This is a genomic window from Halanaerobium congolense, from assembly GCF_004366375.1.
Taxonomy (GTDB): Bacteria; Bacillota; Halanaerobiia; order Halanaerobiales; family Halanaerobiaceae; genus Halanaerobium; species Halanaerobium congolense.
Genome location: NZ_SOEF01000026.1, coordinates 1 through 41,608, shown reverse-complemented (window position 1 = coordinate 41,608; position 41,608 = coordinate 1). Strand labels below are relative to the sequence as shown.

Annotated in this window: 33 protein-coding genes and 2 tRNA genes; 30 read left to right on the top strand and 5 right to left on the bottom strand. The window is 32.5% G+C overall.

The features are described 5' to 3' along the window. Positions 1-145 precede the first annotated feature (145 nt). The 13 genes from C7954_RS09830 to rbsB all read left to right on the top strand — a co-directional run bounded on the left by C7954_RS09830 (position 146) and on the right by rbsB (position 14,614). Entirely contained in the window at positions 146-946 is an 801-nt protein-coding gene (locus tag C7954_RS09830) for a hypothetical protein (RefSeq protein WP_089716081.1), read from the top strand. A 38-nt stretch (positions 947-984) separates the two neighbouring features. Further along, positions 985-1,806 (top strand): hypothetical protein, encoded by an 822-nt coding sequence (locus C7954_RS09825; RefSeq protein WP_073157011.1) that lies wholly within the window; start codon positions 985-987, stop codon positions 1,804-1,806. 102 nt (positions 1,807-1,908) lie between these two features. Then, positions 1,909-2,706: a fimbrial biogenesis chaperone gene (locus C7954_RS09820; protein WP_134059860.1), complete on the top strand. Its 798-nt coding sequence runs from the start codon at positions 1,909-1,911 to the stop codon at positions 2,704-2,706. 14 nt (positions 2,707-2,720) lie between these two features. Beyond that, entirely contained in the window at positions 2,721-5,909 is a 3,189-nt protein-coding gene (locus C7954_RS09815; protein ID WP_208320683.1) for a peptidase associated/transthyretin-like domain-containing protein, read from the top strand. Between the two features lie 179 nt (positions 5,910-6,088). After that, positions 6,089-7,294 (top strand): CaiB/BaiF CoA transferase family protein, encoded by a 1,206-nt coding sequence (locus tag C7954_RS09810; protein ID WP_134059856.1) that lies wholly within the window; start codon positions 6,089-6,091, stop codon positions 7,292-7,294. A gap of 41 nt (positions 7,295-7,335) precedes the next feature. Next, positions 7,336-7,692 (top strand): malonate transporter subunit MadL, encoded by a 357-nt coding sequence (locus C7954_RS09805; RefSeq protein ID WP_073157021.1) that lies wholly within the window; start codon positions 7,336-7,338, stop codon positions 7,690-7,692. Between the two features lie 29 nt (positions 7,693-7,721). Continuing rightward, complete coding sequence (madM, locus tag C7954_RS09800; RefSeq protein WP_073157024.1) at positions 7,722-8,492, top strand: malonate transporter subunit MadM; 771 nt, start codon at positions 7,722-7,724, stop codon at positions 8,490-8,492. A 304-nt stretch (positions 8,493-8,796) separates the two neighbouring features. Continuing rightward, complete coding sequence (locus C7954_RS09795) at positions 8,797-9,789, top strand: LacI family DNA-binding transcriptional regulator (protein WP_134059854.1); 993 nt, start codon at positions 8,797-8,799, stop codon at positions 9,787-9,789. 30 nt (positions 9,790-9,819) lie between these two features. Next, complete coding sequence (gene rbsK / locus C7954_RS09790) at positions 9,820-10,737, top strand: ribokinase (protein WP_134059852.1); 918 nt, start codon at positions 9,820-9,822, stop codon at positions 10,735-10,737. A gap of 1 nt (position 10,738) precedes the next feature. After that, positions 10,739-11,134, top strand: coding sequence for a D-ribose pyranase (rbsD, locus tag C7954_RS09785; protein ID WP_134059850.1), 396 nt, complete (start codon positions 10,739-10,741; stop codon positions 11,132-11,134). After that, positions 11,135-12,634: a sugar ABC transporter ATP-binding protein gene (locus C7954_RS09780; RefSeq protein ID WP_134059848.1), complete on the top strand. Its 1,500-nt coding sequence runs from the start codon at positions 11,135-11,137 to the stop codon at positions 12,632-12,634. A gap of 1 nt (position 12,635) precedes the next feature. Beyond that, positions 12,636-13,598 (top strand): ABC transporter permease, encoded by a 963-nt coding sequence (locus C7954_RS09775; RefSeq protein ID WP_089716092.1) that lies wholly within the window; start codon positions 12,636-12,638, stop codon positions 13,596-13,598. 122 nt (positions 13,599-13,720) lie between these two features. Next, positions 13,721-14,614: a ribose ABC transporter substrate-binding protein RbsB gene (gene rbsB / locus C7954_RS09770; protein ID WP_134059846.1), complete on the top strand. Its 894-nt coding sequence runs from the start codon at positions 13,721-13,723 to the stop codon at positions 14,612-14,614. Positions 14,615-14,751: 137 nt separating this feature from the next. Here rbsB and C7954_RS09765 read toward each other — a convergent pair whose 3' ends face one another. Next, positions 14,752-15,591, bottom strand: a complete 840-nt coding sequence (locus tag C7954_RS09765; protein WP_089716094.1) for a bifunctional 5,10-methylenetetrahydrofolate dehydrogenase/5,10-methenyltetrahydrofolate cyclohydrolase — start codon at positions 15,589-15,591, stop codon at positions 14,752-14,754. A 56-nt stretch (positions 15,592-15,647) separates the two neighbouring features. Next, positions 15,648-16,235 (bottom strand): cyclodeaminase/cyclohydrolase family protein, encoded by a 588-nt coding sequence (locus tag C7954_RS09760; protein ID WP_134059844.1) that lies wholly within the window; start codon positions 16,233-16,235, stop codon positions 15,648-15,650. Between the two features lie 161 nt (positions 16,236-16,396). Here C7954_RS09760 and C7954_RS09755 point away from each other — a divergent pair, with 161 nt between their 5' ends. From C7954_RS09755 to C7954_RS09735, 6 genes are all read left to right on the top strand, one after another. Then, positions 16,397-17,026, top strand: coding sequence for a lysophospholipid acyltransferase family protein (locus tag C7954_RS09755; RefSeq protein WP_134059842.1), 630 nt, complete (start codon positions 16,397-16,399; stop codon positions 17,024-17,026). A gap of 39 nt (positions 17,027-17,065) precedes the next feature. Then, positions 17,066-17,188 carry a hypothetical protein gene (locus tag C7954_RS14075; RefSeq protein ID WP_276330807.1) on the top strand — a complete coding sequence of 41 codons (123 nt, stop codon included), beginning with the start codon at positions 17,066-17,068 and terminating at the stop codon, positions 17,186-17,188. Positions 17,189-17,360: 172 nt separating this feature from the next. Continuing rightward, positions 17,361-18,743: a DUF2254 domain-containing protein gene (locus C7954_RS09750; protein WP_073160586.1), complete on the top strand. Its 1,383-nt coding sequence runs from the start codon at positions 17,361-17,363 to the stop codon at positions 18,741-18,743. 93 nt (positions 18,744-18,836) lie between these two features. Then, positions 18,837-21,584: a cation-translocating P-type ATPase gene (locus tag C7954_RS09745; protein WP_134059840.1), complete on the top strand. Its 2,748-nt coding sequence runs from the start codon at positions 18,837-18,839 to the stop codon at positions 21,582-21,584. Between the two features lie 72 nt (positions 21,585-21,656). Continuing rightward, on the top strand, positions 21,657-23,108 hold the full coding sequence (locus C7954_RS09740; protein ID WP_134059838.1) for a GntR family transcriptional regulator: 1,452 nt from the start codon (positions 21,657-21,659) through the stop codon (positions 23,106-23,108). A gap of 136 nt (positions 23,109-23,244) precedes the next feature. Next, a complete protein-coding gene (locus C7954_RS09735; protein WP_134059836.1) occupies positions 23,245-24,387 on the top strand; it encodes a baeRF7 domain-containing protein in 1,143 nt (380 codons plus the stop codon). A gap of 43 nt (positions 24,388-24,430) precedes the next feature. Here C7954_RS09735 and C7954_RS09730 read toward each other — a convergent pair whose 3' ends face one another. Beyond that, on the bottom strand, positions 24,431-25,669 hold the full coding sequence (locus C7954_RS09730; RefSeq protein ID WP_073160582.1) for a BaiN/RdsA family NAD(P)/FAD-dependent oxidoreductase: 1,239 nt from the start codon (positions 25,667-25,669) through the stop codon (positions 24,431-24,433). Positions 25,670-25,788: 119 nt separating this feature from the next. On the opposite strand from C7954_RS09730, the gene C7954_RS09725 reads away from it, so the two are divergent. After that, positions 25,789-25,875 (top strand) — tRNA-Leu (locus C7954_RS09725). Positions 25,876-26,076: 201 nt separating this feature from the next. Here C7954_RS09725 and C7954_RS09720 read toward each other — a convergent pair. Further along, a complete protein-coding gene (locus C7954_RS09720; protein WP_243833669.1) occupies positions 26,077-26,952 on the bottom strand; it encodes a proton-conducting transporter transmembrane domain-containing protein in 876 nt (291 codons plus the stop codon). A gap of 382 nt (positions 26,953-27,334) precedes the next feature. On the opposite strand from C7954_RS09720, the gene C7954_RS09715 reads away from it, so the two are divergent. From C7954_RS09715 to C7954_RS09705, 3 genes are all read left to right on the top strand, one after another. Then, a complete protein-coding gene (locus C7954_RS09715; RefSeq protein ID WP_005487305.1) occupies positions 27,335-27,538 on the top strand; it encodes a cold-shock protein in 204 nt (67 codons plus the stop codon). A 159-nt stretch (positions 27,539-27,697) separates the two neighbouring features. Then, complete coding sequence (locus C7954_RS09710) at positions 27,698-28,534, top strand: DegV family protein (RefSeq protein WP_134059833.1); 837 nt, start codon at positions 27,698-27,700, stop codon at positions 28,532-28,534. Positions 28,535-28,538: 4 nt separating this feature from the next. Further along, positions 28,539-28,614, top strand: a tRNA-Thr gene (locus C7954_RS09705). Between the two features lie 198 nt (positions 28,615-28,812). On the opposite strand, the gene C7954_RS13910 is transcribed toward C7954_RS09705, so the two are convergent. Continuing rightward, complete coding sequence (locus C7954_RS13910) at positions 28,813-29,058, bottom strand: hypothetical protein (RefSeq protein WP_243833668.1); 246 nt, start codon at positions 29,056-29,058, stop codon at positions 28,813-28,815. Between the two features lie 303 nt (positions 29,059-29,361). Here C7954_RS13910 and C7954_RS09695 point away from each other — a divergent pair, with 303 nt between their 5' ends. From C7954_RS09695 to carB, 7 genes are all read left to right on the top strand, one after another. Next, positions 29,362-30,498 carry a pyridoxal-phosphate-dependent aminotransferase family protein gene (locus C7954_RS09695; protein ID WP_134059831.1) on the top strand — a complete coding sequence of 379 codons (1,137 nt, stop codon included), beginning with the start codon at positions 29,362-29,364 and terminating at the stop codon, positions 30,496-30,498. A 208-nt stretch (positions 30,499-30,706) separates the two neighbouring features. Beyond that, a complete protein-coding gene (locus C7954_RS09690) occupies positions 30,707-30,865 on the top strand; it encodes a DUF1670 domain-containing protein (protein WP_134059829.1) in 159 nt (52 codons plus the stop codon). 378 nt (positions 30,866-31,243) lie between these two features. Then, positions 31,244-31,753 carry an NADH-quinone oxidoreductase subunit NuoE family protein gene (locus C7954_RS09685; protein ID WP_134059827.1) on the top strand — a complete coding sequence of 170 codons (510 nt, stop codon included), beginning with the start codon at positions 31,244-31,246 and terminating at the stop codon, positions 31,751-31,753. After that, positions 31,746-34,826 (top strand): NADH-ubiquinone oxidoreductase-F iron-sulfur binding region domain-containing protein, encoded by a 3,081-nt coding sequence (locus C7954_RS09680; RefSeq protein ID WP_134059825.1) that lies wholly within the window; start codon positions 31,746-31,748, stop codon positions 34,824-34,826. The genes C7954_RS09685 and C7954_RS09680 overlap by 8 nt, the downstream gene beginning before the upstream one ends. Next, on the top strand, positions 34,827-36,539 hold the full coding sequence (locus tag C7954_RS09675) for an NADH-dependent [FeFe] hydrogenase, group A6 (RefSeq protein WP_134059823.1): 1,713 nt from the start codon (positions 34,827-34,829) through the stop codon (positions 36,537-36,539). 321 nt (positions 36,540-36,860) lie between these two features. Beyond that, positions 36,861-37,934 carry a glutamine-hydrolyzing carbamoyl-phosphate synthase small subunit gene (carA, locus tag C7954_RS09670; protein ID WP_073160962.1) on the top strand — a complete coding sequence of 358 codons (1,074 nt, stop codon included), beginning with the start codon at positions 36,861-36,863 and terminating at the stop codon, positions 37,932-37,934. A gap of 93 nt (positions 37,935-38,027) precedes the next feature. Then, entirely contained in the window at positions 38,028-41,243 is a 3,216-nt protein-coding gene (gene carB, locus C7954_RS09665) for a carbamoyl-phosphate synthase large subunit (protein WP_134059821.1), read from the top strand. The last annotated feature ends 365 nt before the right edge of the window (positions 41,244-41,608 follow it).

The window sequence follows — 41,608 nt, the reverse complement described above, 5'->3', positions numbered from 1 at the left end:
GAAGATTAAAAGGATTTTTAGCTGCTCGAGAAAAACTAATTCAACTATTTGAAGAAAGATATTAATTTATTTACACAAAATACTTGACGTTACCTAGGTGGCTCTGGTAATATTAATATTAATAACAAAGTGAGGTGAAAATTATATGAGAATTAGAATAATTTTGGTTATTTTTTCTATGATTTTTTTGTTTCAAGGTACTGTTGATTCAGCAGGCGTTTATCTAGGAACTTTGAATATTATGCAGAATGATCAATTTGATTTTTCACTTCCGATCAGAGCCGATAGAGATTTAAATCAATTAGCTTTGAAGGTGGAAAAAAAATTTTTTATGGCAGAAAAGGATAAGATATCTGCTCACAATTTATTTATATTGACTAGAAGTGGTGCGGTTCCTCTTTCAGAATCATTTATTCAACTTAATAAAAGGAATCTTTTAGATTCCAATAAAATTCATTTTAAACTACGGTTACAGTCTGCTTATTCTCCAGGTTTATACAGAAATAATTTAATTATTCAAACAGAAAGGGGGGAAGAAAGACTAAAAATTGACTTTGAAATTCCTACTATAATGGAAGTTAGAGCAGGCGGGGATATGAATCCAAATATAAAATATTCAGAGGGTAATTTCTCCCAGCAGATCTATAGTTCAGGACAATCAAAGTTATTAATCAGAGCCAACAAAGCTTGGACTCTAAAGGTTAACAATGAAGGTGGAGAAGACTTAGAGATTAAATTAAAGGAGTTTAAAGGTAATGGTAGTGTGAGTAATTCGCGGGATGAGTTCATTAAAATTGGGAAAGAGGCTGTAATAATTGCTCAGGGAAATAAAACTACAGAATTACCTGGTGGAGATGCAGAATTAATATATGTCTTGAGAATAGATGATTTTAGGGAAATCAAAGCAGGTCAGAAAGATTATCAGCTTAACTTTATTATTGAATAATTTTAATTAAAATTCAAAAAAAACAAGGAGGAAGAAAAATGAGAAAATTTTATTGGTTGGCTTTAACAATGGTTTTTGTACTTGCTTTTGGTGGAATGGCAATGGCTCAATATGCGGGTGTTTTTGATAATCCATTTTCATGGGATGACACTGACACCTGGAACGACTATTATGGAAATTATGATGCTCATGTAGGAGACGATGGATTAGTATTTTATCATGATGTAGATGCAGTTAATCCTGGTAATTATACAAACTTAGAAGATCTAAATCGTAATTACACTCCTGATACAGCAAATTCTGCAAAGCAAAAAGCAGAAATCACAATTAATGCTAAAGCTTATATTCCCTGTTTCTTAGAAATGAAATTAACAGGTAACCAGGGAACAACCGGTGTTATAAGTTATGGCTCTGGTGCTGAAGGATCAACAACAGCTTCTGGGTATGAATTAGTATTTGACAATGAAATTGGTGGCTATCTTGATGAAAATTGGAATTCTTTAGGCCACGGAACTAATGTTGAGATTAACCCAGGTACAGGGGTTTATATTGGTGCCTGTGATATCTTTGCAGTAGAAGTAATGAGTAATGATGACTACAGATATGAAGTAGAAGCAGCTGCTTTAACTCAAGGTTCCAATTTACTGCCAATGCATATGAGATCAAGTGTTGATTCAGGTTCTAGCTGGTTAGCTGGATATGATACCTTTGGTGCAGCAGCTCCAAATACTGAAGTTATTTATAATGGATCTGCTGGAAATAAATTAGAAGCATTGCATAATTTCAGAGTTCCTTATAACATGAGCACAGCTCAGGGTCAGTATAATGGTCAAATTACTTTCAGAGCAGTTACTATCTAATTCTCTGAACTTGTATATAAGATTTTCCACTACAAGGCAGGGGCTGATTTTTATCAGCCCCTGAATATTTTAAGTAGAGTAATTCAGGAAGGAGTTTTTTCGATGAGGAGAATTAATAAAAAATATATTTTAATAGTACTTTTATTTTTTATTATTTTTGTTTCTACTAATGCTGGAGCAACTGTTAGAGTAGAACCTGCCAGAATAATTATTAATTCACTTTCCCGCAGCCGCAGTACAGGAACTATAGAGGTTGTTAATAAAGGGGAAGAAGCAGTAGAATTAACAGCAGTCTTAAATGACTGGAGCTTAGATGAGAAAGATGCACTTTTATTTTTTGAAGCTGGTAAAAGCAATTATTCACTTGCTGGTTTAATTAAGTTTAACCCACGTTCTTTTATTCTGCAGCCCGGGAAAAAACAGATAGTCCGTTTCACAATTAATACCCCAGAAAATCCTGAAAAAGAAAGACGAGGTGTAGTTTTTTTTGAACATGAAACAGATTTTACAGATGCTCAGACAGGCTCAAAAATAATTACTCAGATTGGAACAGTTATTTATTTAGTGCCAGCAGATATTAAATATAATTTTAAATTTACCGGGCTTAGAATTTATAAAACATATCCTCCTGAACCACAGCCTGTTGTTTTAAGTGTGGAAAATGCAGGTACCGGACATTTTAGATACTATCTATCTTATAGAGTAGTGGATAGTGAAAACAGATTAGTAATGGAAGAAAAATTTAATGAGGAGTTTATTATTTTACCGGAATATAAAAGAAAGATTACCTTTATGCTTGCTGAAAGGCTTAAACCAGGTGATTATAAATTAATGCTGCAGTTTAGTTTTTATAATACAGATAAGACGGCAGACTACCAGATACCAATCACGATTAATTAGGTGGTGAAATCATTGTGGAAAAATTTATATTAACCTATTTATTAATAATGATTTTTTTATTTAGCTGCAGTTCTAATTTAGCTGCTCAAAAATTAGAAGAGAGCCGACCAGGAATAGAAAGTAGTATAGTGCTTTTAACTTTAATGGACGGAGAGATAACTGTAGATAGTGATCCTTTTTTTGAATTATATTATTTTACAGAAGAAGATTATATTTTACTGCCAGCAAATTTGCTGTCCCCTTACCTTGAGGTGGATCTAAATTTTAAAAGAGATATTAGTTTACTAAGTTTAAGAAAAGGTGAAAGAGAAGTAAGAATTGATTTGAACCAAAAAGAATACTTAGATCAGGAGGAATGGAATGATCAACCTCCTCTAATTGTTGGAGGAGAGTTTTATCTTTCCAAAAAAGTATTTTCCTATTTAGGCGATTATAATATAGTCTGGAACAATGCTTTACAGGAACTTATTATTAGTGGTGACTTTGTAGACGATTATTTAGAAGAGTTTTCTGAAGATCAAGAAGATCAAACTGAAGCAGAAAAAAAAGAAATTACAGAAAAAGAAGAAGTTCTAGGAAGTGCAAATAAAGGTCTAACTTTAAGCTCTATTCACTACCGGATTGAATTAAATATGGAAGATGATCTTTTAACAGAAGAAAGAAAAGAAATTAGAGGAGATTTAAATTTTTATGGTCGTTATAATGATTGGGCTTATTATATTAATAATGACTTTGAATATGATTTAGATTTGGAAGTGACAGATTATACTTTAGATAAAATTAAGTTCAGTAACAGAGAAAATAATCGTTTAATAATTATTGGTGATCATGAATTTTATTTTAAAGATACCATTAAAAGAAATGATATGCAGGGTATTTATTTTAAATTCCCTGAAAATTTGCAATTCAAATTAATTCCTTATACAGCAGTGAGTGTTGATACTAAGGCTGAAGATGAGGTGACTATTTTTATTAACAATAAATTTATAGTAAAAAAAGTCATCAAAAAAGATGGTGTTTATGAGGTTAATAATTTGGAATTAAGAGCAAATTATTTAAATAAAATAGTAATTGAGATCATTTCGAAAGATGGAAACAAAAAAGAAATTATTAAATATCTGTCTGGGAGTAAAGATATTTTACAGCCAAAAGTGAAGGAGATCGAATTTTTTGCTGGTCGTTATCGTGATCGAAAAACAGATTTTGAAGACTGGCAGGGTAATTTTGCAGCTCTGCGCTCTAATTATGCTTTAACTGAGCATTTAACTTATAATTTAGAAGCTGCATTCTACGATAAAGAAGAAGTAGAAAATGAGATGTTGTCTGCAGTTACAGGTTTTAATATTCGTCTTGGTGGAAGAACAGTTTTAAATTTAGATTTTTTAGTAGGTGGAGAAATTGAAAGTTTAGAAAGTGGTGCCGAGGCTTCTTTCCTTTATTCTCTGATGAATGGTTACTTTAGAGGAATTTATGCCTATATTCCACCTGAACTGGAGGCATATCTGGATCGAGAAGAGGGGGAGAAAAAATCTCTCAATTTTAAGCTGGATCTAACAGAGCGCTTGAGTATTCAGCCAACTATAGGTAATGAAGAATCTTTATATAATGGCTTTGATAATCTTGATGATCAATATAAGAGAGATTATTATATTTTTCAAATTATTGACAACCCAAATTGGCGTAATTATTCTGCTTTTTCTTTTAGATATGAAGAAGTTAAAGAATTTGATGGAGCAGAAATATGGAGAGAAATAGCTAATCCTTTTGGTCCTTCTACTTTTTTTAAATACGGTTCATTTGATACTATAAAAAAGGGTGCTAATATTTATTTGAACCGCTATGGCTCAAGCTACAGATTTTTAACTGATTTAGATTATTATGAAAATGAAGAAACTATTAATGATTTATATATTAATAATAATTTTATTGGTAAAGTGGATGGAGATGATTCTAAAGAATATGAAGCAGAATTTGATTTTTACAAAAGACTTGGCGAAACCCTTCTGTTTTCTGGCAGTTTTTTAGGTGAAAAAGAAGAGTTTGACAGCGGTAGAGAAACATATGAACGACAGTATAATCTACAGACGAGTCTTTATTTGGGAGATCGAACTACAATTACTTTAAAGGCAGAAAGAGATGAAGATGAAGAGGAAGACGAGGATGACGATGAAGATGATGAAGATGATGATTATTATGATATTGAAGAAACAACGAGTTTGAAATTAGATTATTATTTTAATTCTGATTACAGTATATCTGCTGAATTAAAAGATTATCAGACAGAATATATTGGCAGCAGTAATTTTTTAGCTGATCTAAATCGTAACTATCAGTCTGTTTATTTAAGTGGTAATTATTATTTCCCCAATAACCCTGGTTATATCCAATTATTTGCTGAATATATTCTACCAGAAGTTGGAGAAAGTGGTATCTCTTATGGTTTTGTTTATGATAAAATAAGAGATAATGAAAGTGGGATAATAGTTGAAATTGGTCGTGAATATGAAGGCTATCTCTTTGGAGAGTCAAAATATGAGAACTATGCGATGATCTCTTATTCTCATGCTTTATCCTTTAGTGGTGGCAATACAGTTCCTACTAGATTTTCAGATGGCGAACCTCGATCAATGGTCACCGGATATGTATTTTTGGATGAAAACTATAATGGCCAGATGGATGATAATGAGCGCAGATTACCTGATATGCCAATGCGGCTTGGAAGTTTGAGAACCAGAACAAATGAAGAGGGTTTTTATATTTTCAAACCATATTTTAATGATATTTATCTGCTTGACTTTGATTACAACAATCTAACTGCAGACTATACTCCAGTAACTGAAAATGTATTTGTAAAAGTAAGATATAATCAAAATATTCATCAAAATTATGGAGTTACAATTAATGGTTCTATCAGTGGCCGTGTTTATCTAGATAAAAATGCTGATGGGCAGAAAAATGAGAATGAAGAATATCTGGACTGGGTGGGACTGTCGATAAAAAAGCTTAATAAAAAAGATTATACAGATGGTAGAGGCAAATATTACTTTGAAAATATTCCACTGGGTAACCATCAGCTAGAGATTTTAAAGGATTCTTTACCAGCTGGATTAATTTCTCAAAATGGTTATCAATTTGAAATATTTATTACAGAAGATAATCTTGATTACCGAGAATTAGACATTGCTTTGATTTATGGAGATTAAGTTATCCCAGGGCAGCAATGCTCTGTTTAGTCCCGGTTTCAATACCGGGGCTTGTTAATTTGTTGACAAAATAATTGATTTATTATATAATTCGACTATGAGTCAAATTGACTTGTGGTCGAGTTGACTTTTTAACTAGAACATCATTAATTTAATATTTTATAGGAGGAGATTTTTAAATGGGAGCTTTAGATGGTATAAAAGTTATTGATTTAAGCCATGTACTGGCAGCACCATTTGCCACAATGATTATGGCAGATTTAGGTGCAGAGGTTATTAAGGTGGAGCCACCATTTGGTGATGATTCAAGACAGTTTGGTCCTTTTGTTGAAGATGAAGCTGGAGAACAGCAGAGTGGTTATTTTATTAGTATTAACCGCAATAAAAAAAGTATTGTTTTAAATTTAAAAGAAGAAAAAGGAAAAGAAATATTAAGAGATTTAATAAGTAATGCAGATGTAGTCGTAGAAAATTATCGTCCTACTACAATGAAAAAATTAGGTTTTTCATATGAAGAAATGAAAAAAATAAAAGAAGATATAATATATTGTTCAATTTGTGGATTCGGACATGATGCTTTAGAAGAATATGCCAGCAAGCCTGCTTATGATATGGTTGCACAGGCATATAGTGGTTTGATGAGTATTACGGGCCCAGAAGGTGGAGAACCCTGCCGTGTTGGAAGTTCTATTGGTGATATTATGGCAGGCCATCAGGCGGTTATTGGTATTTTAAGTGCCTTACGCTATCGTGATAGAACTGGTAAGGGACAGCATGTTGATATGTCAATGGTAGATGGACTCGTTTCTGTTTTAGAAAATGCTATTGCTCGATACACAATGGACGGTGAAATTCCTGGTCCTCTTGGTGGAGCACATCCAACAATTGTTCCGTTTCAATCATTTAAAACTAAAGACAATTATATTGTAACTCCAATTGGAAATGATAGCTTATGGAAAAAGTTCTGTGACGCTCTTGAAATGCCAGAGTTAGCAGATGATGAAAGATTTAAAACAAATCCATTAAGAGCAGAAAACAAGGATGAGTTAATACCAATTTTAGCTAAAAGAATAAAAGAAAAAAATACTGCTGAATGGGAAGGAATTTTCGAAGAGTATGGACTCCCTTATTCACCTGTTAATACAGTCGATAAGGTTGTCGAAGATGATAACTTAAAATACAGAGATATGATAGTAGACTTGGAACAGCCTGGACTCGGTAAAGTTAAAGTGGCTGGATCTCCATTCCATTTATCCGAAACACCAGGAGAAATAAAAAGTCACGCCCCTGCTAAAGGTGAGCATACTGATTCAGTGCTTAAAGAAAGTTTAGGTTTAACTGATGCTCAAATTAAAGAAATGAAAAGCCAGGGAATTATTGGTTAAAAATAATATTAAATTGGTTAAAAGTTTTAAGGAGTGAGATTATGGAAATTATCGGTATGGGCTTTGTAGCATTTTTTATGCTGCTTGGCTCATTTTTAGGAAGAATTTTGGGCCAGTTTCTTGGAACTGGTGGAGATGTTGGTGGAGTTGGACTTGCAATGTTATTTATGGTTTTGACAGTAAATTATCTTGAAAATAGAGGAAGAATGTTTAAACCTAGAACTGAAAATGGGATTAAATTCTTAAGTGCTTTATATATTCCAATTATTGTTGCTATGGCAGCGCGTTTAAATGTTGTTGGTGCTATTAATGGTGGTTTGGTTGCTATTTTAGCAGGTGGTATAGCTACAATAGGTGCAATGTTTTTAGTACCTTTATTATCAAAACTAAAAAAATAATTTTATTAAAGAAATGGAAGTGATTTAAATTGTTAACAGCTGCATTTAATTCTTTTGCTGGAGCAGATCATTTAATTATTTCAATAGCTCTAATTGCATTAATAATGTTTATAACTAAGAAAATTTCTATTATGCTGGGAGAAGAGCGAATAGCATCAGCCCTGGCTATTATTACAGGTTTAGTCTTAGCATTCATTGGTGGTAAAGTAACTGGTGGAAGTAGTGGACTAGCTGATATATCAATTTTCAGTGGTGCTGGTATTGGTTTACTAGGTGGTAGTATGCTGAGAGACTATACAATTATTTCTACTGCATATGGTGTTAAACTTAAAAACCTTAAAAAGGCTGGCCCAGTTGGAGTAATTTCTTTATTAGTGGGAGTAATCTTTTCTTTTATAGTTGGCAGTGCAGTTGCTATGGCTTTAGGTTATACAGATCCAGCTGAAGTTACAACAATTGGTGCTGGAGCAGTTACCTTTATTGTTGGTCCTGTAACTGGAACCGCCTTAGGTGTTAGTTCAGAGATTATTGCTATTTCTGTAGCCGCGGGTCTGGTGAAATCAATCATGACAATGGTGATAACACCTTTCATAGCAGATCTAGTTGGACTTGACAATCCTACTTCTGCCATGGTTTATGGAGGATTAATTGGAACAACAAGTGGAGTTGCCGGAGGTCTTGCAGCAACAGCACCAGAATTAGTTCCATATGGAGCAATGACTGCTACTTTTTATACTGGATTAGGAACTTTAATTGTACCATCAGTTGGATTTATTATAATTAGATCCATTTTGTTATAATATAATTTATTTATTAACATTTTATACAATTTTACTCCCCTCCCCCGGGGAGTTTTTCTTTTTTAAAATCATTTAAACTGGTAAAAGTAATTATAGCTTTCCTGATAGAGTATTTTAAAGTAATCTAATAATAATTATCTTTAATGCATGATAAAGATTAAATTAAGCAGCAGATATAGTTGAATTATTTTTCAGAATATTTTATAATTATAATTGGAAACGTTACCGAAACCGTTAACGTAAAATTAATTTCGAAGAAAAATAATTAAGTTAAAACACTATTAATTGAGAATTAGGTGATCTTATGGGAGTTACAATCAAAGATATAGCAAAAAAAGCAAATGTATCAGTTACTACAGTATCCAGAGTTTTAAATGATAAACCTGATGTTGGTGATGATACTAGAAAAAAAATTTTAAAAATAATAGACGAAATGAATTATAATCCAAATAGTGTAGCCCGGGGACTTGTGATGCAGAAAACCCATACTATTGGTTTAATTATTCCCGATATCAGCAACCCCTTTTTCCCTCAAATAGTAAGGGCTGTTGAAGATAAAGCACAGGAACTTGGTTATTCTGTAATCTTATTTAATACAGATAATCATTTGGCAAGAGAAAGAAAAGCAGTTGAATTATTTAAGAGTAAGCAGCTGGATGGTTTAATTGTTTCTCTTTCTCTTGGAAACGAAAAAATATTAAAGGACTTAAAAGCTGAAAATTATCCTGTAGTTCAGATAGATAGATCAGTTTTAGATCATCATTATCCTTTAATTAGTATTGATAATAAGAAATCTGCTTATCAAATGGTAGAATATATGATAAAAAAAGGATATAAAAAGATTGCCCATATAAGTGGTGATTTAAATACAACAACTGCTCGTGATAGGTTAGAAGGATATAAAAAAGCGTTAAAAAATCATGGAATCCCAATAAAGAACGAATATATTATTGAAGGTGAATATACCCAAAACTCTGCTTATCAAGCTATGCAGTCTTTGTTAGATTTAGAAAACAGACCTAGGGCTGTTTTTGCTGCAAATGACTTAAGTGCAGCAGGAGTTTATAAAGCTCTTTTTGAAGCAGCTTTAGAAATTCCTAAGGATATAGCAGTTGCTGGTCATGATGATATTAATTTAGCCTCGCTTTTGAAACCTGAGCTAACAACAATGCGCCAGCCTAAATATGAGATGGGAGAAAGAGCAGTAACAATTTTGTTGGAAATGATTAATAAGCAGGAATTTGAAATTAAAGATCAAATATTAACTACTGATTTGATTATTAGAGAATCAGTTTAAGTAAAGAATTATAAAAGGCAGGTGAGTTAATTGTCAAAAATACTTGTTATTGGAAGTATGAATATGGATTTAGTTGTTGAAACAGATAGGTATTCAGAAGAAGGAGAGACTATTATTGGTGGTAAATTTGAACAAATCCCTGGTGGTAAAGGAGCAAATCAAGCTTTGGCAGCTGCTAAATTAGGAGCTGATGTTGAATTTATTGGAGCCTGTGGAGATGACAGTTTTGCACCTAAATTAAAGTCTAGTTTGAAAAATGGAGGAACTAATATTGATAATATTTTTGAAATTAAAGGTCAGAGCACAGGAGTTGCAGTGATTACTGTTGATAGAAAGGGAAATAATAGGATAATTGTTTCTCCAGGTGCCAATTATGAGCTGCTTCCAGAAAAAATAGAAAAAATTAAAGATAAAATTATTGAAGCCGAAATTATACTTTTACAGCTGGAAATTCCGCTTAATACTATTGAAAAAATTGTAGAAATTGCCTCAAAAAACAAGACAAAGATTATATTAGATCCGGCACCAGCTCAGAAATTATCAGATAGTATTTTAGAAAAAATAGATTATCTGCTGCCAAATGAAGGCGAATTGGACTTATTATTGAAAGATATAAAAGCAAAAAGCCGTTCTGAAAAAATTAAGATCCTTCTTAAAAAAGGTATAAAAAATATTATCGTTACTGAAGGAGAGAAAGGGATTAATTATTATGGTCAGGAAAAAGAAATCCATTTAGATACATTAAAAGTTAAAGCAGTTGATACAACAGCAGCAGGAGATGTGTTTGCAGGAGCCTTTGCTGCTAGTTTAATAGCAGAAAATGAACTAAAAAAAGCACTGGAGTTTGCTGTTCAGGCTGCAGCCTATTCAGTAACCAAGGCAGGAGCACAGAGTTCTATCCCAGATAAAAAAAAATTAGAAGAATTCCTTGCAGAAAGGAGTAAATAAGATGAAAAAAGGTGGAATAATTAATAGTGAATTAGTAAGAGTAATTGCTGAGATGGGTCATAAAGATAGCCTGACAATTGCAGACTGCGGCTTACCAATTCCAGAGGAAGTTGAAAGAGTTGATTTATCACTGACAAAAGGATACCCTAAATTTTTAGAAATATTAAAGGCTGTATTGAACGAGTTGGTTGTTGAAAAGGCAATTTTAGCTGCAGAAATTAAAGAAAAAAGTCCTAAATTGGAAGCGGAAATTATAAAGATACTGCCTGATATAGAGGTTGAATATATTCCGCATACTGAATTTAAAAATAAAACAAATAGCTCCAGGGCTGTAGTTCGCAGTGGAGAAATAATTCCATATGCTAATATAATTTTAATTTCAGGAGTTGATTTTTAAATGGCAAAAGAAACTGTTTTGGAAATGAAAAATATCACCAAAACCTTTCCTGGAGTTAAAGCATTAGATAAAGTTGATTTTTCCCTTAAAAAAGGAGAAGTTCATGCTTTAGTAGGTGAAAATGGAGCTGGGAAATCTACTTTAATGAAAGTTTTAAATGGAATCCATCCACGGGACGAAGGAAAAATTATCTTAAAAGGTGAGCCGGTTGAATTTGAGAATACTAAAGAAGCTCAGAAGGCCGGTCTGGCAATTATTCATCAGGAATTGGAGTTAATTCCTTATTTAAATGTAGCTGAAAATATATTTTTAGGTAGAGAAGATAGAAATGGTATTTTTATCAATTATCAAAAGCTTTATCAAAAAACTGAAGAAGTTCTTGATATGCTGGGAGTTGATATTGATCCCAAAGCTCAGATTAAAGATTTAAATATTGGTAGTCAGCAAATGGTAGAGATAGCAAAAGCTGTTTCTCAAAATGCTGATATACTGGTAATGGACGAACCAACTTCTTCTTTAACCAATCAGGAAATAGATATTTTGTTTGAACTAATAGCAAGGCTAAAGGAACAAGAAATAGCAATAGTATATATTTCACACCGATTAGAAGAAGTTTTTGAAATTTGTGATAGAGTTACAGTTTTAAGAGATGGTCAGTTTGTAGGTGAGGTTGAAACATCTAATACTAATGAAGATCAGCTAATTAAAATGATGGTTGGTCGAACAATTGAAGATCGTTTCCCTGAAATGAATTTTAATCCTACTGATGAAATATTAAAGATTGAAAATTTAACTGTACCAGATGAAATAAATAGTGCTTCTTTTTCCTTAAAAAAAGGGGAAATTTTAGGTATTGCGGGCTTAATGGGGTCTGGAAGAACCGAACTGGCAAAAGCAATATTTGGTGTTTTTAAAGAAAAAAGTGGTGATATCTATTATCGAGGAAAAAAAATTGAGATTAAATCACCAGCTGATGCTATAAATAATGGGATATATTATCTAAGTGAAAATCGAAAAGAGGAAGGTCTTGTTCTTGGGCTTTCTGTTGCTAATAATATAAGTGTTTCTGTTTTAAAATCAATGTTAAAGGCAAATACTTTTATAGATTCAAATGCTGAAAACAATTTAGCAAGAAAATATATAGAAGATTTAAAGATTAAAACTCCTTCTGAAAAACAGCTTGTTAAAAATCTAAGTGGAGGAAATCAGCAAAAGGTGGTAATTTCAAAGCTGCTTTCTACTAAACCAGAGGTTGTAATTTTTGATGAACCTACCAGGGGAATAGATGTTGGAGCGAAGAGAGAAATATATAATTTAATGCAGGAATTGATTGATGATGGGGTAGCAGTTATTTTAATATCCTCAGAACTACCTGAAGTTTTAAATTTAAGTAATAGAATTATAGTAATGCATGAAAAAAAAATCATGGGAGAGCTGGATGCCGCCGAAGCAGATCAGGAAGCTGTAATGAAGCTGGCAACCGGAAGGAGGAATCAGTAAAGTGAACAAGCTTAATAATGATATACAGAAAAAAAATATTTTAGAAATTTTAAATAAATTTAAGACAGGAATTGGATTATTAATTTTAGTAATTGTGCTGTCATTTATGAGTCCTTACTTTTTAACCATACCAAATATTTTAAATATTATTAGACAGGTTTCAATTATAGCAATAGTTTCTTTTGGAATGACTATGGTAATTTTAACAGGAGGAATTGACCTTTCAGTTGGTTCGATGCTTGCTTTTTCTGGAGCGATTTCAGCCGGAATGATGGTTAACTCAGGGCTAAATGTATTTCTGGCAATTTTTATCGGATTAGCTGCCGGTACTGCTTTAGGTTTCTTTAATGGTTTAGCAGTTGCTAAAGCTAAATTACCAGCTTTTATAGTAACCTTAGCAATGATGACAATTGCCCGAGGTTTTACTTTGATTTATACAAATGGTCGTCCAATCTCAGGTTTTAATGAGACTTTTAGATTTTTTGGAGCAGGATATCTTGGTAGAATACCAATTCCAGTAGTCATCATGTTTATGTTTTTAGTTATTATTTATATTTTACTGAAAAAGACACCATTTGGCCGTTATATTTATGCTATAGGCGGCAATGAAACAGCAACAAAGCTTTCTGGAATTAATACAGAAAAAATAAAAGTAGCTGTTTATGCTTTAAATGGTTTTTTAGCTGCAGTTAGTGGTATAATATTAACATCAAGGTTAAACTCTGCTCAACCGATGTCTGGAGAAGGTTATGAATTAGATGCAATTGCAGCTGTTGTTTTAGGAGGTACAAGTCTTTCTGGTGGAAGTGGTACTGTTATTGGTACTATTGTTGGTGCATTGATAATTGCAGTTTTAAATAACGGCTTAAACCTTTTAAATGTATCTTCATTTTATCAGTTAGTTGCTAAAGGTGCTGTTATTCTGCTTGCTGTCTTCTTAGATCGTAAAAGCCAGCAGCAGTGATAATATAAATACAAATAAAATATCTCAAATAGGAGGTGAGTTTTCATCAGCTTCTTTGGAAGTGATTCAATGAATTCAATTAAACATTATTAAAAGAATTAAACTCAAGGAGGAATAACAAAATGAGAAAATTAACAATTATTTTAGTTTTATCATTAATTATGGTGGCTGGACTTACAGCAGGTATCGCAGCTCAGGACTTACGAATAGGTTTAGCTGTTTCAACTCTTAACAATCCATTCTTTGTTGACTTAAAAGAGGGAGCAGAGTCAATGGCAGAAGAAATGGGAGTAGAAATTTTGGTTGTAGATGCCCAAGACGATGCTGCAGCTCAGTTAAGTAGTGTTGAAGACTTATTAATCAAACAAATTGATGTTTTAATAGTGAACCCAGTTGATGGTAATGCTGTTGTTTCAGCAATTACAGCAGCAAATGATGCAGGGGTACCTGTAATTACTGTTGACCGTGGTGCAGAAGGTGGAGAAGTAGTAAGTCATATTGCCTCAGATAACGTGGCTGGTGGAGAAATGGCTGGAGATTTTATTGCTGAACAGTTAAATGAAGAAGGTAAAGTTGTAGAATTAGAAGGTATTCCTGGAACTTCTGCTGCTAGAGATAGAGGTAAAGGATTTAATCAAGCTATGGATAAATATGAGGGTATGGAAGTTATAGCTAGACAGCCTGCTGGATTTGATCGGGCAGAAGGTATGACTGTTATGGAAAATATTCTACAGGGTAATCCAGAAATTGATGCTGTATTTGCTCACAATGATAATATGGCTTTAGGTGCAATGGAAGCTATTGCAGCAGCAGGTCGTTCTGATGAGATAATGATTGTTGGCTTTGATGCTATTGATGATGCAGTGGCAGCAGTAAACGCAGGTGACTTAGCAGCAACTATTGCCCAGAAACCAGCTCTGATGGGAGAAATGGCAGTAGAAACAGCAGTTAAGGTTGCAAATGGTGAAGAAGTTGATGAATACACACCTGTACCTTTAGAGTTAATTACTGAATAAATAATTAGAAAGTATAAAATGTATTTAAACTGCCTGATTTAAATTCAATGGACATGAATAAATAGACCATCAGGCATAAATAAAGGCCCTTCTGAAAATTTTAGAAGGGCCTTTTAAAGATTAATTAGTTTTTAAAACTATTTAATTCTATGCAGATTTTTAAATGATTTGACAATATTTCTCATTAAAACTTGATTGGTAACTGTGCCAACTCCACCTGGAACAGGAGTAAGAGCCTTTACCTTTTTAGCTGCTGAATCAAAATCAACATCTCCCAGTAATTTGCCATCAATAAAATTAGTACCGACATCAATAACTACTGAGTTTTTATCCAGCATCTCACCTTTTATCATTTCTGCTTTCCCAACTGCTGCTACAACTATATCTGCATTTTTTAATTCCCATTCTAAATCCCTAGTACGGGAATGACACATAGTTACAGTAGCGTGTTTTTGTTGTAATAGAATTGAAACTGGTTTCCCGACAATATTGCTTCTACCAACAACAACAGCTCTTTGACCTTTGATAGGAATATCATAATAATTTAGAATTTCCATACAGGCTTCAGCTGTGGCAGGATTTAAAGTTTCAAGACCAACAAAAAGTTTTCCTAAAGAAGCAGAAGTTATGCCTTCTAAATCTTTTTGAGGGTTGATCATTTCCAGGCTGTCTTTTAATTCAGCTGGAAGGGGCTGCTGAACCATAATTGAAGTTATTTTAGTATCTTTATTTGCTTTTTTTAGGAGAGCTTTAAATTTTTCAGGCTGGTTAATAAGCTGCTGATATTCAAATTCAATTCCTATTGCCTTACAATTTTTTTCTATTCGGGAAGCATAAGCTTTGCTTGCAGCATCTTCACCATACTGGAGCACAATAAGGTGGGGGGCCGCACTGGTTTCATTTTTAAGATTTTCAACTTCTTTAATTAAACTTTCTTTAATTTCAGCTGCCAATTTTCTGCCGCTTAATTCTTTCATTTAGTCACTTCCTTTGATTAAATAATAAATTTGTAAGTTAAGATGCTAAAATAGAATTAATTTGCAAGCTCAATAATTTCTGCTTTAAGGCGAGAACTTTCTTTTTTTAATTTTAAATATTCATTTTTTATATTTTCTTTATATTCCTGATTGTCAAGGCTTTTAAGATTGATTTTAACATTAGCAATTGCACTGCTAACTGCTGCATCTCCTATGTAAGCTGCTACTTCAAAATCACTGGCCAGCATTCTATTTCCAATTTCACTAATTTCCAGGCTGAGGCGCATTAATCTAACTGCCTTTTTAGTCATATCCATTGAAAATTCAACTGCATCCTGACAGACAGATTTAACTTTATTCTGATCTCCATCCTTGTAGCTGTCAAGAATATCAGATAAAATTTTGCTGTCCTGATCAATCATTAACAGCATTTCCTTTTTTAATTCTTCACTTTCAGCTAGGATTTCTTTGGCTTCTGCTTCAACCTCTTTATATTTTTCTTTACCAATTGTAAGATTAGCAATAAAGCTGATAACAGCTGCATTTAAGGCCCCACTTAAGGCAGCAGCACTACCACCACCGGGAATAGAGTTGCTTGAACTCAAATCATTTAAAAATTCTTCGATAGATTTTTGAGAATACATAATAAAACTCCTTTCTAAATAAATTTGCATAAATTGAAAGATTCAATTATTCTTAAGGTATGTTAATTATAATAAATCAATTGCAGATAAACAAGCTAAAATTTATTTTATATAAAAATTAAAAAATAATAACTAAAAAAGATATAATTAGGAGTGGTATCATGGAGATATTAAATCAGATAAAAGAAAAAATTATCAGTGCTATTTTGTACTATTATATAGATTTTGTTTATAAAACAAGCAAAATAGAAAGATATGGAAATCTTGAATATTTAGAATCTGAATATCCAGATAAATTTATTTTATTTATCTGGCATGGTGATAGTTTTTGTTATTATCCTTTTTTAAAACAAAAAAGGTTGAATGTTGTTACTACAAAAAATAAAAGAGGTGGAGTTATTACGAGAATTAGTCATTATTTTGGTTATGATGTTTTGCGGCTGCCCGACTTAGCAGCTGATGGAAATTACATTTTTCAATTAAAAAATAAAATTAATAAAGCCAATAATGCTAATTTAGTTCTCTCAGTTGACGGCCCAGAAGGCCCAGAACACGAAATAAAAGATTTTGCAATGATTATGGCCCTTTTTTCAAAGAGAAAAATTCTGCCTTTAACTATTGATGTGAAAAATAGTGTAAAACTAACAAGTAGATGGGATAATTTAAAAATCCCACTTCCTTTTAATAAAATTATTATTAATGTTAATGATTATTTTATAGTTGAAAAACAAGATCGAAAAGAAAATTTTATTTCTTTAAAAAAAGAGATAAGAAAAATAATGGAAAGTTAATAAAATAATTTATGATTTTGATCTAATTATTTTATATTGTTGATATTAAAAAAAGATTTTAAAGAAATGGCCAAATATGTATTAGAAGATGAAAATGCTGAAATTAATCCCAGAAAAGGAACAGTTGAACAGGTGAAAGCTATATTTGAAGATGCAATGTAATTTTTAAAATATGTTAAGCAATTGACAATTTAATAAATATAATTAAATTACAGCCTAAATATCAAATCATTATGATTAATTTTATCCAGTATATAAAAAGGATATTAGGTAATTATGTTGAAATTAAATGATAGAGGGAAAAGTAATGAAAATTATAGAGGGTGTGTAAATTTTGAAATTTAAATTTCTGCATAATATAGAAAATAAAATATATTTTATTCCTTTAATTTATACAATATCTGCTGCTCTACTTTCAATAGCGGTAATATTTATTGAATATCAGTATACAGATACTCTGACAAATGTACTGCCCGCATATTTTTTTACTTCTTATGACCTTTCAAAAACAATTTTGTCTACCATAGCAGGCTCCCTTTTTGCAATGATTACAGTTTCTTTTTCAACTATTATGGTTGTACTGACCATGTACTCTTCGCAGTTTTCGCCGCGGACGATGCAGGATTTTCTTAAAAACAAAATAACCTTAAAAGTTTTAGGAGTTTTTCTTGCTGGTTTTATTTATTCAATGTTAACTCTGCTTTTTATAGATGACAGCCTGCAGGGAAGCGGGGAATCAATTATATTTTCGGCAATGATTGGGGTTGTTGTTGCTATTGTCTGTCTAGGTTATTTTGTCTATTTTATCCATCATGCAGCTAATTCAGTTCAGGTAAATCTCTTGATTGAAAGTTTAAAAGAAGAGGTTATTGAAATAGTTGATAAAATTGAGGCAAGAAATAACAGCAATGATCAGATTCGTAATGACCCACCTGAGAATTTAAAAGAAATGCTGGACAGAGAGTCATGTGAGGTTCATCCTGAGCAGAGTGGATATATTCAGGTTATTTATGATATTGAACTAACCAAGTTGGCAGATCAACATGACATAATAATTAGGGCTGAAAAAATGATTGGTGATTATGTAACTGAAAATACAATTGTTTTTAAATTCTGGCAGCTAAATGAAGAAGCTGAGAGATTTAGTGATGAAGAACTTGAAGAAATAAAAAATAAAATTCTTGATAATCTGGCAATCAACAATGAAAGAAGCAAGAAAAATGATATAGAATTTGGTTTATTAAAATTAACAGAGGTTGCTTTAAGAGCCATTTCTCCAGGGATTAATGATCCCAATACAGCAATATTTTGTATTAATCAGTTAGGCTGGGTTTTATCAAGAATTGCAGTTGCCAATTTAGAAAATACTTATTATTATAATGACAAAGATGAATTGTGTTTTATATTAGAGGATATTTCTTTTTGGGATCTTCTATATAAAACTTTTTATCAACTCAGTCATTATGGAAATCAGGATGTATCAGTTGCGGGATCTATTATTGATGCACTGGTGATTATTGCTGAAGGAAGTCCAAAAGATATTAAAGAACAGGTCTGGCACTTTAGCCATTATATTTTAGGTGGTTTTGATAAAAATGTATTGGAGCAGGAAGATAAGAAATTTTTAAATCATAAAATCTACCGTCTGGCTAAAGAAACCGGTCATAAAGAGCAGCGAGAAAAATATTTTCAAGTTGAAAATTTTAAAGTAAATTAGTAAATTATAGTATAAAACAGGAACTTTAAATTATTTTTAAAAATGTTATTATTATATCTAAAAACTAAAATCATAAAATAAAGAGGTGGTCATATGTCAGAAAAAGAATTTTATAGACAAAAAGCCAAAGATGTTGTGAAAACTTTAGAAAGTAGTCTTCAGGGACTAAGCCAATCAGAAGCAGAAAAAAGGCTGCAGAGAGATGGAAAAAATGTTCTTGAAGCAGCTAAAAAAAGGTCATTATTTGTAATCTTTTTACAGCAGTTTAAAGATGTACTTGTAATCTTACTTTTAATAGCCGCTGTAATGTCACTATTAATTGGAAGTTATCGTGATGCTACAGTGATGCTTATGATTGCAGTTCTTAACTCTGTAATTGGTTTTATGCAGGAATATAAAGCGGAAAAAATAATGGATTCTCTAAATAAACTGGTTAATTCGCCTTCAAAAGTAATTCGTGATGATCAAATCGGAGAAATTTCACAGGAAGAACTGGTAGTTGGAGATATTGTAAGTCTGGAAGAAGGAGATAAAATTCCAGCTGATTTGAGAATTATTGAATCATTTAATTTGAAAACTAATGATGTTTCTCTAACTGGTGAATCAATGCCTCAGGAGAAGCAGTCTAATTACATTGAGGAAGAAAGACCACTAGCAGACCGTGATAATATGGCCTATCTAGGAACAACAGTTGCCGCTGGCTCAGCTAAAGGTGTAGTTGTTAGAACTGGAATGGATACTGAGATGGGTAAGATCGCTTCGATGACTCAAGAAGAGGATAAATCCCGTTCCCCTCTCCAGGATGAGCTGCATACAGTGGCCAATCGAATTGGTATCTTTGCAGTTGTAGTTGGATTTACACTTTTTGGAGTGAGTATTTATAGAGGTTATGGATTGAACTTCGCTTTAATATATGCTCTTGGTGTAGCTGCAGCTGTTGTACCTCAGGCTTTACCGATGCAGGTTACAGTAGCTCTGTCTCAGGGAGTAAAAAGACTGGCAGGAAAGAATGCAGTAGTCAAAAAGCTTTCTTCGGCTGAAACTCTTGGTTCAACCAATGTTATCTGTACAGATAAGACTGGGACTTTAACCAAAAATGAAATGACAGTAAAAAAAGTATATTTTGATGGCCGGGAGTATGAAGTAACCGGTCTTGGTTATAAACCAGAAGGTGAACTTATAGGAGAAGATGGAGAACCACTAACTGAAGCAGAAATTGCAGAGATGGAGATTATCTTTGATGCTGCTACAATGGCTTCCAATGCAGAGATTCATGAGCCAGATGAAGAGCATCCTGGCTGGTATGCAATCGGTGATCCAACAGAGGCTGCTCTAATTACTCTTTCTACAAAATTAGGTACTCGCTCTCCTAAAGAAGATGAAGAAAATCCTGAATTACATGAATTCAGTTTTGATTCTGACCGTAAAAGAATGAGTTCAATTAGAGAATTTGAAGATGGAAACTATCTTAAGATGAAGGGAGCTTTAGGTAGTGTGCTTTCTGTTTCCAAACATATTCTCAAAGATGGAGAAATAGTAGAGATTACAGAAGAAGACAAAGAAAGATTAAAGGAACTTAATGAAAAGTATTCAAAGGATGCAATGCGGGTTTTAGCAGTTGCCTACCGCAAACTGGAAGATGAGGAGACAGATTATGTTTTAGAAGAAATAGAAAAGGATGTTATTTTTCTGGGAATGGTGGCGATGATTGATCCTCCAAAAGAAGGAGTTAAGGAAGCCATTCAGGAATCACATGATGCCTATATTGATACCTATATCATGACTGGTGATCATGCAACTACTGCCCAGGCAGTAGGAAAAGAAATTAGTCTTTCTGTTGATGATGAAGATGTACCAGTATTTACCAGTAAAGATTTGGAAGAGATGAGTGAAGAAAAACTGAGACAGACTATGGAAGAAAATAAGTCACTTATTTTTTCCCGGGTATCACCTGAGGATAAATTGCGGATAGTTAAAAATTTAAAAGAACAGCAGAAAATTGTTGCTGTAACAGGAGATGGAGTTAATGATGCTCCAGCACTTAAGAGTGCTCATATTGGTGTTGCTATGGGGCAGATGGGTACAGATGTGTCCAAAGAAGCATCAGAGTTGATTTTACTGGATGATAGTTATCCCACCTTAGTCTATGCGATTAAAGAAGGAAGGACCATTTATAATAATTTAAAGAAAACAATTCTGGGAACATTAACTGCAAATGGGGCTGAATTAACACTCGTATTGCTTGGATTGATTGCTGCAGCACTTTTTGACTTACCGATTCCAATACTGGCTATTCAGATTCTATCAATTGACCTCCTAGCTGAAATTTTACCATTAACAGCTTATACTTTTGATCCAGCTTCAGAGCAGATAATGACCGTACCGCCAAGAAGTCAGGATGACCATATTGTTAATAAAAAAAGTTTCAGCAGGTTTGCTTTTATGGCTTTAGTAATTGGGGGCTTTGCTTATTTCAATTTCTACTCTTTCATTAATGGACGAATTTCAGCTGTTAGTGAAGGTGGAAAATTATATGCTCAGGCGACAACAATCAGTTATTTAACTGTGGCCTGTCTGCAGTGGATAAATATTATGTCTTTAAGATATGAATATCAGAGTATCTTTTCTAAGAGCTTCTTTAATAATCCCAAAATGCTATATGCAATTTTAATTTCAATTGGATTAGTATTAGGAGTGGTTTATATTCCAAACATAAACGATTTTCTTGGTTTTGCCGGAGTAGGAATAGCCGCCTGGAGTAGAATTTTGACTTCCAGTGTGTTATTTTTAATCTTAAATGAAGTTATCAAGTTTTTTAGACGGCGGAAAGCAAATGTATAATTTTTAAAATTGTCGTCATTTTAGCTGAGAATTTATTTTAAAAGATATAATTAATTAATGGAGGGAAGCCAAATGTTTGATATTGAATTAAAAAGAGATGGCAGAGAAAATCTATATACCCAAATTTATGAAGCAATACGGGCAGAAATTCTGGCAGACAAATATACCCCTGATACAAAAATGCTATCAATAAGAAAACTTGCTTCCCGACTTAGTGTGAATGCAGAAACTGTAGTTAAGGCTTATGATTTACTGGAAGCTGAAAATCTTATTTACAAAAAAGAGGGTAGTGGGAGCTATATTGCTCCTGCTGCTGCTCTCAAAAATAATAGTGATGATCAGAGACTAAGAATTTTAACCTCTAAACCGTCTTTATCTTCTCAAAAAATCATTGATTTTAGTGGTCCAGAACACGGAAAAGAATTTCTAGAAGAGTATGCATGGGATTTGATTTTTGATCGTTTTTATTCTGATTTTAAAAGTGAGAGTTTTAAAAAAGTTGAAGCTAAAAAAAGCAGCTATTTTCAGCTTTTAAAATCAAAAAATGAAAATTTGAGTAAAAGCAAACTTTATTATAGTTCAGAAGCCAAATTAGAAGAAATATTATTGACATTAGTTGGGAAAAACAAAGAATTATTATTTACCAGTGGTAGTGACAATTCTCTATTTACTAAATTATTTTTGCAAGATCACAGCATTAATAGTAAAACCAATAAAGTTTCTTTTTCTACTCCAAATGCAAATATTCATATAAGTTCTGCAGATTACGATAGTTTAATGGACTATCTTGAAAATAATACCATTGACTATTTAATCATAAGTGATGATTTTGTAGAGGAAAGCATTTTTAATTGGAGCCTTTCTAAAATAAAATCTTTGCTGGAACTTTCTCAAATGCTTAAGTTTAAAGTGATTATTTTAGAGCATTTTGCTCTTTATCAAAACAATGAAAAAATAAAAGAACTTTTAGAATCTAAATATAATAATCAAATTATTCTAATTCAAGCATTAACAAATAGGGTTTTTCCAGGTTTAAAATTAGGATTAGCCTATTTAGATGATTATTATTTAAATTCTTTAGATAATAATTCAATTTTAAATAAATATTCTTTGGATGATTTTATAAATAAAAAAAATCTATCTGCAGGAGAAAATCTAGTTAATAATCTTTTAAGTTATTATATTGATAATGGCTATCTAGAAAAAAGAATTAAATTTTTAAGACAGCGTTTAAATAACAGGAAGGTTTTATTAAGAGAAGCAATTAAGGATCATTTTAGAGGTATTGAAACTGCAGATGTTTCTTCTTTGTTTTATTTTAAATTATTATTGAACCAAAATATCAATCAGCATGATTTCAAAGTTTTTGCTGAAAAAAATTCTCTTTTATTACCTGATTATAGGAACTTTTTCAGTCGTGAAATAAGTAATGAACTAATTATTTCAGCGGCATCATTAAATCAATTCTCAATAAAACAGGGAGTTATGGTTTTAGCTAAAATTTATTGGCAGTTTATCAGTTAATAAATAACTTTATTTTTTTAAAATATATGCTAAAATAATAATATAAGCAATTATTAAATTCTTTATTAACTTTGTCTTAGTTATTAAGTCACAAAAGAGTCAATTTTTTATTCAATTTAATAGGGGGTTAAATAAAATGACAGAAGACCTAAAATTGGAAACTTTAAAAGACCTTATTCAATGTCAGGAGAGTCCCTGTATTTCAATTTACATGTCAACTAAGGCGGTGCACAAAGGAGAATTTAAAAAGCTAGAAATTGAGTTTAAAAATTTATTACAAAAAGTAGAAGAGAAGCTAAAAGCAGATTGGGGATTTAAGGAAAGAGAAATTAATAAATTATTGGAGCCAGCATTTAAATTGGCATCTGACAGTAATTTTTGGCAGCAGCAAAAAGAAGGACTGGCAGTTTTTATATCTTCTGAGAATTTTAGAGTTTTTAAACTTTCAGTAGATACTTATGATAATTCACATGTAAGTTATAATTTTAATTTAAAACAATTAATTTCTGAGATTCATGACAGTCAGGAATATTATTTATTAGCTTTAAGTTCTAATTATAATCGATTATATCGGGTGAACAGAAATGATATTGAAGCACTTGATTTAGAGGAATTACCTCTAAACATTAAAGAATTTCTTAATTTAGATGATGAAGCGGCCGAAAAATATCAATCAATAAATACAGCTGGAGGGTCCCCAGTTTTTCATGGACAGGGAGCAGCTGGCGATGATGATAATGAAGACCTGCTTCATTATTTAAAAGAAATTGATCGTGTTATTAATACTAAATTAAAGGATAAGAAAAATTATTTAATTGTTGCCGCAGATGATAGTTTATTTTCTCTTTATAAAAACATTAATAGTTATCAAGGTCTTTTAGATGAACATTTAAACGGCAATGCTAAACAAATGAATAATAAAGAGCTTCGAGAAAAGAGCTGGGAGATTATTGGTTCCCATATTCATGACTATTTAGAAGATATTAAAGAAAGATATATGGAACTAAAATCGAGCGATAAAAGTTCAGCTGACTTAGAAAAGATTGTTGAAGCAGCTCATTATGGAAAAGTTGATACTCTGGTTTTAAATAAATTAGCTGAGAAAGCTGGAGTTTTTGTAGAAGATCAAAATGAAGTTAAGCTAATGGATAATACCAAGGATTACGATCTTTATAATTATGCTGCAGTGGAAACAATAAAAAATGGTGGCTCAGTCTATTCAATAGAAAAGGATGAAATGCCAGAAGAAAATGATATTCTGGCAATTTATAGATATTAAAATACTAGCTTAAAAAAGACTGTCTGAATTTTTTAGGCAGTCTTTAGTTTTTTAAACGCTCCGAAATTTCGATTCCAGCTAAATAAGCAGTAGAAAAAGCAGCCTGAAGATTATAACCACCTGTATCTCCATCAATATTTAAAACTTCACCAGCAGCAAAAAAATTATTAATTATTCTTGACTCCATATTTTGAGGATTAATTTCTTTTAAATCAATACCACCTTTTGTTACCATAGATTGATGAAAGCCTGCTAATTCTTTAACTTCAAATTCTAAACTAGAAAAATGTTCAATAATTTCTTTTCTTTCTTTTTTATTTAGATGAGCTGCATTTATACTACCGTCAATTTCCGACATCTTTAGAATTTTTTCAATTAATCTTTGGGCTAAAGGATAATTGATTAGAAGATTTAACAAATTCAGTTTACCTTCTCTTTCAATTTTTTTGATCAGATTTTTTTCTAACTCTTCTTTATTATAGTTAAGTAATTTAATCTTAATTATATCACCGCTTTTAATATAGCGAGAATAGTTAATAATTCCTGGGCCCGAAAGACCACGATGAGTCAAAAGTAGATCATCCTTCCAGCTTCGGAGAAGATTATTATTCCTGTAAAGTGAAATCTTTTTATTTCTTAATGAAATTCCACTAAGACTTTTGAATTGATAGTTTTTAATAATAACTGGAGCAAGAGCAGGTCTTGGATCAATAATTTGATGTCCTAAGTCAGCGGCAATTTTAAAACCAGCACCAGTTGATCCAGTTTTAGGGAATGACTTTCCTCCAGTTGCTAAAAGAAAATAGCTGCTTAGATAATTTCTGTTTGTTGTTTTTATTTCAAAGTGATTTAAATTTTCATTATAAGATACATTTTTTACAGCTGTATTATACTTTATTTTTATATTTTTTTTATTGCATTCTTTTAATAAAACGTCTAATATATCTGATGCTTTATTAGAGGCAGGAAATATTTTTCCTCCCCGTGCCTTTCTAAATTTTATACCTCTATGTTTAAAGAAATTCATCAACATTTTATTGTCAAAGGTATATAACGGTCCTAACAAAAAATTAAAATTATCACCATAGTGGTTAAAGAAATTAGCTATATTACCCGCATGAGTTAAATTACACTGGCCAGAACCACTTATTAATAGTTTTTTTCCGGCACTATGATTTTTTTCTAAAATTAATATATCTTTGTTTTTATTATCTTCTGCTGCCTGAATTGCGGCAAAAAGTCCTGCAGGTCCAGCACCTGCAATGATAAGATCAACTTTCATAAATAAAATTCTCCTTTTAGGGTCTTATTTTCTTCTTTTTTTAAAATTTATAATAGATATTTAGAAGTTTTAAATTCTTGCTTTTAACAATTTTCTGTGTTAAAATAGATAATGTTGATGCCGAAGTGGTGGAATTGGCAGACGCGACGGATTCAAAATCCGTTGTCCTCACGGACGTGTGGGTTCGAGTCCCACCTTCGGCACCATTTGATAAAAAAATATAGATTCATAATGTGAAATCTCCTTTTTGAGGAGGTTTTTTATTAGCTAGGAGATTATACCTAATGGTTTGTTGTGGATAATATTTATAGTTTCATAATTTCCGCTATCAACAAAATTTAACCTTACTGTATTACGGATTGTCCTAAGGACATTTTGTTCATTTTAATAAGTAAAATTCACGTAGATTAGATCTCATTTATTCTAGACATAATTGGAAAACAGATTAAATAGGCAATAATTAAATAGATTGAAGTTGTGAAAAAACCTCTCAAATAATGAAAATCAAATTGCTTTCCTAAATGAAGTAGAAATTCAAACATAGGGATTGAGCTTAAAGAATATTTTATTAAATGTTTGCTATTATAACCAATAAAAAATGGGAAGGCCATCAAAGAAAGAAATGATAAAATAGTACTAAATGTATTTGTTTTTTGTTTTAATCCACAGCATTTAAATTCAAAAATTGAAGTTGAATCAAACTCTTTAATCCAATCACCTGCACTATTAAATAAAGTTGATTTAGCAAAAGCATGAGCAATAATGTGTAATACTGCGCCATAATATCCAAAAATATTTCCACTGCCTATAGCAAGTGTGATAAAACCAAACTGACTAATAGAACTATAGGCTAAAACCAACTTATAATTCTTTTCTTCAAGAGCTTTGATTCCTCCATAATAGATCATAATCATACCTAGATAAAGCAAAACTCTATTACCTTCTGTTATAATTCTTAAGAGTGTAATATAACCTAACTTTGCAACAAGTCCAGAAGAAATAGCTGAAAAACTAGTAGAAGCCTGTTTATAAACATATGGGACCCAACTGTGAAATCCAACAACCGCACTTTTAACCCCTAAACCGATTATAAACATTAACTGCAGCCAGAACTCATCAACTGCTCCTATTGTTTTATATCCGTTAGTATAGGCAGTTAAAACTGTTAAAATTAAAAAGCTACCACCTATAAATTGAATCACAAAATATTTCCAGGCAATATTTTTATCGTCCCAGGCTAAGAGTAAAGAAGTTGTCAGAGTAACCATTTCCCATCCGATCATAAAAATTAACCAGTTTGTTGTGCTAATAACAAGACTGTAATTAATAATAAAAATAAATATGAGACCTAAAAATAAAAATTTATAGTTTTTAATTTTTCTCCAACTGGAAAATAAAGTAAACATGCTAACTAAAAACCCTGTAACTAAAAATAATATATTGGTATTATTTAAAAAAAGTTATTTAAAATAAGCTCCGCCATTTAACAATCCCTCCCCTTTTGAAAAATTATATCACAACTGCTAAAAGACTAAAAGAAAAATAAAACTTCATATGAGTCCAGAAAAATTTGACAAATACGGATGATGATGATATATTTAACTTACTGAGTATTCTAAACTAGTTACACATATTCAGGTTAAATTTTAGGAGGAAGATATTAATATGGTTTACACAGGAAAAGTTAAATGGTTTGATGAGAAAAAAGGTTATGGCTTTATTGAAAGAGAAGATGGCGACGATGTATTTGTACATTTCTCTGCTCTTCAGCAGGAAGGCTTTAAAACTTTAGAAGAGGGTCAAGAAGTAGAATTTGAAATTGTTGAAGGAGATCGTGGACCTCAAGCAGAGAATGTTGATGTTATATAATTAAAGTTTAATTATGTAAAAGTTGCCCTGGTTATTAATTTAACTGGGGTTTTTCTATGTTTTAAAATAAAAATAATAGTTGATTTTTATTATCACTAAAGGTAAAATTATATATAGATGACAAAAGAAAGTAAAAAATAGTAAGGTGGAGGTAAGCTCATGAATTTTAAAATAATAGTTGACAGCTGCTGTGATCTTACAGAGGAATTAAGGGAAAGATTTGATATTTCTACAGCACCACTGTCTATAGATGTTGGTAATAAGCACTACATAGATGATGAAAACCTGGATCGAGATGGCTTATTAGATGCAATGCGTAACAGCAGTGATGTACCTAAGACTGCTAGTCCGGGTCCCGGGCCTTTTTTAGATTTATATCAAAAATATGAAAACTCATTTGTAGTTACTCTATCAAAAGAATTAAGTGCATCTTATCAAAATGCTGTACTTGCAAAAGAATTATTAAAAGAAGAAGCAGCAGATAAATTTGTAAAAGTTTTTAATTCTTTTAGTGCTTCTGCAGGTGAAACAATGATTGCTTATAAATTAGGTGAGTTGATTGAAGCTGGATTAAATAGAGATGAAATTGTAGAAAAAACTGAGAAATATGTTGAAGAAATGCAAACTTTATTTGTATTAGATTCTCTTGATAATTTGATTAAAGCAGGAAGAATGGGTAAATTAAAAGGAAAAATTGCTTCATTTTTTAATATCAAACCGGTTTTAGGTGCTACACCTGAAGGTACTATTACGCTTTTTGATAAGGCAAGAGGCAGTAAACGTGCAATTAGAAAATTAGTAGAGAAAATTGGTGAAAGAGGAGAAAATTTAGAAAAAAAAGTTCTTGGGATAGCTCACTGTAATGCCTTAGAAAAAGCGGAGTATATAAAAGAAAAAGCAGCGGAAAAATACAATTTTAGAGAGACTATTATTGTAGAAACTGCTGGAATTAGTACAGTTTATGCTAATGAAGGTGGAATAGTGCTGGCATTTTAAAAAAGCCGGTGTAGCTCAACTGGTAGAGCAATAGTATCGTAAACTACAGGCTGCAGGTTCAATTCCTGTCACCGGCTCCATTGAAAAGAAGAATTAACAAGTTTTAAAATTATGTAAAAAATTATATATTATAATTTTAATTAATATAAAAAGTGTGTTTATAGCTCTATCAGAGTCGACATTGATAGAGCTATAATGTTTTAGAATTTTATTTTTTGGATTAAATTCTCCTAAGTGTATTCTTAAATCTTTCCAAAAATCTGGAAAGAAAATAATATTTAAGAAAAGACCACCAAAAGTAAGCTAAGTAAATAAGTTGTGCTGTGCCAATAATCTCCCCAGCTTAATAATAATCCAATTTCGTCCATAAATAATCCTAATCCAATACCATACATTAATGCATTATCTCTTCGATCAATAAATTTAGTTTTAGTAATAGAAAACCAACCAGCTAGAGCAATTAACGCTATCCCAATATATAAATGATGAATATGATAACCAAAGAGTATAAATATTTGTTCCAATATAAAACTTTATATTACCAGTTTTAGCAGCAGTTGAAGCTGCACTTCCTGCGGAACCAGCAATCATTACAGCTAATCTAATGAAAAGAAAAGTTAAAAGATCTTTGAATTATTATTAAGGTTATGAACTTAAAATTTATAAAAAATGAATTATTGTTAATTAATGAGGCTGTACTGTTAAGTTAAAGATAATCTACTCAAATCGAAAATTATAATACGGTTTGAAACGGTATTTAGCTTGACAATCTCCCATAAAAAGTTATAAAATCTATATTAGACCGTAAAATTGTGGGAGTGATTTTTGTGAGTGATTTATTAATTATGACACCCGGTCCGACTGAAGTTAGTGAAGAAGTTAGACGGGCAATGAGCCAAAAAATTACTAATCCTGATTTGGATCCTGAATTTTTTGATTTTTATCTTGATGTTAGTTCTAAACTGCAGCAGGTTATCAAAACAAAAAATGATGTGATTATTATGAGTGGGGAGGGTATTTTAGGACTGGAATCTGCCTGTGCTTCCTTAATTGAGCCGGGGGATAAGGTTTTAGTTTTAGATAATGGAATTTTTGGCAGAGGATTTGCAGATTTTGCTGATTTATATGGGGCGGAAGTTACAAAATGGGACTTCCCCTATAATCAAGAAATAGATATTGATGAATTATCTAAAAAATTAGCAGAGAATAGCGATTTTAAATTTGCAACTTTTGTTCATTGCGAAACTCCTACTGGAATTATAAATAATGCTGGTGAAATTACTAATTTATTAAATAAATATAGCATTTTGTCAGTTGTGGATTCAGTTTCTGCAATTGGTGGGGTTCCTATTGAAGTTGATAAATGGGGAATTGATATCATATTGGGAGGCTCTCAAAAATGTCTTTCTGTGCCACCAGGACTTACATTTATGAGTGTTAGTGATGCAGCCTGGGAGACAGTAAATAATAGAGAAACCCCTGTTAGAGGATACTATACTAATTTACAGCTCTGGCAGAATTGGTATGAGGAAAAATATTTTCCTTATACTCAGGCGATTAGTGATATTTATGCTTTAAATGCTGCTTTAGATAAATGGCTGGCAGATAAAGAAATTTTTGACCGTCATAATAAAATTGCTGCAGCAGTTAGAGAATCTATAAAAAAATCAAATCTTAATCTATTTGCTGAAAATGGTTATTCTGATACTGTTACTGCTATAGAGATTCCCAATTCTATAAATTATCAAGAATTAAATCAGTTGATGACAGAAAGTTATAATGTTATGATTGCAGCCTCATTAGGAGAATTTGAAGATAAGTTAATCAGAATTGGACATATGGGAGAAAATTGTTATGAAGAAAAGCTGTATAGAACTTTAAAAGCTTTTGATCACAGTTTAAGAGAACTAGGTTTTAATTTAAATGTTGAATTACATAAAGTATTTGTAAATGAAATGAACTAAGGGGATGGCGCTCCCCTTCAATTATTATTTATTTGACAGATGATGGCTCCTATCTTGTAGGGATATCCTTATTAAGATAGGAGCCTTTTTTATTAGGTACAACATAAGGTACAACATATAGGTACCAGGTACAAAAAGGCTTTTTTGTACCTGGTACAGAAGAATAAATTCACAATCTTTTGTTTTAATTGGTACCTCAGTTGATGATGTGTTACCTCTTAAAGGTTATATACTGGATATGGGTCGTGGAACCACTCATAAAAAAGCGATAATAGAGCTTTATGAGCAAAAGGTTCAGCCACCTGATATAGCCAGAAAAACAAATCATTCATTAAATGCTGTAGATAGATATATCAAAGACTATTAACGCGTTAAATTCCTTATCAGGCGCGGTATAAGCACAACCCAGATCAAACATATGACAGGCCGAGGAGCTTCTGTTATCAAACAATACAGGAAGCTGATAGAAAAATATCATCCTGAATATTTTGATTCTGATAACGATAAATAATAGATTAATTTGAAATACTAAGAATCAGGAAGAATAGGACCGGACAAATGTCCTAAATGTAATTTTTTAATATTTGATTATAATTATTTAGGTGTGATATAATTAACTTAGAAAATAATTAAAAAATTTAAAATAATGTGATAAAATAGCATTATACATATTTTGATGTAAATTGACAGAATAAAATAAATTTTTAAGCAAATCAAAGATATATAATTCACAAAGGAGGATATTATGTCATTAAATGTGAAAGAATTAAGGGAATATGAACCGGAATTAATGAATATTTTAAAAAAATATTCAGGCAGTGAGTATGAATTAATTGAAGTTTTACATGAAGCACAGGAATTAATTGGCTATTTACCAAAGGAAGCGCAAAAGATTATTGCCAGACAGTTAGATTTAGCACCTGGTAGGGTTAGCAGTGTGGTCTCTTTTTATAATCACTTTTCAGAATATTCTAAAGGTGAGTTCCAGGTTTCGCTTTGTAAAGGAACTGCGTGTTATGTTAAAGGTTCCCAGGAAATCATTGAAAAAATCGAAAATAAGTATGGAATTAAATCAGGCCAGACAACAGAAGATGGTAAACTTTCATTAAATATTGTGCGGTGTTTAGGTGCCTGTGGACTTTCTCCCGTAATGACTGTAAATGGTAAAGCACATGGACTACTTAATCCAGAAAAAGCAGTAAAAATTATTGATAGTTATTTAAATGGTAAAATCAAGGAGGAAGAAAATGCTTAAAATAGGAGAATTAGAAGAAATTCAAAAGGACTTATTTGCTAAATATTCAGACATAAAAAAAGATAGAATTGTTATTGGTATGGGTACCTGTGGAATTGCAGCAGGTGCAGAAGAAATACTTACAGCAGTAAAAAAGGAATTAAAAAATTTGAATTTAAATGATATAGAAATTTCAATAACTGGCTGCCTGGGTATCTGTGCTGAAGAACCAATTATGGAGATTAGAACTGATAATAAACGTTTTATCTATGGTAATTTAAACCCGGAAAAAGCTAGAGAAATTTTAAAATCACATTTAATTGAAAAAAATATCATAAATCGCTGGTTGATTGATCCAGAAAGTGACTTTTTTAGCAAACAAAAACGGATTGTACTCAAAAATTGTGGAAATATTAATCCAGAAAATATAGAAGAGGCAATTGCAAATCACGGTTATCTTGGGCTTGCCAGAGCTTTAGAAAGTTTCAGTTCAACTGAAGTAATAAAAATTATCAAGGATGCAAAATTGCGTGGTAGAGGTGGAGCAGGTTTTCCAACCGGGTTAAAGTGGGAACTTGCAGCAAAAAATAATGATCAAGAAAAATATTTAATCTGTAATGCTGATGAAGGGGACCCAGGTGCTTTTATGGATAGAAGCATTTTGGAAGGGGACCCTCACAGACTGCTGGAAGGGATGGCTTTAGCAGCTTATGCAATTGGTGCTTCCCAGGGATATATTTACTGCCGAGCTGAGTATCCATTAGCAATTAAAAGACTTAAAAATGCAATTGAATCAGCAGAAGAAATGGGTTTGCTTGGAGAAAATATTTTAGGCAGTGGTTTTGATTTTAAAGTAAACATTAGATTGGGGGCAGGTGCCTTTGTTTGTGGAGAAGAAACTTCACTTATTGCTTCGATTGAAGGAAAAAGAGGAGAGCCCCGTTCTAAACCACCATTTCCAAGCGAGTCTGGTTTATTTAAAAAAGCAACAGTTATTAACAATGTTGAGACTTTATCTAATGTTCCTGAAATAATACGTAAGGGTAGTGAATGGTTTAAAAAGACTGGTACAGAAGCGAGTCCGGGTACCAAAGTTTTTGCTCTGGCTGGAAAAATAAAAACTAATGGTTTAGTGGAAGTTCCGATGGGAACCACGCCAGGAGAAATAATATTTGACATTTGTGGAGGACTAGAAAATGATGCAGAATTTAAAGCGGCTCAAACAGGTGGACCGTCTGGAGGATGTATTCCAGTTGAACACTTAAATGTTCCAATTGATTATGATTCGCTTAAAGAGTTAGGAACTATAATGGGATCTGGAGGTTTAATAGTAATGGACACTCAGACCTGTATGGTTGATTTAGCAAAATATTTTATTGATTTCTGTAAAGACGAATCATGTGGTCAGTGTACATCCTGTAGAATTGGGACAACAAGAATGCTTGAAGTTCTAGAAAAAATCAGTGAAGGCCGTGGTGAAAAGCAGGATTTAGATTTACTTATAGAAATGGGAGAAGTAGTCAAAGACTCTTCTTTCTGTGGTTTAGGTCAGTCTGCTCCTAACCCAGTTTTAAGTACCATAAGATATTTTAAAGACGAATATCTGGATCATATTGAAAACAAACATTGTGATTCTTCAGTTTGTGCTTCCTTATTTACTTCTCCCTGTCAGAATGCTTGTCCAGCAAATGTAGATGTACCTCTTTATATTGATGCTATCAGACATGGTGATTACAAACGAGCTTATCAAATTATTCAAATTGAAAATCCTTTAGTTTTAGTTTGTGGTCGGGTTTGTTATAATCTCTGTGAAAATGCATGTAACAGGGATGGAATAGATGAAGCTCTAGCAATAAGAGAATTAAAAAGATTTGCTAGTGATTATCTATTAAAAAATGAAGATGGTTTTCCAATTCCAGAAATTGAAGCAGAAAAAGATAAAAAAATTGCAGTAATTGGTTCTGGCCCTTCAGGTTTAACTGCAGCTTTTTATCTGCGCAAAAAAGGTTATCAGGTTACAATATTTGAGGCGGAAACAGAAGTAGGAGGAATGCTTGCTTTAGGAATTCCAGAATATCGTTTGCCAAAAGAACTCTTAAATGAAGAAATTGGTGTTTTAACAGCAATGGGGGTAGAAATTGTTGTAAATACTAAAATCGGAAAAGATATATTAATTGAAGATTTAAGAGAAGAAGGTTTTTGGGCTGTATATCTGGCTGTAGGAGCTCAAAAAGATAGAGACTTAAATATTGAAGGAAATGAGGGAGTAGAAGGTTATTACTCTGCTTTAGATGTTTTGAAAAAGCTAAATCAGGGTCATGAATTTGATTTTAAAGATAAGAAAATATCTGTAATTGGAGGCGGAAATGCTGCAATTGATACTGCCAGAAATATGATTAGACTTGGGGCTGAAGAAGTGAATATTATTTACCGCAGAACTAAGAATGATATGCCTGCACACAAAGAAGAGATAAAAGAAGCTGAATATGAAAAAGTAAATATTTATTCACAGCTGAATCCATATAAAATTCATTCTGAAAATAATAAAATTAAAAAATTAGAATGTTTAGAAGTTAAAGGTGGAAAATTTGATCAAAGTGGTAGAAGAAAACCGGTTGAAATTAAAGACTCAAAGTTAATGATTGATACCGATATTATTATTTCTGCAGTTGGTCAGGAAGTTGAAGATTATTTTAATAAAGGTAAATTTAAAGTTGAGTTAACAAAAAGTAATTTGATTAAGACTGAAGGAGATTTTTCGACAAATGTTGACTGGGTTTTTGCAGGGGGAGACTGTGTAAGCGGTCCTTCAACAGTAGTTGAATCAATTCAGCAGGGTAAAAAGGCAGCCTCAGAAATTGATAAATACCTGGGTGGTGATGGAGAAGTAGTTAAAAAAGAAAATTTTGAAAGAAATATCTCCAGTCCTATTTTAGAGGAACAAAAATCCAGAGTCAAGATGCCTACAATACTTCTGTCTGAAAGAAAAAGAGGATTTAAAGAGGTTGAAAAAGGATATTCTTTGGATCAGGCAGTTGAAGAAGCATCTCGCTGCTTACGCTGTGATGTTAAAGAAAAAGAGGAAGTGATATAAATGGAAAATAAATTAGTTAATATAGAAATTGATGGAGAAAGTATAGAAGTTGAAGCGGAAACATCTATCTTAGATGCAGCGAAAAAATTAAATAAAGATATCCCAACACTATGCTATTTAGAAGAAAAAAACTTAATTGGAGCCTGCAGAATCTGTCTGGTAGAAATTGAAAATTCAGGTAAACTTGCAGCTTCCTGTATAACTCCAGTATCTGAGGGGCTAAAAATTAAGACTAACAGCAGTAGAGTTAGAAGGAATAGGAAAATGAATTTAGAGTTTTTACTCTCAAATCATAATATCGAATGTCCTAGCTGTATTAGTAACGAAAGTTGTGAGTTAAGAGAAATTGCTGAAGAATTTGGTGTTAGAGAAGTAAGGTTTGAAGGTAAAAAAAGCAGTTATCAAATAGACCAATCCACACCATCAATTTTTCGTGATCCAGAAAAATGTATCCTGTGCAGGCGCTGTGAAAGTGTTTGTAGAGATATTCAATCAGTAGAGGCAGTTCAAGTTTTTGGAAGGGGGTTTGAAACAGTAATTAAGCCGTCTTTCTATGAAAATTTAGCTGATAGTCCCTGTGTTTTATGTGGACAGTGTACTTTAGTATGTCCAACCGGTGCGCTTCGTGAAAAAGAATATATTGAAGAAGTCTGGCAGGCGCTGGATGATCCAGAAAAACATGTTGTGGTTCAGACTGCACCCGCAGTTAGAGTTTCACTTTCAGAAGCATTTAGTGGCAAATCAGGTGAAATTTGTACAGAAAAAATGGTAACAGCATTAAAAAAGCTTGGTTTTGATAAGGTATTTGATACTAATTTTGCTGCTGATTTAACAATTGTGGAAGAAGCAAATGAATTTGTTGAAAGAATTAATCAGGGGGGTAAGTTACCTCTTTTTACTTCCTGCAGCCCAGGCTGGATAAATTTTATTGAAGAATATTATCCGGAATATTTAGATAATCTTTCTTCCTGCAAATCACCACAGCAGATGTTTGGAGCACTGGCTCACTCATATTATCTGGATAATACTGAAGTTGAAGAAAAAGATCTTATAGTAGTTTCTATTATGCCCTGTACTGCCAAAAAGTTTGAAGCTCAAAGAGAGGAAATGGCTGGCGATGTTGATTATGTCTTAACAACAAGAGAACTTGCTCAGATGATAAAGGAGGCTGGATTTAAGTTTGAAAATCTTGAAGACAGCAATTTTGATCAACTAATGGGTGAATCTACTGGTGCAGGAGCTATATTTGGGACAACAGGTGGTGTTATGGAAGCTGCATTAAGAACTGCTTATGAAAAAATAACAGGAAAAGAATTAGAGGAGATTGATATTAATAGTGTAAGGGGTTTTGATGAAATTAAAAAAATTACTGTTAATATCGATGGGTTAGAAGTTAAAGCTGCAGTTGCTCATGGACTCTCAAATGCAAGGAAAGTTTTTGAAATGATTAAAAAAGGCGAGGAATTTCATTTTATAGAATTTATGGCCTGCCCGGGCGGCTGTCTTGGAGGAGGAGGTCAACCACTAGCTGCAGATAAAGAGGTCTTAAAAAATAGAATGAAAGCTATTTATGAAATAGATACAAACAAAAAATTAAGAAAATCACATGAAAATCCTTATATAATTAAATTATATAAGGAATATTTGGAAAACCCAGGAAGTGAAATTGCTCATAAATTACTGCACACAAAATATAAAGTGCGAAAAATTTAATGGATACATGGATAACTATTGACAGTTTTCAGTATTAATGTTAAACTAAATCACAATAATAAAAGAATAGATTAACCTTTTAAATCAGTCCAGAGAGGCTGGTAAGGGTTGAGCTAAGCAATTAATTTAAGATAATAAATTCTTAAATTTTGGGATAGCTGTGTCAATTTAACCTTCAAACCATTCTTTCTGGGGAGAAGGTTTTATTTTTATGATTAAAATTTAATAATTTACTGTATTAAGTAACAAAAGATAAATTATCTTTAGATTTTTTAATTTATCTGTTTATTTTTGTAAACCAATAGTGGTGGAGGTAGCTATATGAAAAAAGCAAAACTTGTTCTAGAAGAAGGCAGTATTTTTAATGGAGAAATTTTTGGAACTGATAAGGAAAGTTCAGGTGAAATTGTTTTTAATACTAGTATGACTGGTTATCAAGAAATACTGACTGATCCTTCCTATAAGGGAGAAATTGTCTGTATGACCTATCCTTTAATCGGAAATTATGGGATTAATGAAGACGACTTTGAATCTATCAAATCTCATGTTAATGGCTTTATAGTCAAAGAATTTGCAGAGGAACCGGAAAACTGGCGTCTAAAGAAAAAACTTGAAGAATATTTAAAAGAAAACGAAATTACTGCAATCAGGGGCATAGATACTAGAGCTTTAATTAAAATATTGAGGCAGCAGGGAACGATGCGCGGGATTATAACTACTGAAAACTTAAGTAGGCAGAAATTAATCGAGAAGGCAAAAAAAGCACCAGGACTTTCGGGAAGGGATTTAGTTTCACTTGTCAGCAGAAAAGAAACAAAAACTTATGGAACAGGAAATAAGTATCGAGTGATTTTAGTTGACTGTGGAGCTAAAGATAATATCAAAAATTCACTAGTTAAGCGTAATTGTGAAGTGATAATGGTACCGGCCAGCACATCGGCTCAGAATATATTAAATTATAATCCTGATGGAGTAATGTTTTCCAATGGACCTGGAGATCCAGAGGATGCAGATTATGTGGCAGCGACCATTAGTGAACTTTTAGGTGAGGTTCCTATTTTTGGAATTTGTCTCGGTCATCAGCTTTTGGGAAGAGCCTGTGGTGCAGATACCTATAAACTTAAATTTGGCCACCGGGGAGCCAATCATCCAGTTAAGGATTTAAGTACTAACAGAGTTTACATTACTTCTCAAAATCATGGTTTTGCAATTAAAGAAGATTCGCTAAATGATTTGAATCTAGAATTAACCCATATTAATGTTAATGATCAAACAGTTGAAGGTTTTAAACACCAAAATTATCCAGCTTTTTCTGTTCAGTATCATCCTGAAGCTTCACCAGGACCAGAAGACTCTCACTATTTATTTGATCAATTTGTTAACTTAATGCGCTGATGCTGATAGTACTGGGGACTTAGCAAATATTTCTAAATAATATCTAAATAATTTAAATCAAACAAATTTAGAATAACACAATAGGAGGATAAGATGCCGAAGAGAGAAGATATTAAAAAAGTTATGGTTATTGGTTCAGGTCCAATTATTATCGGTCAGGCAGCTGAATTTGATTATTCAGGGAGTCAGGCCTGTCGGGCTTTGAAAGAAGAAGGCTTAGAAGTTGTTTTGGTCAACAGCAATCCGGCTACAATTATGACAGATGAGAATATGGCTGATCGTGTTTATATTGAACCCCTAACTGTTGAAAGTATTATAGAAATTTTAAAAAAAGAAAATCCCGATGGACTGATTCCAACCTTAGGAGGACAGATTGCTTTAAACTTGGCTATAGACTTAGCCGAAACAAATATTTTAGAAGATTTGAATGTAGAACTTTTAGGAACTCCAATTGATACAATCGAGAAGGCAGAAGATAGAAATACTTTTAAAGAATTAATGAATGAAATTGGAGAACCAATTTTAGACAGTAAAATTGCAGAAAACATTGATCAGGCAGCTGAAATTGCAGCTAAAATCGGATATCCGGTAATTGTACGTCCTGCCTATACTATGGGAGGAACCGGTGGTGGTGTTGCTGATAATTTGGAAGAATTAAAAGAAATCACTGCCCGTGGTTTTAAACACAGCCTGATTGGCCAGGTTTTAATCGAAAAAAGTATTAAAGGCTGGAAGGAAATAGAATATGAGGTAATGCGGGATAAAAATGATAACTGTATAGTTGTTTGCAATATGGAAAACTTTGATCCGGTAGGTGTTCACACTGGTGACAGTATTGTTGTAGCTCCCAGTCAGACTTTAACAGATAAAGAATATCAGATGTTTAGAAGCTCAGCTTTAAAGATAATAAGAGCCTTAGGAATTGAAGGTGGTTGTAATGTTCAGTATGCACTTGATCCCGAGAGTTTTCAGTATTATATAATTGAGGTAAACCCCAGAGTCAGCCGCTCTAGTGCCTTGGCATCAAAGGCAACCGGTTATCCAATTGCTAAAGTTTCAGCCAGAATAGCCTTAGGCTACAGCTTAGATGAGATTGAAAATGCAATCACTGGTAAAACAACAGCCTGTTTTGAGCCAGCTTTAGATTATGTAGTCTTTAAGATACCTCGCTGGCCTTTTGATAAGTTTCACTATGCTGATCGTAATTTGGGAACTCAGATGAAGGCTACAGGAGAGGTAATGGCAATTGAAAGAAATCTGGAGGCTTCAATGCTCAAGGCTGTGCGCTCACTGGAAATCGGGCGCTATGGCTTCTACTTAGAAGAATTTAAAAAAATGAGTGACCCGGAAATTGAAGATGCCTTATTTGCGGCAGATGATAATCGACTTTTTGTGATAGCAGAAGCGCTGCGCCGTGGTTATACAGTCGGAAAAATTAACCAAATAACTGAAATCAGCACTTTCTTTTTATATAAAATTAAAAACATTATTGAGCTTGAAAACTCTCTAGCTGCCAATAAAGAAAATATAAGTGAAAACAGAGAACTACTTTACAAGGCTAAAGAAAAAGGGTTTTCAGATTCTGAGATTGCTCTTTTGACTGAAAAAACAGAAGCGGAAATAAAAAGCATCCGGGACCAGCTGCAGTTAAAACCCGTATTTAAAATGGTGGATACCTGTGCAGCAGAATTCGAAGCAGAAACACCTTACTATTATTCTTCTTATGAAAAGGTTAATGAAGCTCAGCCAACTGAAAAGAAGAAAGTAATGGTAATTGGTTCAGGACCAATTAGGATCGGCCAGGGTATAGAATTCGATTACTGCAGTGTTCATTCTGCCTGGACTTTAAATGAAGAAGGTTATGAGTCAATTATAGTTAATAATAATCCAGAAACCGTGAGTACAGATTTTGATACCTCAGATAGATTATACTTTGAACCTCTGACCAAAGAAGATATTATGCATATCATTGAAAATGAAAAACCAGAAGGAGTTATCTGTCAGTTTGGTGGTCAGACTGCTGTTAATCTGGCTGAGCCGCTGGCTGAAGCAGGAGTTAAGATACTTGGAACTTCTGTTGATTCGATTGACCTGGCAGAAGACAGAGATAGATTCATCGGTCTTTTAAATGAACTGGATATTCCAGTACCTCAGGGGGAAGTTGCGGCTTCATTCGCTGAAGCAGAAAAAATTGCTGCTAAAATTGGTTATCCAGTACTGGTAAGACCTTCCTATGTACTTGGCGGTCGGGCAATGGAAGTTGTATATAATGAGCAAGAATTAGAAGAATATATGAGAAATGCTGTTAAAATTTCACCAGATAGACCGGTTTTGGTTGATAAATATTTAAGCGGTACTGAAATTGAAATTGATGCAATTTCTGATGGAGAAACAGTAATAGTACCTGGGATTATGGAACACGTAGAGAGAGCAGGTGTTCATTCAGGAGACAGTATAGCAGTTTATCCTCCTCACCGTTTGTCTGAGAAGTTAAAGCAAAAAGCAGTGGAATATACGGAAAGAATTTCGCAGGCTTTAAATGTTAAGGGAGTTGTCAATATTCAATATGTAGTCAGTGAGGGAGAAATATTTGTGATTGAAGTTAATCCCCGCTCCAGCCGGACAATTCCATATTTGAGCAAAGTAACAGGGGTGCCGATGGTTGATCTGGCAACAAAGGCTTTACTTGGTAGAAAACTTAAGGATTTAGGTTGGGAAAGTGGCTTGGTTCCAGAAAAAGATCACGTAGCTGTTAAAGTTCCTGTTTTCTCATTTTCCAAATTAACTCAGGTTGACACCAATCTGGGTCCAGAAATGAAATCAACTGGGGAAGTTTTGGGGCTTGCTGAAACTTACGAAAAAGCATTATATAAAGGATTGATTGGAGCCGGACTTGAGATTCCTCGTGCTGGCACAATTCTGGCCACAATTGCAGATAAAGATAAGAAAGAAGCCATTGAATATATTAAAGATTTTGCAGAGCTTGGTTTTAAGATTGCTGCAACTGAGGGTACAGCAGCAGCTTTAAAGGAAAAAGGTCTTAAGGTAGACATAGTTAAAAAATTAGGAGAAGGATCACCTGATTCACTGGAGTTGATTTCTGATGACAAGATTGATCTGGTAATCAATACTCTGACAAAAGGTAAGCTTCCGGAAAGAGATGGTTTTAAAATCAGAAGATCGGCAGTGGAGATGGGAATACCCTGTTTAACTTCCCTGGATACAACTCAGGCAATGCTTAAAGTTTTAAAAGAAATTGAGTATGGTGAGAGAATTGAATATAAAGCGCTGCAGGATTATCAGAAATAAAAAACCTAGAAAAAGATACTTGAATCTAAAAATTTAAGTATCTTTTTCTAAATAAAATAAAGGAGAAATACTATAATTAAAGAATAATAGTCTTAACAGTATTTTACCTGAATTATTCATAGCAATTACGAAATATAATTTTCCTTTGGCTTAACTCTAAAATTATCTGATTTAGGAATTTAAAAGAAATTTTTTGAGTTTAATTTTTTAAAAAATCTATTTTTTGTTATTATGGTAAAAATCACTATTAAAATTGGGTATAGATATCCCGTAGTCTTCCTTTATTTTCTTAAAATTTTACAGTTCTTTTAGAATTCAATGTCAACCAAATTCTAAACTCTGTATATTATCCAGTACTTTAAAAA

Coding starts and splice junctions, on each gene's coding strand:
- C7954_RS09830 (WP_089716081.1), top strand. CDS start 146: ATGAGAATTAGAATAATTTTGGTTATTTTTTCTATGATTTTTTTGTTT.
- C7954_RS09825 (WP_073157011.1), top strand. CDS start 985: ATGAGAAAATTTTATTGGTTGGCTTTAACAATGGTTTTTGTACTTGCT.
- C7954_RS09820 (WP_134059860.1), top strand. CDS start 1,909: ATGAGGAGAATTAATAAAAAATATATTTTAATAGTACTTTTATTTTTT.
- C7954_RS09810 (WP_134059856.1), top strand. CDS start 6,089: ATGGGAGCTTTAGATGGTATAAAAGTTATTGATTTAAGCCATGTACTG.
- C7954_RS09805 (WP_073157021.1), top strand. CDS start 7,336: ATGGAAATTATCGGTATGGGCTTTGTAGCATTTTTTATGCTGCTTGGC.
- C7954_RS09795 (WP_134059854.1), top strand. CDS start 8,797: ATGGGAGTTACAATCAAAGATATAGCAAAAAAAGCAAATGTATCAGTT.
- rbsD (WP_134059850.1), top strand. CDS start 10,739: ATGAAAAAAGGTGGAATAATTAATAGTGAATTAGTAAGAGTAATTGCT.
- C7954_RS09780 (WP_134059848.1), top strand. CDS start 11,135: ATGGCAAAAGAAACTGTTTTGGAAATGAAAAATATCACCAAAACCTTT.
- rbsB (WP_134059846.1), top strand. CDS start 13,721: ATGAGAAAATTAACAATTATTTTAGTTTTATCATTAATTATGGTGGCT.
- C7954_RS09765 (WP_089716094.1), bottom strand. CDS start 15,591: ATGAAAGAATTAAGCGGCAGAAAATTGGCAGCTGAAATTAAAGAAAGT.
- C7954_RS09760 (WP_134059844.1), bottom strand. CDS start 16,235: ATGTATTCTCAAAAATCTATCGAAGAATTTTTAAATGATTTGAGTTCA.
- C7954_RS09755 (WP_134059842.1), top strand. CDS start 16,397: ATGGAGATATTAAATCAGATAAAAGAAAAAATTATCAGTGCTATTTTG.
- C7954_RS09745 (WP_134059840.1), top strand. CDS start 18,837: ATGTCAGAAAAAGAATTTTATAGACAAAAAGCCAAAGATGTTGTGAAA.
- C7954_RS09740 (WP_134059838.1), top strand. CDS start 21,657: ATGTTTGATATTGAATTAAAAAGAGATGGCAGAGAAAATCTATATACC.
- C7954_RS09735 (WP_134059836.1), top strand. CDS start 23,245: ATGACAGAAGACCTAAAATTGGAAACTTTAAAAGACCTTATTCAATGT.
- C7954_RS09730 (WP_073160582.1), bottom strand. CDS start 25,669: ATGAAAGTTGATCTTATCATTGCAGGTGCTGGACCTGCAGGACTTTTT.
- C7954_RS09720 (WP_243833669.1), bottom strand. CDS start 26,952: ATGATCGGATGGGAAATGGTTACTCTGACAACTTCTTTACTCTTAGCC.
- C7954_RS09715 (WP_005487305.1), top strand. CDS start 27,335: ATGGTTTACACAGGAAAAGTTAAATGGTTTGATGAGAAAAAAGGTTAT.
- C7954_RS09710 (WP_134059833.1), top strand. CDS start 27,698: ATGAATTTTAAAATAATAGTTGACAGCTGCTGTGATCTTACAGAGGAA.
- C7954_RS09685 (WP_134059827.1), top strand. CDS start 31,244: ATGTCATTAAATGTGAAAGAATTAAGGGAATATGAACCGGAATTAATG.
- C7954_RS09680 (WP_134059825.1), top strand. CDS start 31,746: ATGCTTAAAATAGGAGAATTAGAAGAAATTCAAAAGGACTTATTTGCT.
- C7954_RS09675 (WP_134059823.1), top strand. CDS start 34,827: ATGGAAAATAAATTAGTTAATATAGAAATTGATGGAGAAAGTATAGAA.
- carA (WP_073160962.1), top strand. CDS start 36,861: ATGAAAAAAGCAAAACTTGTTCTAGAAGAAGGCAGTATTTTTAATGGA.
- carB (WP_134059821.1), top strand. CDS start 38,028: ATGCCGAAGAGAGAAGATATTAAAAAAGTTATGGTTATTGGTTCAGGT.